The organism is Segeticoccus sp. (assembly GCF_035708005.1).
In genome coordinates this window covers 1-51,301 of the sequence record NZ_DASSTI010000032.1, presented here as the reverse complement: position 1 = coordinate 51,301, position 51,301 = coordinate 1, and the positions used below count along the sequence as shown (strand labels likewise).

The following is a 51,301-nucleotide window of genomic DNA, read 5'->3' as shown; positions in this document are numbered from 1 at the left end:
CTCGCGGGCGATGGTCACGCCGTCGTTGGTGATGGTCGGGGCGCCCCACTTCTTGTCGATGACCACGTTGCGGCCCTTCGGGCCGAGGGTCACCTTGACGGTGTTGGCGAGCGCGTCAACGCCGCGCTCGAGCGCCTTGCGTGCGGAGTCGTCGAACTCCAGCGTCTTGGCCATGGGAATCCTTCACTCTCGTTCAGATCTTTGGGACGTTGGCGCTGCCGTGGCAGCAGAAACGCCCCAAAGAATTGCCTCACGACTGGGGTATGCCCGCGCCCCGGCACGCACCTGCCATGCAGGCACGTCGCCGGGGCGCGTCATACCAAGGTTTTGGTTGTCGCTGGTGGGCGACTTACTTCTCGACGACGGCGAGGACGTCGCGAGCGGAGAGGATGAGCAGCTCTTCGCCGGCGTACTTCACCTCGGTGCCGCCGTACTTGCTGTAGATGACCTTGTCGCCGACAGCGACGTCGAGCGGCACGCGGTTGCCGTTGTCGTCGATGCGGCCCGGACCGATCGCCAGGACCTCGCCCTCCTGGGGCTTCTCCTTGGCGGTGTCCGGGATCACGAGGCCGGAGGCCGTGGTCTGCTCGGCCTCGACGGCCTTGACGACGATGCGGTCTTCGAGCGGCTTGATGGAAACCGACACGGTGTGACCTTCCCTTCGGGACATGTCGAGTGGACAGTGCTGATGACTGCTGCTGGATGGTTGCACGCGCGGGTTCCGGCCCTGTCGCCGTCGCGGGGGTCGACATGATCGGGAACACGCTGGCACTTGCCGGGGGCGAGTGCCAAGTCCGAATCTAGGTCGTCCGTTAGCACTCGGTCAACTCGAGTGCCAACATTCCGGGCCTCGCTACGCTCGTCTCCTCACACACATCGTCGTCAGCCAGGTTCTCGCGGCCGACTCCTCGGTGCTCCGGGCCTCGCTACGCTCGTTTCCTCACACACATCGTCGTCAGCCGATCGGCAGCTTGGGCTGCGGCGGGGCGTGGGTGGGGTCGACCCCGTCGAACAGGCTGCTCACCGACTCCCCCGCGTGGATGCGCGCGATCGCCTCGGCGAACAGCCCGGCAACCGAGCGCACCTGCAGTTCCGGCCACCCGGGCGGCGGCGGCACGGTGTCGGTGGTGACCACCTCCGAGATCAGCGGGTGGCCGCGCAGCCGGTCGACCGCCGGCCCGGTGAACAGCCCGTGCGTACAGGCGACCGCTGCGGACGGGCAGCCCCGCTCGGCCAGCTTGTCGAGCAGCTGGACGATCGAGCCACCGGTGGCGATCTCGTCGTCGAGCACGATCGCCCGCTTGCCGTCGACGTCGCCGACGATGGCGTCGATGACGACCCGGTCGTCGGCGATCCGCTGCTTCGCCCCAGCCGCGACCGGCAGGGCGAGCAGGCGGGCGAACTGGGTGGCCGTCTTGGCGTTGCCCAGGTCGGGGGACACGACGACGGTGTCGGTCAGGTCGTGGTCGCGGAAGTGGTCGGCGAGGACGCCGATCGCCGTGAGGTGGTCCACCGGCATGGAGAAGAAGCCGTGGACCTGCGGCGCGTGCAGCGCCATCGTCAGGGCGCGGTCAGCGCCCGAGGTGTCGAGCAGGTCGGCGACCAGCCGGCCGCCGAGGGAGATACGGGAGGCGTCCTTCTTGTCCGAGCGGGCGTAGGCGAAGTGCGGCATCACCGCGGTGATCTGCGCCGCCGAGGCGCCCCGCGCGGCGTCGATCATCAGCAGCAGCTCCATCAGGTGCTCCTGCGTGGGCGGGCACAACGGCTGCACGAGGTAGACGTCGCGCTGCCGGCAGTTGGCGAGCAACTGCGCCTGCAGGCAGTCGTTGCTGAACCGCTTGATGTCCACCGGCGACAGCTCGATGCCGAGGTGGTCGCAGATGCGCGTGGCAAAGGCACGGTGGGCACTGCCGGAGAAGACGACGATGTCACGCACGCGGGGAACTCCCGGGAAGGCTCGACCGGACCGGACGTGCCCGAGCCTAACCACCAGGCCCCGACCACCGGTGCGCGAGGATGTCGCCATGGACCTGCGGACCGTCGAGCGCCTCGTCTCCGGTGAGGGATGGGGACTGCTCCAGTCCCTCCCGCCGTATGACGAGTCCTCGGCGATGGTGCTCGGCGAACGTCTCCGTGCGGCTGGCTTCGACGCCGACCTCGTGGCTGCCGCCCTCACCCAGTCGCGGCTGCGCGCGAAGGCGGTCGACAAGTTCGGCACCTTCGCGGCCGGGATGATGTTCACCGCCGATGGTCTGGAGCAGGCAACCCGGCTGGAGGTCGCCGCGCGGCACGCCCAGCGGTTTCGCGACGCCGGGGTGCAGCAGGTCTGGGACCTGGGGTGCGGGATCGGCTCGGACGCGATGGCCCTCGCCGGGCTGGACCTCACCGTCACCGCCGTCGATGCCGACGAAGTGACCGCCGCCATCGCGGGGGTGAACCTGCGCCACTGGCCCGCGGCGCGGACCCGGGTCGGCCAGGCGGAGCACACCACCTTGCCCACCGGCGAGCCGGCACGGCGCGCCGGCGCCTGGCTGGACCCGGCTCGTCGCACCCCAGGGGTCGCGGACCTGCACGGACGCACCCGCCGGATCTTCCGGCTCGACCAGCTCTCCCCCTCATGGGAGACCGTGCGCGACGTGGCGACGCGGCTGCCCGCCGTCGGCGCCAAGCTCAGTCCGTCCTTCCCGCACGGCTCGGTGCCAGCGGGCAGCGAGGCGCAGTGGACGTCATACAACGGGGAGGTGCTGGAGTGCGTGGTCTGGTGGGGGACGCTGGTGCACCAGCCGGGCCGGTCGGCGTTGGTGCTCACGCCGGACGGGAGGGCGGACCTCGTGCGGCAGAGCCAGTGCGACCCCGACGTGCCGTGGGCGGAGTCGCTGGACCGGCTCGGTGAGTGGCTCTACGAACCGGACCGTGCCGTCATCCGGGCCGGGTTGACCGGCGCGCTCACCGCGGCGACGGGTGGGGCCGAGCTCGACTCGGGGGTCGGTTATGTGGCGGCCGCACGGATGGTGGAGGTGCCGTGGGCCAAGCGGTTCCGCATCTCCGACGCGCTGCCGCTGAACGTCAAGGGGCTACGCGCGCTGCTCCGGGACCGGGGGGTCGGGCGCCTGACGATCAAGAAGCGCGGGGTCAGTGTCGAGCCCGAGCAGCTGCGCCGGCAGTTGCGGCTGCACGGCGACGTGGAGGCCACGATCGTGCTGACCCGGGTCCAGGGACGCCAGGTCGTCCTGATCGTGCACCCGGCCTGACGAGCAGTCCCCCGTGGAAACGCCCGGACGCGGTGCCTGAGTCGGGTCAGAGCCGACCGTCGGGTTGGGCGCCCTCGTGCCGGACCGCGTCGGCCCCCGCCTGCAACGCCCGCTGCAGCGCCTCGGCACGGTCCGCGCCGGCCGCGAGTGCCGCGGCCAGTGCCCCGCAGAAGGCGTCCCCCGCTCCCGTGGTGTCGACCACCTCACCGTCCGGGACCGGCACCCCGTCAGCCCGTATGCCGTCCCAGGCCGCCCCGGCGGCCCCGAAGGTGACCAGCACCGACTTCGGCACGAGCCCGGAGTCGGCCAGCGCCAGTGCCTCGTGCTCGTTGACGACGGCCAAGTCGACCAGCGCCACGACCTCCGGGGCCAGCGGCGCGTAGGGCGAGACGTTGACCACGACCCGGGCGCCGGCCTCCCCGGCCCGGCGGACGGCGCGCTCGACCACGGGCAGGGGGATCTCGAGCTGGAGCAGGACCACATCGTCGGGTCCGAGCTCGTCCAGGACCGCGAGGTCGTCGGCGGTGAGCTCGGCGTTGGCGCCGGGCACGACGATGATGGTGTTCTCCCCGGCCTCGTCGACCGTGATGATGGCACGGCCGGTCGGGGCCGTGGTGGAGCGCAGGGCGGCGGTGTCGACGCCGGCGGCGGCAAGACGGTCGAGGTAGGCCCGGCCGTCCTCGTCCTGCCCGACGCACCCGACGACGCCCACCTCGGCGCCGGCCGCCCGGGCGGCCATGGCCTGGTTGGCGCCCTTGCCGCCGGCGAGCCGACCGGCGCTCTCCCCCAGGACGGTCTCCCCCGGCTCGGGGTGCCGCTCCACCCGGGTGACGTGGTCGACGTTGAGCGAGCCGACGACGACGACGCGTCCCATGAGATCGGTTCCTTTCGCACGGGTGAGCGGGGTGGTCAGTCCTGGCGGGGTGCGGCTGTGGACTCCGGCGTCGGGCGGCGCGCGGGCTCCTCCAGGGTGCCGAGGGCACCCAGCCAGAGGTCGGCATACCGCTTGGCGTCGACCGCGAGGGCGACGTCGACCTGGGTCGGGGCGATGCCGTGCGGGTCGTGGGCGAGGTCACCGCTCCAGTCGCGGCGGTCGACGATGGTGTGGCCGCGCGAGTAGCTGCCGGCCAGCTCCACCCGCACCGGGAGGCGGCTCGTCCGCAGGCCGTCGGGGTCGACGACGGCGCAGACCGCGCCCGCGTCACCGATCGTGGCGTGCGCGGACTCGAAGCGTTCGCACTGGAACTCCACGAGCAACCCACCCAGCTCGGCCGCCCGGTTGCCGGTGCGCCGCCCCTCGGCCACGAGCTCGGCGGCACGACCACGCTCGACGACGACGTCGTAGAACACGTCGAGGCCGTACAGGGTGATGGGCGGCCGCCCAGCGGCGACGTCGCAGGAGCCGCGAGAAGGGCCAGCGGCGACGTCGCAGGAGCCGCGAGACAGCTCATCGGCGACGTCGAGGACGACGGCCGCTGCCTCGGGGTCGTGCCAGACGTTGAACTCGGCGGAGGCGGTGGCGTTACCGGTGCCGGCAGTGCCGCCCATCATGACGATCCGGCGCAGGCCAGCCGCGGCCTCGGGCCAGGTGCGCAGCAGCAGCGCGATGTTGGTCAGGGGCGCGAGCGTGACGAGGGTGATCCGCTCCTCCTCCGGCGCACCGGCCAGCGGCAGGAGCAGGTCGCGCAGCAGCTCCACGGCGTGCCGCGGGTCGAGCTCGGCGGCGGCGTCCGGCCAACCGAGGTCGCCCATGCCGTCCTCGCCGTGCACGTGCCGCGCATCTCGGGACGGCTCGAGCAGCGGCCGGGCGGCCCCGCGGGCGACGGGCACGTCCGGCCGGCCGGCGGCCTCGAGCACCACGAGCGTGTTGCGCACCACCCGGTCGACCGGGGCGTTGCCGCCGACGCAGGTCACCGCCCGCAGGTCCAGCGCGGGGTGCCGTGCCGCCAGCAGGATCGCGAGCGCGTCGTCGACACCGGTGTCGACGTCGAGGACCACCGGGCTGGGGTGGCTCATGCCTGTACCACCGTCACCGGCATCGAGGAGTCGGCCGGCAGGTCGAGGGCGGACGGGGACAACCCGCGCGAGACCATGGTGGAGCCGAGCGCGGCGACCATCGCGCCGTTGTCGGTGCACAGCTTCGGCCGCGGCACGCGCACCCGGATCCCGGCCGCCTCGCAGCGCTCCTCGGCAAGCGCGCGCAACCGGCTGTTGGCGGCGACCCCGCCGCCGATCATCAGGTCGTGCACGCCGTTCTCCCGGCAGGCGAGCACGGCCTTGCGAGTCAGCACGTCGACCACGGCCTCCTGGAAGCTGGCGGCGACGTCGGCGACCGGGACCGGCTCACCGGATCGCTCGCGCGACTCCACCCAGCGGGCGACCGCGGTCTTCAGCCCGGAGAAGGAGAAGTCGAAGCGGTGCCGCTCCATGTCCCGTCCCGAGGTGAGCCCGCGCGGGAAGTCGATCGCGACCTTGTCGCCCTCCCGCGCGGCACGGTCGATGTGCGGGCCGCCGGGGAACGGCAGGCCCAGCACGCGCGCGACCTTGTCGAACGCCTCCCCCGCCGCGTCATCGATCGTGCTGCCGAGGGAGCGCACGTCGTGAGTGATGTCCGGCACGAGCAGCAGGCTGGAATGGCCACCGGAGACGAGCAGCGCCATCGCCGGCTCCGGCAGCGGTCCATGCTCGAGCTGGTCCACGGCGACGTGCGCGGACAGGTGGTTGACGCCATACAGCGGTTTGCCGAGGGCGACGGCCAGGGACTTGGCGGCTGCCACCCCGACCAGCAGCGCACCCGCCAGGCCGGGGCCGGAGGTGACCGCGAACGCGTCCACGTCGGCGAGGCGCACGCCGGCGTCGGCGGCGGCACGCTCCAGTGTCGGCACCATCGCCTCGAGGTGCGCGCGGCTGGCCACCTCGGGCACGACCCCGCCGAACCGCGCGTGCTCGTCCACACTGCTCGCGACCGCGTCGACGAGCAGCTCGCGTCCGCGGACGATCCCCACGCCGGTCTCGTCGCAGGACGTCTCGATGCCCAGCACCAGGGGCTGGTCGCTCACGTGCCCTCTCCTTCCGTCTCGGCCGGCGCCCGGCCATCCCGCACGTCGGCGCGCAGGATCAGCGCGTCCACGTTGCCGGGCTGGTAGTACCGCCGCCGCACGTGCAGCTGCCGGAAGCCGAACCGATCGTAGAGTCGTCGCGCGGGCTCGTTGTCCGCGCGCACCTCCAGCATCAGGTATGCCGCCCCGCACGCGCGTGCCCGGGTCACCAACCAGCCCAACAGCGTGGCGCCCACGCCGCGGCTCTGGGCGTCCGGCGCGACGGCGATGGTCATCACGTCGGCGACCTCACCGGCGTGGTCGAGTCCGGCGTAGCCGAGCACCTGCTCGGGCCGGTCGTCCTCGACCGCGACGACGTAGGAGCGGCGCGGCCGCTCGGCGAGCTCGGCCCACCAGGTGCGCTCCGACCAGGCGTCGGCGCCGAACAGCTCGGTCTCCAGGATGGTCAGCTGGGGGATGTCCGGCCAGCGCAGCTCGCGAAGGATCATCCCCGGCCCGCTGCGTGGAACATCCATGTCGTCATAGCAGCACCGATGTTCCACACACCGCTGGCGCGAGGCGCATCGGCCGGCCGGAGCCTCAGGCCACGCCCTCGGGGGCCGCGCCGGTGACCTGGACGCCATCGGCGACGATCCGCTCGATCTCGGCGAGCTCGTCGGCCGTCAGCTCCACGTCGGCCGCGCCACAGGACCGCTCGATGTTGCGGGACGACCGGGCGCCGACGATGGCGCAGTCGAGACCGTCCTGGGCGAGCACCCAGGCGATGGCGAGCTGGGCGACGTCGATCCCCTTGTCGGCGGCGAGGGCCTTGAGCCGCTCGACGACGGCAAGGTTCTGCCGGAACTTCTCACCCTGGAAGGCACTGGCCTTGGAGCGCCAGTCGCTGCTCTCGAAGGTGGTGTGCTCGTCCATGGTCCCGGTCAACAGGCCGGACCCGAGCGGGCTGTAGGCCAGCGTCCCGATGTCGTGCTGGCGCACATAGGGCAGGATGCGCTCCTCGATCTGGCGCCGGAAGAGGTGGTAGGGCGGCTGCAACGTCTCCACCGGACGGGTCTGTGCGAACGCCGCCATCTGCTGTTCGTCGTAGTTGGACACCCCGACGTGGCGGATCTTGCCCTCGTCGACCAGTTCCTGCAGGTAGCCGGCCGTGTCCTCGAACGGCGTCTGGTCGTCGGGCCAGTGCACCTGGTAGAGGTCGATGTAGTCGACCTGCAGCGCCTGCAGGCTCTCCTCGACGCCCTGGCGCAGGAACTCGCGCGAGGAGTCGCGCGGCCGGTCGGTGCCCGGATTGATCCCGCCCTTCGTGGCGATCACGATGCTCTCTCGCTCGCGGTCGAGCTCGCTGCGCAGCGCCTCGCCGAGCACCGTCTCGGCCTGCCCGAATCCATAGGCCTGCGCGGTATCGAAGAGGTTCACGCCCAGCTCGCGCGCGTGCCGGATCGCCTGCTTCGCCTGCTCGGCGTCGAAGGACCCCCACTCGCCGGAGACCTGCCACGTGCCGAACGCGATCCGTGAGACCTCGAGTCCTGTCCTGCCCAATGTCGTTGTCTTCATGGTGGTGCCAGCGTGGCACAACCAGCGAGGCAGTCCAGTCGAGCGTGGCCTGCCCGTGCGGGGCAGGCCCTCGGGTGAGAGGAACGGCGAGGACTCAGGTCGGGGACGACGGGCAGTAGTACGGCGCCAGGTCGGGTTCGACGAGGGAAGGATGCGGTCCGCGGACGACGAGCTCGTCAGCGAAGCTCACCAACCCGGCGTCGAGCAGGCGCACCTTCCCGTGCGCTCCCATCAACTGGATGGGCTTGCCGACAACCGTGCGCGTGCCGTCGGGAGCGGTGAACGAGCTGCCTGCACCCTTCTCGATGGGGATCCGTGGATCGTCCGGTACGTACGTGCGGACGACCTGGACCTGCTCGGAACCGTCGGCGAAGGTCTTCACCGTGAACCGCTGGGTGAGCGTCGTGTACGTCTCGATGCCACACAGTTCGAACACGAAATCGTCGAAGAAGGTCTCCCGCATCTGTTCGTGATCGATGACGGGCCCCGAGGCACTGGCCGGGCCGGCGACCGCGACACCGCCCAGCAGGGTCGCGGCCGCGAACAGCGCGGACCCGGCGCTGCGGCGAAGGTTCATGACTGCCCCTCCTTGGCCATCCAGATCCCCAACGGGACGAAGCACAAGCTCCACAGCATCAGTGCCGGCATTCGCAGAGCCGCCTCGTTGGTGAAGTTCGCGGGGGTGACGAGCAGCAGGAAGACGAGCCCTGAGGCCAGCAGCATCGAGGTCGCCCACCGCGGACCGGGACTTCGCCGGAGGATCACGCTGCCGGCGACCAGGCAGCCGGCGATGACCAGGATCGACGCGAGGCCGAACGCGACGTTGAGTCTGTTCGCTGCCGTGGACGTCATGGCCTGGTCGGCGATCGAGCCGCCGACCCACTCGCAGCCGGCGAGGAGCGCCAGGCCGCTGGCAGCCATCAGCAACCCGACACGTCCTGCTCGGCTGCCGTGGTGGGCGTTCATGGCCAGCAGGCCGACCACGCCAACCACCGTGAGCAGATGCGTGACCCCGAGTGCTCCACTCAGCCAGTGCTGCAGGGTCACGGAGAACGGGTAGCTCCACTGATCGGCCGGGACCGACTCGTCGTGCGGCCAGGCCAGCGTGAAGACGCCGGCTGCGACGCCGAGGACGCCGGAGGCCCCGAGGGCGTACCCGGCCGGAGCGAGGGGAAACGTCCGGGGAAGCGAGACGTCATGGGGGTACTGACTACTGGTCATCGGGCACCGTCCAGGATGAGAACCAAGGGGAGCCTGAAGATCAGGTTACCGTAAGGTCGCGGGTATGGGGACAGATCAGCAGCGGGATCCAGCAGCGCCACACGAACGGCCCAACACCGTCGCGATGCTCGGGCAGGCCTACAGCCTGTTGGGATTCCAGATCCACGACGGCGTGGTGGGAGCAGGCTTCCCGATCAGGCCTTCCCACTCGGCCGTGTTCGCCCAACTGAAGCCGACGGGCTCACGACTGACCGAGTTGGCTGCCGGGGCGAACATGACTCCACAGTCCATGGGCGAGCTCGTCGACGAGCTCGAAGGCCTCGGCTACGTACGACGCCGGCCCGACCCGAGCGACCGGCGGGCGAAGCTGATCACCCTCACCCCCAAGGGTCGCAAGGTCCTCGCCGCCGGCGAGCAAACGATCGAAGGGATCGAAGAACGCCTCGAGCAGGTGCTCGGCACCGCGGACACGGCACGCCTGCGGGACACCCTGTGGCGGATCCTGCGCAGCCCCGAGCTGCGTGGACGGTGACGGCCCGCGGGCTAGTGCAGCACCGGCTTGCGGGCACCCTGCGGCTGGGCGTCCGGGCGGCGCAGGTAGAGCGGTTCCGGATCGGTGAGCACGGAATCCCGGTCAGCGTCCCCGCGAAGCGCCCGCGCGGCGAGATCGGCCAGCGCCGCGGCACTGACGTCCAGCGGCGCACCCCCCTGCGGAAGGAGCTCGGGGTAGAGCACCGGTCCACGGCCGACCGTGGGCAGTGAACAGACCTGCTGCGGCAGCTCGGCCGGACGCGAGACCTGCGGCTCCCCCTCCCGAGCGGCCCCGCGCTCGGTGAGCCGGTACGTCGCCCAGTAGACCTCCTTGCGCCGCGCGTCGGTCGCCACGAGCAGCCGGTCGGCCTCGGCGGCAGGCTCGCTGGCTGCCCGCATCGAGCCGGCGGCGACGCCGTCCACGCCCCGCCGCTGTAGCCAGGCCTGGTGCGCGAGCACGTCGAGGCTGCACACGCCATACACCGGTATGCCGCGCACGAAGGCGAAGGTGCGCGCCGTCACCAGCCCGACGCGCAGGCCGGTGAACGGGCCGGGTCCCGTGCCGGCGACCACCGCTGTGACCTCGTCGGCGCCGTGCCCCGTCTCGGCGAGGACGCGCTCGAGCGCCGGGGCGAGCAGCTCGGCGTGGCGCCGGGCGTCCAGGGTCGTCTGCTCGGCCAGTGTCCTGGTGCCGTCGTGCAGGGCGACGGTGACGGCGGAGGTGGCGGTGTCGACGGCGAGCAGCAGCACGCCGGTCAGCGTAACGACACCAGCTCCTCGACCTCGCGGGCGCCGTCGCCGTTGGTCCACCGGGCGCCGGTCGCCGTGAGGACAACGTGCCGCGGCACGTCGCCGCTGCCCCCGCTCGCGGCTCCTGCGACGTCGCCGCTGGGGTCATCCCCAGGGTCCCCGCGACCTTCGGCCTCCGTGGTGAACACCAGCTCCAACCGGTCCTCGGCCAGCCCCTCGGCGAGCCCGTGCCCCCACTCGACCACGGTGACCGCGTCGTCCAGGGAGGCGTCGAGGTCGAGGTCGTCGAGCTCGTCGAACCCGCCGATCCGGTAGGCGTCGACGTGCACCAGCTCGGGGCCGCCCACGAGGGAGGGATGGACGCGGGCGATGACGAAGGTCGGTGAGGTGATCGGGCCGCGCACCCCGAGGCCCTCGCCGATCCCCTGGGTGAAGGTGGTCTTGCCCGCACCCAGCTCGCCGGCCAGGACGACGAGGTCGCCCGCGCGCAGCAGCCGGCCGAGCCGGACGCCCAGCTCGCGGGTCTGCTCGGCGGTCTCGAGGGTCAGCTCACCCGTGGCGACGGCCGGGGGCTGCTGCTCAGGAGGCACTGCGACCCCGCGAACGCGCAGAGCGGTCACGGCGCTTCTTCGCCAGGTCGGTCACCTCCCGGCGCACACCGGCGCCGTGCAGCCCCTCCCCCTCGGACACCGGCGGCTCGGCCGAGCGCAGCACCCGGGTGAGGAACTCCTCCAGCTGGCTGCTCACCAGCTCGGGGTGCTCGAGCATGATGATGTGCCCGGCGTCGGCGACGAGGACGAACTCCGCACCGGGCAGGTTCCGGATGATCTCCTCGCTGTGCGAGGCCGGCGTCAGCAGGTCCTGGTCGCCGACGAGCACCAGGGTCTCCATGCCGGTGAACTCCTTGAGGGCATCCGCCTTGTCGTGTCGGTCGAAGGTGGGCAGGAAGGCCGAGATCACCTCCATCGAGGTGCCGAAGATCATGTCGGCCGTCAACCGCACCACCGACAACGGCACCGGCGAGCCGAACGAGTAGCGGTCGACGAGGAACGACTCCACCTCGCGTCCACGGTCACGCACCTCGTCGACGAAGGTCTGGCGGCCGGCCAGCCGGGACACCATCGGCGGCCCCAACCGGTGCACCATCCGCCCGAGCAGGGATCCCAGCCCCCACGAGACCGTCTCCAGGCTCCCCGCACTGGTGGAGACGAACGCGGCGCCGACGGTGCGGTCGCGGACGATGTCGGGACGCTCCACGGCGAGCGCCATCATCGTCATGCCGCCCATCGAGTGGCCGACGAGCACGATCGGCCCGTCAGGGACGACCTCGTCGATGACCTTCCCGAGGTCCCGGCCGAGCTGGTCGACGTCGTAGTGCGCCTTGGGTCCCGTGCCGGACCGGCCGTGGCCCCGCTGGTCCCACAGCACCACCCGGTAGCCGGCCGCCGTGAGCGCCCGGCGCTGGAAGACCCAGGAGCGCAGGCTCAGCGTGTAGCCGTGGCTGAGCACCACTGTGGGGACAGCCGATCCGGACGGCGCCGCGGCGGGGCGACCGGACGGCAGGTCGACCTCGACGTGCAACGGCACCCCGTCGTCGGCGAGGACGAGGTGGGTCTCCGCCGGCTCGACGTCGTACTGCCCCGGGTCCCCGTCGCGGTCCAGGGCGATCGCAGTGCGCCGGTCGCGCAGCAGCCGGTCCGTGGTCATGCCCAGGACGGTCGCCACCCCCGCGCCCGCCAAGCCCAGACCCAGCCCCAGCATCGACTTCCGGTCAACAACCGGATTCACGGGGCCACGCTCCCGGCATACACCCGCGGCACCCGGGCACCGACCCGCGTGACGATCTCGTAGGAGATGGTGTCGACCGCCGCCGCCCAGTCCTGCGCGGTCGGCTCGCCGCTGGTGCCGGGACCGAACAGGACGACCCGGTCACCGGCCGACACCCGGACCTCGGCGCCCACGTCGACGGTGAACTGGTCCATGCAGACCCGCCCGGAGACGGTCCGGCGCTGGCCGCCGATCAGGACCGGCCCGGCATTGCCCGCGGCGCGGGGGATCCCGTCGCCGTAGCCCATCGGCACCAGCGCGAGGGTGGTCGGTTCGGAGGTGACGTAGGTGTGCCCGTAGCTGACGCCCTGACCGGCCGGCACCCGCTTGACGAGGGCGACGTCGGCCTCGAGCGTCATCGCCGGGGTCAGCCCGAACGCGGCCGGGGCGCCGACGTCCGGCACCGGGGACAGCCCGTAGACCGCCAGACCCGGACGGACCAGGTCGTAGGCGGCGCTCGGATTGGTCAGCACCGCAGCGGAGTTAGCCAGGTGGCGCACCTCGGGACGGATGCCGGCGCGCTCGGCCTCGGCGACCGCCTCCTCGAACCGCTCCTGCTGGCGCTGCACCGTCGGGTGCTGCGGGGCGTCGGCGTAGGCGAAGTGCGACCAGATGCCCACGACCCGCAGGTGTCCCTCGGCCTGGTGTCGCAGTGCCGCCCCGACCAGCTCGGTCCAGCCCTGCCCGTAGGCGCCCTCGCGGCCGAGTCCGCTGTCGACGCACAGGTGCACGCGCGCGGGCTTGCCGACGCGACGCGCGCCCTCGGCGATGGCGGCGAGTCCCCACGGCGCGGAGGCGGACAGGTCGACGTCCTCGTTGACGGCCGCGGCGAAGTCCGACCCCGGCACGGTCAGCCAGGTGAGCAGCGGGGCGGAGATCCCGGCGGCACGCAGCGCGAGCGCCTCGCCCAGCTGCGCGGTGCCCAGCCAGGTCGCGCCCCCGGCGATCGCGGCGCGCGCACACGGCACCAGCCCGTGGCCGTAGGCGTCCGCCTTGACCACGGCGAGGACGTTGGCGTCACCGGCGCGCCGGTCCAGCTCGGCCACGTTGGCCCGGATGGCGTCGAGGTCGACCTGCACCCGGGCCGTGGCGGTGTCCACCCGCGTGCCGGCGCGCCCGGTCTCCTGGGCCGCGTGGGTGGTTTCGGTGGTCGGATCGGTGGTCATCGTCGTCAGTCTGTCAGGAACGGTGCAGCAGGTGCGCGACCACCGCCGGTATGCCGTGTGCCACCGCCATCGCGCGCACCGGGCCTCCCGGGTTGGCCCGGTGGGCGGCCACCCCGTGGACCAGCGCGGCGAGGCTGCCGGCGTCCCGAGGGTCGAGGCCCGCGGCCAGCAGGGTGCCCGCCACTCCGGCGAGCACGTCCCCTGCGCCGGCGGTGGCGAGCCAGGCCGGTGCGTCGGCCTGGGCGCGAGCGGGCGTGCCGGCCTCGATCGGGTCGACCACGAGCGTGGTCGAGCCCTTGAGCAGCACGGTGGCGCGGGCGCGGTCGGCCAGCGCCCGGGCATGCCGCAGCGGGTGGTCGCTGACCTCCTGTCGGCTGATCTCCCGGCCCTCCAACCGCCCGAGCAGGCGGGCGAGCTCACCGGCGTGCGGGGTGAGCAGCGTGGGGGCGCGGCGCGGCAGCGTGTACCGGTCGAGCAGGTCCAGGCCGCCGGCGTCGACGAGGCAGGGCTGGGCCGATCCCAGCGCCCGTCGGGCGGCCCCGACCTGCTCCTGACCGGGGCCGGAGTCGTCCTGGGCGTCGAGGCCCGGGCCCACGACCCAGGCCTGCACCCGCCCCTCGCCGAACACGGCCTCGGGAACGGCCGCGCGCACGAGGTCGGTGGGCCGGGCGGTGCCGACGTAGCGCACCATGCCGGCCCCGGACTCCACGGCCGCGGTCACCGTCATGACCGGGGCCCCGGTGTAGGCCTGTCCCCCGGCCACCACCCCGAGGACACCGCGGGAGTACTTGTCATCGGTCGGGCCCGGCCGCGGCCACAGCCGGGCGACGTCGTCGTGGGTGAGCCGTTCGACGGCGGGTGTCGGCCCCAGCTCGGCCAGTGCCTCGTCGAGGCCGATGTCCACGACCGTGAGGCGGCCGGTCGCGGCTTCGGTGCCCGGGAGCAGGTGCACCGGCTTGGCCACCCCGAAGGTCACCGTCTCGTCGGCGAACAGGCTGCTGACGGCGGGCTCCTCACCCGCCGGGTCGGCCCCGCTCGGCAGGTCGACCGCCACGACGTAGGCGTCCTCGGGGATCGCATCGATGAGCCGCTCGAGCTCCGCCGACAGCCCGGGCCGGCCGCCGATCCCCAGCATCCCGTCGACCACCACGTCGGCCCCCGCCAGCGCCGCCGCCCCCTCGGCCGGGGAGGTGAGGGTGACACCGGCGGCGCGGGCGGCCGCGAGGCCGGCCTCGTGCGTCTTGGCGGTGACCGGCACGGCGGTGACGGGGAAGCGGTCGGCCAGCCGCGCGCCGGCATACAGCGCGTCCCCGCCGTTGTCACCGGGGCCGACCAGCACGACGACGGTCCCCGGCTGGGCACTGGGTCGGTGTTCCCCGAGCCGGGCGGCCACCACCTCGGCGAGCCCGGTGGCGGCCCGCTGCATCAGCTCACCATCGGGCAGGCGCCCCATCGCGAGCCGCTCGGCGGCACGGACGTCCGGGACGGCATACGCCTCGATCACGAGGGGCCTCCTTTCCGAAGGGGCGGTTCAGCCCTCCGCGACGACGACGGCGGAGGCGATCCCGGCGTCGTGCGACAGGGACACGTGCAGGCCCTGCACCCCCAGGTCGAGGGCGCGCTGCTCGACGGTGCCGCGGACGGTCAGGTGCGGGCGCCCGCTCTCGTCGCTGAGCACCGTGGCGTCGGTCCAGTGCAGCCCCGCCGGGGCACCGAGGCACTTGGCGAGCGCCTCCTTGGCGGCGAAGCGCGCGGCGAGGGAGGCCAGGCCGAGGTGGCGTTCCTCGCTGGTGAAGAGCCGGTCGCGCAGGCGCGGGGTGCGGGCGAGGGTGGCGCCGAACCGGGCCACGTCCACCACGTCGATGCCGACCCCGACGATCACCGCGTCGCCTCCGCGCACGGCACGCCCACCGTGCTCACTCGACCGTCACCGACTTGGCCAGGTTGCGCGGCTGGTCCACGTCCAGGCCCTTGGCGGTGGCGAGCGCGCAGGCGAACACCTGCAGCGGGACGGCCGTGACCAGCGGCGCGAGCAGGACCGGGGTGCGCGGCACCCGGATCACCTCGTCGGCGAAGGGCACCACGTCCTCGTCCCCCTCCTCGGCGATGACGAGCGTGCGGGCCCCCCGGGCGCGGATCTCCTGGATGTTGGAGACGACCTTGCCGTGCAGGCCGTGCTCGCTGGTCGGCGACGGGACGATGACGAAGACCGGCTGGCCCGGCTCGATCAGCGCGATCGGGCCGTGCTTGAGCTCCCCGGCGGCGAAGCCCTCGGCGTGGATGTAGGCCAGCTCCTTGAGCTTCAACGCCCCCTCGAGCGCCACCGGGTAGCCCACGTGCCGGCCGAGGAACAGCACGGCGCGGCTGTCGGCCATGAACCGGGCGATCTCACGGACCCGGTCCATCGAGTCGATCACCTGCTGGATGTGGCGCGGCATCTCCTGCAGGTCCTTCATCACCGCCTGCGCCTCGTCGGCGAACGTGCCGCCGCGCAGTTGGGCCAGGTAGAGACCGAGCAGGTAGCAGGCGGTGATCTGGGCGAGGAAGGCCTTGGTGGAGGCGACCGCGATCTCCGGGCCGGCGTGCGTGTAGAGGACGCCGTCGGACTCCCGGGGGATGGTCGAGCCGTGCGTGTTGCAGATCGCCAGCGTCAGCGCACCCTGCTCCCGCGCGTGCTTGACCGCCATCAGCGTGTCCATCGTCTCCCCCGACTGGGAGATGGAGACCACGAGCGTGCGGCCGTCGATCACCGGGTCGCGGTAGCGGAACTCGTGGGCGAGCTCGATCTCGCACGGGATCCGCGTCCAGCGCTCGATCGCGTACTTGGCCACCATCCCGGCGTAGGAGGCGGTGCCGCAGGCGACCACGACGATCTTGTCGACCTGCGCAAGGCGCCCCTCGGGGATGCGCAGGTCGTCCAGGACGAGCCGGCCCCCCTCGTCGGTGCGCCCGAGCAGCGTGTCGCCGACGGCGTGCGGCTGCTCGTGGATCTCCTTCTCCATGAAGGTGTCGTAGCCGCCCTTCTCGGCCGCCGCGGCGTCCCAGTCGACCTGGAAGGCCTTGCCCTGCGCCGGGCGGCCGTCGAAGCCGATGACCTCCACCGAGTCGGGGGTGATCGTCACGATCTGGTCCTGCGCCAGCTCGAGCGCCTCCCGCGTGCTGCCGATGAAGGCCGCGACGTCCGAACCGAGGAAGTTCTCCCCCTCGCCCAGGCCCACGACCAGGGGGCTGTTGCGGCGGGCGCCGACCACGGTGTGCGGCTGGTCGGCGTGCACGGCCAGCAGGGTGAACGCGCCCTCCAGGCGAGCCACGACGTCCTGCATGGCCTGGGTGAGGTCCTTGGTGTCGGCATACCGCTCGGCGAGCAGGTGCGCGACCGCCTCGGTGTCGGTCTCGCTGGCGAAGGTGACCCCGCGGTCGGTGAGCTCGGAGCGCAGGGCGTGGAAGTTCTCGATGATCCCGTTGTGGATCAGGGCCAGCTTGCCGTCGGTGCCGCCCCGGTGCGGGTGGGCGTTGGTGTCGGTGGGGCCGCCGTGCGTGGCCCAGCGGGTGTGGCCGATGCCGGTCGCCGACGGCGGCAACGGGGACTCCTCCAGGGCGGCGGCGAGGTTGGCCAGCTTGCCGGCGCGCTTGCGGGTCTGCACCTCCGCGCCGGTGACCAGGGCGACACCGGCCGAGTCGTAGCCGCGGTACTCCAGCCGCTTGAGCCCTGCGAGCACCACGTCCTGGGCTCGTCCGTCGACCTTCGGGCCGGCATACCCCACGATTCCGCACATGGGGCGCAGCCTAACCGGCGCCGTGCGGGCCTCCCGCGACGGACACGAGCCGGACGGCGGGCGCGCCGTGCGGCGGGGGTGGGCCAGAATGGCGCGCGTGTCGTCGACTCCGCAGCCCCACGGCTCGACCGGGAACGGGAGCATCCCGTCGCCCTACGTCGAGCTGGACCGGGCGGCGTGGGCACGGCTGCGCAAGCAGCAGCCGCTGAGCCTCGACGACGGCGACGTCACGCGGTTGCGCGGCCTCGGCGAGCCGCTGGACCTCGCGGAGGTGGAGGCGGTCTACCTGCCGCTGTCCCGCCTGCTGAACTTCTACGTGGGCGCCACCGGCGGGCTGCACCGGATCACCACCGACTTCCTCGGAGAGCGCCCCGAGCGCACGCCCTTCGTCATCGGGGTCGCGGGGTCGGTGGCCGTGGGCAAGTCGACGACGGCCCGCATCCTGCGCGAGCTGCTCTCCCGGTGGCCGGACACCCCGCGCGTGGAGCTGCTCACCACCGACGGGTTCCTCTACCCCAACGCCGAGCTCGAGCGGCGCGGGATCATGGACCGCAAGGGCTTCCCCGAGTCCTACGACCGGCGCGCGCTGCTGCGCTTCGTCGCCGAGGTCAAGGCGGGCAAGGCCGAGGTGAGCGCCCCGGTCTACTCCCACCTGACCTACGACATCCTGCCCGAGGAGCGGGCGGTCGTGCGCCACCCGGACGTGCTCATCGTGGAGGGGCTCAACGTGCTGCAGCCGCCCCCGGTGCGCGGTGACGGCGTGCGTGGCCTGGCGGTGAGCGACTTCTTCGACTTCTCCGTCTACGTCGACGCGCGGGTGGAGGACATCAAGCGGTGGTATGTCGAGCGGTTCCTGCGCCTGCGGGAGACCGCCTTCGCCGACCCGGACTCCTACTTCCACCGGTATGCCGTGCTGTCCGATGCGGAGGCGCGCAAGACGTCCGAGGGCATCTGGGAGGGAATCAACGCCCCCAACCTGCGCCAGAACATCCTGCCCACGCGCGGTCGCGCGACGCTGGTGCTGTCCAAGGGACCGGACCACTCGGTCCGGCGCGTGCGGCTGCGCAAGCTGTAGGGTCCGGATCCGCGCGACGGACGCGTGCGACGGGCGGGCGCTGGTCCGCGCGACTGACGCGTACGGCGAGCCGGGTCGACAATGGGCCCATGACTGAGATGCGGACCGAACACGACTCGATGGGCGAGGTGCAGGTGCCGGCCGATGCGCTGTGGGGGGCGCAGACGGCGCGGGCCGTGGAGAACTTCCCGATCTCCGGGCAGACCGTCCCGCGGCCGATCATCCACGCGCTGGCCCTGCTCAAGGCGTGCGCCGCCGGCGTGAACGCCGAGCTGGGGGCCCTCGACGCGGACCGGGCCAAGGCGATCGCCGCCGCCGCCGAGGAGGTCGCCGCCGGCCAGCACGACGACCACTTCCCGATCGACGTCTACCAGACCGGCTCGGGCACCTCGACGAACATGAACGTCAACGAGGTGGTGGCGCGCCTCGCCACGCTGGCCTCGAACGTCCAGGTGCACCCCAACGACCACGTCAACGCCGGCCAGTCGAGCAACGACACCTTCCCGACCTCGATCCGCGTCGCCGCGGTGCTCGCCGCCCACCAGGAGCTCGACCCGGCGCTCGAGCGCCTGCAGCAGGCGTTCGCGCGCAAGGCCGAGGAGTTCACCGACGTCGTGAAGTCGGGCCGGACCCACCTGATGGACGCCGTGCCGGTGACGCTGGGCCAGGAGATGGGCGGCTACGCCCGGCAGCTGGAGCTCGGCCGCGCGCGCATCGCCGCGGCCGCCGAGGGTGCGGCGGAGCTGCCGCTGGGCGGGACCGCCGCCGGCACCGGCCTCAACGCCGCCCCCGGCTTCGCCCGCATGGTGATCGCCGAGCTGTCCCGGCGCACCGGGGTGCCCTTCCGCGAGGCGGAGAACCACTTCGAGGCCCAGTCCACCCAGGATGCGCTGGTCGCGCTGAGCGGCGCCCTGAAGACGGTGGCCGTGGGCCTCACCAAGATCTGCAACGACCTGCGCTGGATGGGGTCCGGGCCGCGGGCCGGCCTCGCCGAGATCCACCTGCCCGACCTGCAGCCGGGCTCGAGCATCATGCCGGGCAAGGTGAACCCGGTCCTGGCCGAGGCGACGCTCATGGTGTGCGCCCAGGTGATCGGCCACGACGCGGCCATCACCGCCGCCGGGGCGGCCGGCAACTTCGAGCTCAACGTCATGCTGCCGCTCATCGGCCGGGACCTGCTCGAGTCGATCACCCACCTCGCCGGCGCGACCCGGGTGCTCGCCGACCGGTGCGTCGACGGCCTGACGGCGGACGTCGAGCGCTGCCGCGGCTACGCGGAGGCCTCGACCGCGATCGTCACGCCGCTCAACCGCTACATCGGCTACGAGGCGGCGGCGAAGGTGGCCAAGCAGTCCCTCGCCGAGCGGCGCACCATCCGCGAGGTCGTCCTCGACCGTGGCCACGTGGCCTCCGGACAGCTCACCGAGGAGCAGCTCGACGAGGCCCTCGACGTGCTCAAGATGGCCAAGCCGCAGCGCGACTGAGGACGCTCCCGCCCCGCGCCGCGCGCGGCCGCCCTCGTCGGCGTGCAGGCACAGCACCGCCCGGGGTGAACCGGGGAAGGAAAGACCGGCTCAGCCCGGGCGGTGGACTGGGGACCGGCGGATCAGTACCAGCCGGTGGCCTGGGAGTGCGCCCAGGCGCTGCAGGGGCTTCCGTAGGACGCCCGGATGTAGCCCAGACCCCAGCGGATCTGGGTGACGGGGTTGGACTGCCAGTCGGCGCCGGCGGAGGCCATCTTGGCCCCGGGCAGCGCCTGCGGGATCCCGTAGGCCCCGGAGGAGGCGTTCGTCGCGCCGACGTTCCAGCCGCTCTCCTTGTTCCACAGAGCGTTGAGGCAGCCGAACTGGCTCCCGTCCCAGCCGAAGGAGGGGAGCATCCCCTGCGCGATCGCGCGCGGGTCCCCGCTGGTCACCGGAGCCGTGCGCTGGGCGCTGCGTGAGGCCTCCTGCTGCTGGGCGCGCCGGGCGGCGGCCGCCTTGCGTGCGGCGGCGGCCTTGCGGGCCTCCGCGGCCTGACGGGCCTGGGCAGCGCGGCGGGCGGCGGCCTCCGCCGCGGCCTTCTTGCGGGCGGCTTCCTGACGAGCGCGTTCCTGGGCGGCCTTGCGGGCCTGCGCCTTGCGCACCTGGGCGGCGTGGGCGGCGACGGACTTCTGGTGGGCCGCGCGCTGCGCCGAGCGCTGCTGCTCGATGTCGAGCGGGGTGCCGGCAAAGCTGTCCAGGGTCTGGCCGGCCGAGGCGGAGTGGGCGTTCGTGGTGTCGCTGGCGTTGACCACGCCGGAGTCGAAGCTGCCGCTCGCGGTCGACCAGCCGGCGGCGGAGGCGGCGAGGGCGGTGGCGACGAGTGTGGCCGCAACGGCGGGCCTGCGGATGGCGCCGAGGCTGCGGCGGAGGAGGCCGTTGCGGTGACGGCCGTCGTGGGGCTGGGGCATGGGCAGGGGGCTCCTTCAAGCAGCAGGCCGCCAACCGGCGGCCTCAGGGGGTGCTGCGTTATCGTTTCGAGACAAATGCGTCGCCCACCGTGCCTGAGATGCAAGCGGAAGCCAAATCGCTGTCCACAATTTCCGGGTGCTTGTGGGAAAGGTCACGGATTGATCGCAACCTCTGTCACACGCGCCACAGCGGTCCCGGACATGGATCGGCCCGGCACGGGAGTGTCCGCGCCGGGCCGTGACGTCAGCCTCTTGGTGTCCTCCTACCCGCCGATGCCCTCGAGCAGGTCGGTGACGAGCGCCGCCACCGGGCTGCGCTCACTGCGGTGCAGCGTGACGTGGGCGAACAGCGGGTGACCCTTGAGCTTCTCGATGACCGCGTTGACCCCGTCGTGCCGCCCCACCCGCAGGTTGTCCCGCTGGGCGACGTCGTGGGTCAGCACGACCCGGGAGTTCTGTCCGATCCGGGACAGCACCGTGAGCAGGACGCCACGTTCGAGCGACTGCGCCTCGTCGACGACGACGAAGGCGTCGTGCAGCGAGCGTCCCCGGATGTGGGTGAGCGGGAGGACCTCGAGCAGCTCGCGGTCGAGGACCTCCTCGACGACCTCGCGGGAGACGAGGGCCCCGAGGGTGTCGAAGACGGCCTGCGCCCAGGGGCCCATCTTGTCGTTCTCCGACCCGGGCAGGTAGCCGAGCTCCTGCCCGCCGACCGGGTAGAGCGGCCGGAAGACGATCACGCGGCGGTGCTGTCGTCGCTCCATCACCGCCTCCAGCCCGGCGCACAGGGCGAGGGCGCTCTTGCCGGTGCCGGCCCGCCCGCCGAGGCTGACGATGCCGACGTCGGGGTCGAGCAGCAGGTCGAGGGCGATGCGCTGCTCGGCGCTGCGTCCGTGCAGTCCGAAGGCGTCCCGGTCGCCGCGCACCAGCCGCACGGACTTGTCGGGGGCGACCCGGCCGAGCCCGCTGGCGTTGCCGGCGAGCAGCACGATCCCGGTGTGCACCGGCAGCTCGGCGGCGTCGGGGTGCTCGAGCCGGCCTTCGGCATAGAGCCGGTCCAGCTGCTCGTCGCTGACGGCCAGCTCGCTCATGCCGGTCCAGCCGCTGTCGACGGCCAGCTCGGCGCGGTACTCCTCGGCGCCCAGCCCGACCGCCGAGGCCTTGATCCGCATCGGCAGGTCCTTGCTGACCACGGTCACCCGGCGCCCCTCGTCGGCGAGGTTGCGGGCCACGGCCAGGATGCGGCTGTCGTTGTCGCCGAGCCGGAACCCCGACGGCAGCGAGCCCGGGTCGGTGTGGTTGAGCTCCACCCGCAGGGTGCCGCCGTCGTCGCCGATCGGCACCGGCGCGTCGAGGCGGCCGGCCTTGATGCGCAGGTCGTCGAGCCGGCGGAGCGCTTGACGGGCGAAGTAGCCCAGCTCGGGGTGGTGTCGCTTGGCCTCGAGCTCGGTCACCACCACGACGGGGAGCACGACCTCATGTTCGGAGAAGCGGGTCATCGCGCGGGGGTCGGACAACAACACGGAGGTGTCCAGGACGAAGGTCCGGCGCTGGGGTGAGCTGTGCGTGGCCATACCGACTCCCTCTGGCGTCACGGTCTCGCGTGACGCCGACTCTCGGACGGGGTGCCGGGACGCGGCCGCAAGGTTCTCGTCGGGCCGGTACCGGCCCTTCGTCCGGAGCTGAATCGCTCCATACGGCGGGCCTCCCGAGACGCGGGACCGGTGCCTCGCGTCACCACGGACGCTACGGCGGTCTGCCGGGCCGCGCCGGGATTTTGCGCGGCGCGTCGCACCGAGCTCAACCGGGCTCAACCGGGCTCACCCGGGTGCGCGGGAGCGCCAGCCGAGGCGGGAAGCGGGGGCGGGCAGTGTGGCCGGTCAGGCGCCGTAGCGACGTTCGCGCTCGGCATACGCGCGCAGCGCACGCAGGAAGTCGACCCGCCGGAAGTCGGGCCAGTAGGCCTCACAGAAGTAGAACTCGCTGTGGGTGCTCTGCCACAGCAGGAAGCCCCCCAGCCGCTGCTCCCCCGAGGTGCGGATGACGAGGTCGGGATCCGGCTGACCCTTGGTGTAGAGGTGCTCGGCGATGTGCTCCACGTCGAGGATCTCGGCCAGCTCCTCGATCGAGATCCCGCGGGAGGCGTGCTCCAGCAGCATCGAGCGCACCGCGTCGGCGATCTCGCGCCGACCGCCGTAGCCGACCGCGATGTTGACCCAGATCCCGTCCACGTCGGCGGTCGCGTCGGCCGCCTCCTTGAGCCGCTCGGCCGTGCGGGCCGGCAGCAGGTCCAGGGCGCCGACCGGGTTGAGCCGCCAGCGCCGTGCCTCGGCGAGCCCCTCGACGGTCGTCTCGATGATCTCCAGCAGCGGGGTGAGCTCGGCCGGGGACCGGTTGAGGTTGTCGGTCGACAGCAGCCACAGGGTGACCACCTCGACGCCGACCTCCTCACACCAGCCGAGCAGCGGGGAGATGTTGTCGGCGCCGGCCTGGTGGCCCGAGCGCGTGTCGGCTCCGCGAGCGCGAGCCCAGCGGCGGTTGCCGTCGAGCATGACGCCGACATGCCGCGGGAGACGAGCTTGGGGTAGGCGAGCCGCCAGCCGCCGCTCATAGGCGGCATAGAGCAGGTTGCGCACCCCTCGCATCTCCCTGGGACTCCTCACCTGGCGGGATCCTTCGCGGTTGCCACGGTACTCCTCCCCGACGCGCCGAACCGGTCACGACAAGCCTACGGTGGCGTAACCTACGGGGGCGTAGGTTAGGGTTTCCCCATGGCACCCCAGCTCCCCAAGCCGCTGTTGCGCGGCTGGATCCACGCCGGCGTCTTCCCGCTGGCGTGTGCCGCAGGCATCGTCCTGGTCGCCCTCGCACCCACCGACAAGGCCCGGCTCGGCGCCACGGTGTTCGCGGCCACGGCCGCCCTGCTGTTCGGCACCTCCGCGGTCTACCACCGCGGTCGGTGGACGCCACGGGTCCACGCCCTGCTGAAGCGGCTGGACCACGCCAACATCTTCCTCATCATCGCCGGGACCTACACGCCGTTCGCGCTGCTCCTGCTGCGCGGGCACTCCGCCCGCACCCTGCTGGCGATCGTCTGGGGCGGCGCCGTCGCCGGCGTGCTGTTCCGCGTCTGCTGGGTGGGGGCACCGCGGTGGCTCTACACGCCGGTCTACGTGGCGCTCGGCTGGGTGGCCGTCTTCTACTTCGGGCCGTTCCTGCACCGCGGCGGCGTCGCCGTGGTGAGCCTCATCGCCGCGGGCGGCCTGCTCTACACGCTCGGCGCGGTGGTCTACGGCACCCGCCGGCCCGATCCCTCACCGCGTTGGTTCGGCTTCCACGAGGTGTTCCACGTGTTCACCGTCGCCGGCTACGTGGTGCACTACGTGGCTGCGTCACTGGCGATCTACCGGGCGGTCGCGCCGGTCCTGTGACCGTGCGGCCGCGCCGTGCGGCGTGGCGTCCCCCTCGGACATCGCGTCGCGGGGACCGGCGTCCTCCTGCTCCGCAGGCTCGGCGTCCTCCTGCTCGGCGCGCCAGCGCATCCGACGCAGCCGAGCGTTCATGTTGCGCATGAGCAGGTAGAGGGCCAGTCCGAGCAGGAACAGAACGATGAACCCGCCGACACCGGCGGTGACGCTCTCGTCCTCGCCCTGGGGGATGCTCGGTCCGTTGTTCAGGATGAACGCCGCGATGGTCATTGCCGTGGTCCTCCCGGGAGCGCGCTCGGGCGCGTCCCGTCGTAGGCGAGCTCCAGCCCCTCCTTGACCGCCAGCGCATCGGCCTCCTCCACGGAGCCCAGCCCGGCGAACAGGTCGTCCTCGACCGGCACGACCGGCACGTAGGACAGGGCCGCCTCGTAGTCCTCGGTCGGCCACACCTGCTGCTGCATCTCCAGCGGCACCCGGAACCAGGTGCCCTCGGGATCCACCTGGGTGGCGTGCGCGAGCAGCGCCCGGTCCCGCTGGGGGAAGTACTCCGCGCAGTGGACCTTCGTGGTGATGGTGCGCTCCCCGCGCTCCTCCCACCGCTTGATCCACTCCGTGTAGGGCGACTCGAGCCCGGCCGCCTCCATGGCGTCGTGGAAGGACTGGATGCGCCCCTTGGACAGGGTCTGGTTGTAGTAGATCTTCAGCGGCTGCCACGGTGTCCCCGCAGTCGGGTATGCCGACCGGTCACCGGCCGCGCGGAACGCGGCCATGGACACCGTGTGGCACATGACGTGGTCGGGGTGCGGGTAGCCGCCGTTCTCGTCATACGTGGTCATGACGTGCGGACGGAACTCCCGCACCACCCGCACCAGGGCCTCCGCGGTGACGTCCAGCGGCTCGAGCCCGAAGCAGCCCGGCGGCAGGTCCGGCAGCGGATCCCCCTCCGGCAGGCCGGAGTCGACGAAGCCGAGCCAGGTGTGCTGCACCCCGAGGATGGCCTGCGCCCTCGCCATCTCCTCCCGCCGCACCTGCGGCATGTCGCGCAGGATCTCGGGATCGTCCTTGAGCCGCGGGTTGAGGATGTCGCCCCGTTCGCCCCCGGTGCAGGACACGACGAGGACGTCGACCCCGTCGGCGACGTACTTCGCCATCGTCGCCGCACCCTTGCTGGACTCGTCGTCGGGGTGCGCGTGCACCGCCATGAGTCGCAGTCGATCAACCACCTGCACACCTCTAGCGCGTCATCGGACTGTCATCGAGGACAATGGACGCGCCCCATCATCGCACTCGCGGAAGGTCGCTTCGTGCCCGTCTCCTCCCCCCGTGGGCCCTCCCGCCGTGCCTGGGTGCTCGGTACCCTCGCCATCGCGGCCGGGGTGGCGCTCGCCATCTGGTTCGGGCTCGCGGCCAGCCTCGGGCACGTCACCTGGCAGGACACCGCCTACCACGTCGACAGCGACCGGCTGGTGCAGGTCGGCTACTCGGTCCACCGCGCCCCCGGTCGGGCCGTCGTCTGCACCATCCAGGCCCAGGACGTCCACCACGCCACGGTGGGGACCACCCAGGACCGGATCCCTGCCTCCGGCGACGCGACGGTGCAGCGGGTCGTGCAGGTGCACACCACCACGCGGGCCGTCACCGGCACGGTCCAGACCTGCGACTATGCCGGGAGCTCGCGGTCCTCCTGAGCCCTCCGTGACCGCTTTGTCACCTGCGTCGCCGGGGAAAGTTGTTATCCTTAAGGCGTCACCACCTGGGTCTGGGCACCCGCAGCCAACCGCGCGAAGGTTGGTCGGGGCCCGGACCTCCTTGTTTGGGAGGCCCTACCTCGGTTCCGCGCCGTGCGGTAGGCCTGTCTCCCGGACGACCGCAACCAAGGAGACGTACACCGTGAGCGAGACCGCGACGACCTCGTCGAACTACCTGACGCAGGACGCCTACGACCGGCTGAAGGCAGAGCTGGAGCAGCTCTCCGGCCCGGGCCGCATCGACATCGCGAAGCGGATCGAAGCGGCCCGCGACGAGGGTGACCTGAAGGAGAACGGCGGCTACCACGCCGCCAAGGAGGAGCAGGGCAAGATGGAAGCCCGCATCCGCCAGCTCACCCAGTTGCTCGAGAATGCGCAGGTCGGGCAGACCCCGCCCGATGACGACGTGGTCGAGCCCGGGATGGTCGTGAAGATCGACATGTTCGGCGAGGAGATGACCTTCCTGCTCGGCAGCCGCGAGATCCTCGAGCCGGGTTCGGGGCTGGAGGTCTACAGCTCCCAGTCCCCGCTCGGTGGCGCGATCAACGGCAAGAAGGCCGGCGAGGAGGCGTCCTACGAGGCGCCGAACGGCAAGACGATCACCGTCAAGATCCTCAGCGCCACGCCGTACAAGAGCTGACGTCCGGCCATCACGGGACGAGACGGGGCCCGGGCGACCACCCTGGTCGCCCGGGCCCCCTCACATCCGCCTACCGGCTGGTGGAACGGCGGTACTGCGCGTTGGCGAGCGGGATGAAGATCGCCATGATCACCAGGGCCCAGAGCAGGGTGTAGAGCGCCGGGTGCACCAACGACCACGCCGTCGGGTCCACCGCCCGGGGGTCCGGGTTCGGGTTGCCGAAGAGGTTCCGGGCCGCTTGCGTCACCGCCGAGATGGGGTTCCACTCGGCGAACACCCGCAGCGGCCCCGGCAGCGCCTGCAGCGGCACGAAGGTGTTCGCGACGAAGGTGAGCGGGAAGATCACGACGAACGCCGCGTTGTTGAGCACCTCCACGGTCGGCACGAGCATCCCCAGCCACGCCATCACCCAGGACAGGGCGTAGGCGAACAGCAGCAGCAGTAGGAAGCCCAGGACCGCCTCGAGCGGCGAGGTGCGCACCCGCCAGCCGACGACGAGACCCGTCAGTCCCATCACGACCAGCACGATGAGGTTGTTGGCCACGTCGGACAGGGTCCGCCCCGCGAGCACCGCCGACGGTGACATCGGCAGGGACCGGAACCGGTCGATGATGCCCTTCTTCACGTCGTCGGCCAGGCCGGCGCCGGTGATGGTCGCACCGAAGACCACGGTCTGCGCGAAGATCCCTGCGATGAGGAACTCGCGGTAGGCCGCGCCGCCACCCGTGGGGTCGATGGCGCCGCCGAACACGTAGGCGAACAGCAGCACGAACATGATCGGCTGGATGGTCGTGAACACCAGCAGGTCGGGCACGCGCTTGATCTTGATGAGGTTCCGCTTGGCGACGACGGCGCTGTCGCCGAGCACGGTGGGCAGGCTCATCGGACCATCTCCTCCGCTCGCTCACGCGGTGGCTTCCCCTGGGCGTCCTCCGGGTCTGCGCGGGCCGACTCGGCCACGTGGCCGGTCAGGGACAGGAACACGTCATCCAGCGTGGGCCGGCGCAGGCCGACGTCGTCGAGGTCGATGCCGGCCTCGTCGAGTCGCCGCAGCGCCTCGGTGAGCACCCGTGCCCCACCACTGACCGGCAGCACCAGCGAGCGGCGCGACTCCTCGAGGACGCACGGCCCCACCCCGAGCGGCTCGAGCAGGCTGCGAGCCCGCCCGAGCTCGTCGCCCACGGCCACGGTCACCTCGATGCGCTCGCCGCCCACCTGCGCCTTGAGCTGGTCGGCGTTCCCCTCGGCGATCACGCGCCCGTGGTCGATGACCACGATGTTGTCCGCGAGGCGGTCGGCCTCCTCGAGGTACTGCGTGGTGAGCAGCAGCGACGTGCCGCCGGCAACCAGCTCCTGGATGACGTCCCACATGTCGGTGCGGCTGCGCGGGTCGAGACCCGTCGTGGGTTCGTCGAGGAAGAGCACCGGCGGCTTGGCGACGAGTGCGCCCGCCAGGTCGAGCCGCCGGCGCATGCCGCCGGAGTAGGTCTTGGTCGGCCGGTCACCCGCATCCTCCAGGTGGAACTGGGCGAGCAGCTCGCGGGCCCGGTCGCGGCTGGCCCGCCGCCCGAGGTGGTAGAGCCGCCCGACCATGTCGAGGTTCTCGAAACCGGTGAGGTACTCGTCGACCGCGGCGTACTGGCCGCTCACCCCGATGCGGCGGCGCACCTCCCGCGGATCGTCGAGCACGTCGACACCAGCCACGCGAGCACTGCCCGCGTCCGGCCGCAGCAGCGTGGTCAGGATGCGCACGGCCGTGGTCTTACCGGCACCGTTCGGTCCGAGAACTCCCAGGACGGAGCCCTCGGGCACACACAGGTCCAGGCCGTCCAGCGCCACCACGTCCTTGTAGCGCTTCACCAGCCCCCGAGCGATCACTGCGTCGTTCATCCGATCAGCCTCCCACGAGCCACTGACATGTCCCTCTCCCTTGTCGGCAGGGACGCCCGCCGAGCGGCGAGCGGGTTCGGCGGTGTTGACCGGCGGCACCCGGGCAACTCATCGGAGCCGGCCCCGAAGGCGATCTGGCAGGACAGGACCTTGGCCCCTACTGGGCCGAACTGGCCGGTGTCACCGTCATACCGGGCCACGAAGACGGGCTCGGCGAGGCGGCCAACCCGCCGCGCACACCGGGTGGGACGTTCCCACCGGATCAGGAAAGGGTGAGAACCGTGCGAGCGATCATTGACCGCCTCATCTCGTGGATGGGCCTGGTGCTGGCCATCGTGTTGCTGGTTGCCGGAGGCATGCTGACCTGGGCACACAACTTCATCGGCGACCAGGTCCAGCAGCAGCTGTCCTCGCAGAAGATCACGATGCCAGCTGGGCCGGCCCTGACGACACCGGAGATGAGGCAGCACCTGGGCCAGTACGCCGGCCAGCCGATGACGACCGGCCCGCAGGCCAAGGCCTACGCCGACTACTACATCGCCGCGCACGTCGCGGAGGCCTCCGGCGGCAAGTCCTACGCCCAGGTGTCGACCGAGCAGATGGCCGCGGCCAAGGCCGACCCGACCTCGGCGCAGACCGCGAAGCTGAGTGAGCTCAAGAACACGATGTTCATGGGCGAGACGCTGCGCGGCCTGCTGCTGTACGCCTACGCGTTCGCGACGATCGGCACCATCGCGGGTTACGCCGCCGTCGGCGCGTACGTCGGCGGGGTGCTGGTGCTCCTGCTCGCCGGGCTCGGCCTGCTGCACGCCCGCCGCGCACAGACCGCCGTGAGCACCGTCGCACCGCCGCTCGGCACGGTGCGCACCGCGTAGCTCGAACCGGGCAGTTCGACCGGAGTTGCGGGAGTGACGCGCCCTCGCGGGGGCGCGTCACTCCCGTCGACAGGTCACTGCAGCAACGGGTCACTCCAGCAACAGGTGGTAGCCCCGGCCCTCCAGCGTCCGGGTCAGCTGGGCACAGTGGTCCGGCCCCCGGGTCTCGACCTCGATGCCGATCTCCACTTCATCCACGCGCAGCCGGGCACCGGTGCGGATGTGCCCGACCTCCAGGACGTTCGCGTCGGCCTCGGCCAGCGTGTTGAGCAGCCCCGCGAGGGAACCCGGCTTGTCCGGGACGCGCACCCGGAACTGCAGGTAGCGCCCGGCGGCGGCCAGTCCGTGCCGGATGATCCGCAGCAGCAGGACCGGGTCGATGTTGCCGCCGGAGAGCACCGCCACGACGGGGCCGGCATACCGCCCCTCACCGGCGTCGAGCAGGTGGGCGACGGCCGCCGCGCCGGCCGGCTCGACGACGAGCTTGGCCCGCTCGAGCAGGAAGAGCAGGGCACGCGAGAGCGTCTCCTCCCCCACGGTCTCCACCGCGTCGACGAGCTCGCTGACGATCGCGTAGGGCACCTGCCCGGGCAGCCCGACCGCGATGCCGTCGGCCATGGTCTGCATCCGCTCGGCCGGGACCGGGTGACCGGCGTCGAGCGACCGCGGCCAGGCGGCGGCCTGCTCGGCCTGCACCCCGATGACCTGCACGTCCGGGCGCCGCGCCTTGACCACCGTGGCGATCCCCGCGATCAGGCCTCCCCCGCCGGTACTCACCACGATGGTGGACACGTCGGGGACCTGCTCGAGGATCTCGAGCCCACAGGTGCCCTGCCCCGCGACGATGTCGGGGTGGTCGAACGGGTGGATCAGGACCGCCCCCGTCTCCTCCTCGATCTGGCGGGCGCGCTCGAGCCCCTCGTCGATCGTCTGCCCGAGCTGCTCGACGGTGGCGCCGTAGCCCTTGGTGGCGAGCAGCTTGGGCATCGGCGCTCCGTGCGGCATGACCACCGTCGCCTTGAGTCCGAGCAGCCGGGCCGCGAGCGCCACTCCCTGCGCGTGGTTGCCCGCGCTGGCGCAGACGACGCCGCGGGCCTTCTCCTCATCACTGAGCCGGGACATGCGGGTGTAGGCGCCCCGGATCTTGAACGAGCCTGCCCGCTGGAGGTTTTCGCACTTGAGGAAGGTGGGGGCGCCGACCCGATCGCTCAGTGCCCGGCTGGACTGCATCGGCGTGGGGCTCACGACGCCCTCCAGCGCCGCGCGCGCCGCGACGACGTCGTCCTGGGTCACTGGCAGCGCGGTCCCGGCCATGAGGTCACGCTAGTGGCCGGGACCGCGCGGCGCCCGGTCAGGCCGACGCGGTGGACAGAGCCCGGTCGAGGTCGTCGACCAGGTCGTCGGCGTCCTCGATGCCGACCGACAGACGGATCAGGTCGGCCGGGACCTCCAGTTCGGTGCCCCGCACGCTGGCGTGGGTCATCCGGGCCGGGTGCTCGATGAGCGACTCCACCCCGCCGAGGGACTCCCCGAGGGTCCAGACCTGGGTGGCGCCGCAGGTCTTGACCGCCGCCTCCTCGCCGGCTCCGACCTGGAAGCTCACCATCCCGCCGAAGCGCCGCATCTGCCGGGCGGCGACCTCGTGCCCGGGGTGGTCCGACAGGCCCGGGTAGTGCACGGCCGTGACGGCGGGGTGGCCCTGCAGGAACTCCACCACCTTCTCGGCGTTGTCGCAGTGCCGCTCCATCCGGACGGCCAGGGTCTTCAGGCCGCGCAGCACCAGCCAGGAGTCGAACGGCCCGGCCACCGCGCCCATCGAGTTCTGGTGGAACGCAAGCCGATCGGCGGCGTCCGCAAAACCCTCGACCGCGACGTCGGGGGCCACGACGACTGCTCCGCCCACGACGTCGCTGTGCCCGCCGCAGTACTTGGTCGTCGAGTGGGTGACCAGGTCGGCGCCGTGCGCGATCGGCTGCTGCAGGTAGGGCGAGGCGAACGTGTTGTCCACGGCGAGCAGGGCGCCGGCCTCGTGCGCGACCTCGGCCAGGGCCCGGATGTCAGCGATGCCGAGCAGCGGGTTCGTGGGTGTCTCGACCCACACCATCCTGGTGCGTCCGGGACGGATCGCCGCGCGGACGGCCTCGGGGTCGGCGATGGCCACGGGGGTGTGTTCCACACCCCACGGCCGGGCGACCTTGTCGACCAACCGGTAGGTGCCGCCATACGCGTCGGAGGGGATGACCAGGTGGTCCCCGGGCTGCAGCAGCGACCGGATGACGGTGTCCTGCCCGGCCAGTCCCGAGGCGAACGCGAACCCGCGCGCCCCGCCCTCGAGCGCGGCGAGGCACTCCTCGAGCGCGGTGCGGGTCGGGTTGGCCGACCGCGAGTACTCATAGCCCTCCCGCAGGCCGCCGACGCCGTCCTGCTTGTAGGTCGACGTCTGGTAGATCGCCGGGACCACCGCCCCGGTGCGCGGGTCGGGCTCCTGCCCGGCGTGGATGGCGCGGGTGGAGAACCCGCCGGCGCGGCTGTCGTGGTCAGTCATGGACCTCAGGCTACGGGGCCCTCATCCCGTCATCCGCGGGCCTCCACCCGCGGCGCGGGGCAGCCGCACGACGCCCGTCGGACCAGTTCGAACTCCGCCGGAAGGTGCTCCTCGGGCTGCCGCTGGCCGAGGACGCGGGCGTGGATGCGGGCCACCGCGAGCCGCCCGATCGGCGCGGTGAGGGGCCGCAGGGTGGTCAGTCCCGGGCTGAGGTAGCGCGAGGTGCGGATGTCGCCGATGCCGACGACGGCGATCTGCTCGGGCACGATGGCGCCGCGGGCCTGCAGCGCGCGCACGAGCGCCACGGCGGTGATGTCGCTGGCGCAGACGATGCCGTCGAGCTTGACCCGCCGGTGCAGCACCTCCTGGGCCACCTGGATCCCGCCGCGCTCGGTCAGCGGCACCCGCAACGGCGGCCGGCGCAGCCGCAGCCCGGCGGCCGCGTGGGCGAGCCGGAAGCCGCGGTAGTGCTGGGCGAGCGTGGCGGTCGCGTCCGGATCCCCCACGAAGGTGAGGTGCTGCCGGCCGTGCTGCAGCAGGTGGTCGGTCAGCCGCCGTGTCGCCGGGGTGATCTCGGTGCCGCCGACGCAGATGCAGTCGCGCATGACCGGCCGGCCGAGCAGTGCCACGGGGCGCACCCGGGCGAGCGCCGCAGCGGCCGGGTCCGGCAGCGTCCCGTCCGCGAGGAGGAACCCGTCGACCCGGTCCACCAGCGTGTTGAGCAGCGAGGTCGCATCGCGCCGGCCGGCCGTGGTCAGCACCGTGAGCTGGAGCCCCCGCTCGGCCGCGGCCGTCTCGCAGCCGCGCCACAGCTCGAGCATGCCGGGGGTGACCAGGTCGGGCAGGACCACCGCCAGCATCCCGTGCTGCAGGATCGGGGCGACCGACCGACGCGGCGGGCGGTAGCCGAGCTCGACGGCAGCCTGGCGCACCCGCGCGGCGGTGGCACGGGCCCCGGGCCCCCGGCCGCTGAGCACCCGCGACACCGTGGCCGGCGAGACCCCCGCACGCCGGGCCACGTCGTGCATCGTCGCGATGCGCTCGTCGTCCGGCTCCACCATGCGTTCGCGTCCTCCCACGGATGGGCTGCTCGGGTAGCCCACCCACGCCGCAGCATGCCAAACCGCACGGGGCGCGTCAGCCGCTGCCACCTAGACTCGGGCGCATGGCCACCCGCGACGCCCCGCGGCCCGGTGAGCCACACCCCTGAACGGCGGTCGCGCCGCCTCGCGACGCTGGTGGTGCTCGGCGGGCTGAGCGCCTTCGCCCCGCTGTCGATCGACATGTACCTGCCGGCCCTGCCGGAGATCACCCGCGAGCTGCACACGGACGCCACCGCGGTGCAGCTCACCCTCACCGGCTGCCTCGTGGGCCTGGGCCTGGGACAGGCCCTCGCCGGGCCGCTGAGCGACACCCTCGGCCGCCGGCGCCCGCTCCTGGTCAGCCTCGTGCTGTATGCCGTCGCGTCCGTCCTGTGCGCCCTCGCCCCGACCGTCCCCACGCTGGTCGTCCTGCGCGTGGCGCAGGGCCTCGCGGGTGCGGTGGGTATCGTCGTCGCCCGGGCGGTGATCCGCGACCTGCGCTCGGGGCGCGCGCTGGCGCGGCTGTTCGCCATGGTGATGATGGTCAACGGCCTCGCCCCGATCCTCGCGCCGGTGATCGGCGCCCAGCTCTTGCGCGTGGCCTCCTGGCGGGTGCTCTTCCTCGTCCTGTCCGTGCTCGGTGCCCTGCTGCTGGTGGGGGTCCTCGTGTGGCTGCCGGAGTCGCTCCCGCCCGAGCGTCGCCGACCGGGCAGCATCACCCGGACGCTGCGCACGTTCGCGTCACTGGCCCGCGACCGCCGGTTCACCGGCTACCTGCTCACGGTGGGGTTCAGCTTCGGCACGATGTTCGCTTACATCTCGGCCTCCCCGTTCGTGCTCCAGAACCAGCACCACCTCAGCGCCCAGCAGTTCAGCCTGGTCTTCGGGACCAACGGCTTGGGCATCGTGGCGTGTTCGCAGCTCAGCGGCCTGCTCGTGGACCGGATCCGTCCGCGGACGATCCTGCGCACCGGCGTGGCGATCCAGACCTGCGCCGCCGCCGGCGTGCTGCTGGCCGCGCCGCACGGCCCGCTGTGGGCGGTCCTGCTGACCCTCTTCGTCTCCGTGGCGACCTTCGGGCTGGTCACCCCGAACGCCACGGCACTCGCCCTCGCCGAGCACGGCACCCAGGCCGGCACCGCCTCGGCCGCCCTCGGCACGTTCCAGTTCCTCGTCGGCGGCCTGGTCCCGGTCTGGCTCGGCATCGGTGGGATGAGCCAGAGCCTCGCGATGGGGGTGGTCATGGTCGCGCTGGCCGCCGGCTCGCTCCTCGCCTGCTTCGGGGTGGCCGGCTCGTGGTTCGGCCGGTCGCGGCTCGCGGAGTCCGCCGGCTGAACCGGCCTCCGGGTGCCGGCCGGTGCTCGCCACGGGGCAACCTCAGGTCGACCGCGCCTGCGGTGAACCGGCGAGGGGCGGTCTGCGTTCCTCAGTCATGTTTGCCCTTGCGCTCCGGGTTCTGACCGCCGCCGCCGTCATCGCGTCGGCCGTCGTCCACCTCCAGGTGTGGTTCGCCGGGTTCCGGACGATTCCGGTCATCGGGCCGCTGTTCCTGCTCAACGTCATCGGCGGTTTCGCGATCGGCCTCGCGGTGCTTGCGTGGCGCCACTGGCTGCCGTTGCTCGCGTCGGTGGGCTTCGGGGTCGCGACGCTGGCGGCGTTCGTGGTGTCCGCGACCGTGGGCCTGTTCGGCGTGCACGAGACCTGGACCGGCACCGCGCAGGTGCTCGGCGAGGTCACCGAGGTGGTGGCGGTCGTCGCCGGTCTGGCGGCCATCGCCGTGCTGTCGGGGCGCCGTGGCGCGTCGCGTCCGTGGGTCACCGTCGAGCGCCGGCACCGGCCCGCCGGTTGACGAGCGTGCCGGGGTGGCCCTGCCCCGGCCCAGGATGCGGACCTCCCGAACGGGGAGGTCCGCATCCGCACGTATCGGGGTTGTTCAGCTCCAGGTTGTTCAGCCGGCGAGCTCGAGCAGCGGGTGCCCCGAGGCGGCCCGCACCTGGACGCTGGCGATGTCCGCACGCGACCAGGACGTCGCACCGGTCACCGTGATCGTCTTGCCCGGTACCGCCTGCCAGGTCGCCACACGCTGCAGCTGACCGCTGCGCGACCGGACGACGAGCTCGTATGCCGGCCCCGCACCGGTGCCGCCGGCGGCCCCACCTGAGGAGCCGTAGCCCGGCCCGCCACCGGTCGAGGCCGTGGTGGCCGGGTAGGTGCAGCGCAGGTCGAGCCGGGTGCCCCAGGCGACCTGTTCCATCGCCAGGTCCGCGCGCAGCGGCGTGCTGCCGACGACGGTCATCGCGGTGGAGTGCGCGGCGCCCCGGCCGGAGGGGCTGCCGGTTCCGGTACCCGACTGGGCCGTGCTCGCCCCGTGGTCACCGGGGGCACCAGTGAGGGTGAGGCCGCCGACGCTCAACGCGGTCGCCACGGCGGCCGCCGCCGCGGCCGTGAGCCACCGGCGCCGCCGCTCCCGCGCCCGCACGGCGCCGATCAGCCTGGGCAGCAACGTGTCCGGCACCGGACCCGCCGGCCGCGCCTCGGCCACCTCCCGCGGCACCGTGGCCAGCAGCCCGGGCAGCCCGGCCAGCTCCTGGACCGCCTCGGCGCAGTCCGGGCACTCGCGCACGTGTGCCTCGAAGTCGTGGCGCTCCTGAGGTGAGAGGGCACCGAGCACGTACGCGCCGGCATACTCACCGAACTCGTCACGGGTGTGCTCGTTCACCGGACCTCCCCCAGCTCTTCCAGGGCGAGCCGCAGGGCTCGCAGGGCGTAGTGCGTGCGGGACTTCACGGTGCCCGGCGGGATGCCGAGGTGCAACGCCGCCTGTGCCACCGACTGGCCCCGGTAGTAGCACTCGACGAGTACCTCGCGGTGCTCGGCGGACAGGCGGTCCAAGGCCTCGGCGACGACCCACGACTGCAGCAGCCGGTCGGTGCCGTCGCCGTCCCCGTCCGGATCCGGCTCGGGAAGCTGGTCGGTCGCCACCTCGCGGTGGGCCCGCTGCGCGCGCCACTCGTCGACGACCAGGTGCCGGGCGACGGTGAACAGCCAGGCGCGCGCCGAACGCTGGGACTGGTCGAGCACCTCCGGGTGGCGCCACGCGCGCAGCAGCACCTCCTGGACGACGTCCTGGGCGTGCGTGCGGTCGCCGGTGAGGCGCACGCAGTACGCCCACAGCGCGCTGGCGTGCTCATCGTGCAGCGCGCGCATCAACTCACCCTGGTCGGCGCTCGTGGCGGGACCGCCTCCTCCGGTCGCAACCGGTTGCCTGCGCCACCTGCAGCAGGCACTGAGGAAACGGTGTGGCGCCCCGGATGGTTCACCGGCGGCCAGCTCGACCGCCACGGGGCGCCCTCGCGAGACCTGTCCGAATCGGCCGGAAGGTGGTAGGAAAGTCGCATGCATACCGTGAACCGTCGTGACTTTCTTGCTGGCGCGGCGGGGGTGGCGACGCTCGCTGCGGTGTCCGGGGGCCTTCTCCCGGCTGCTTCGGCCGCCCCGCACCGTGCCGCCCACTGCTCCCCCGACCCACGTGCGCCGAAGCACCAGCTCCGTGGCATGTGGATCGCCACGGTGGTCAACATCGACTGGCCGAGCCGTCCCGGGCTCTCCCCCGAACAGCAACAGGCCGAACTGGTTTCGCTCTACGACACCGCGGTGGCCCGCGGCTACAACACGGTCGTCCTCCAAGTCCGGCCCACGGCCGACGCCTTCTGGCCGTCCCACCACGAGCCCTGGTCGAAGTACCTCACGGGAACGCAGGGCGAGGACCCGGGCTACGACCCGCTGGCGTTCGCGGTCGAGCAGGCCCACGCCCGCAACCTCACGCTGCACGGCTGGTTCAACCCCTACCGGGTGAGCATGGGAACGGATCTGGACGCCCTCGCGCCCACGCACCCGGCCCGCCAGCACCCGGACTGGGTCGTCCGCTACGGCCCGAAGCTCTACTACAACCCGGGGATCCCCGAGGTCCGCCGGTTCACCATCGCCGCGATCATGGACGCGGTCTCCCGCTACGACCTCGACGGTGTCCACTTCGACGACTACTTCTACCCCTATCCGATCGGCAACGAGGAGTTCCCGGACGAGGAGACCTACACCGCCTACGGCGCGGGCTTCGAGGACAAGGCCGAATGGCGACGCGACAACATCAACCGGCTCATCACCGAGCTGGCGGCCACCATCCACCGGGCCAAGCCGCACGTGCAGTTCGGGGTGAGCCCGTTCGCGGTGTGGCGCAACGTGGCCACCGACCCCCTCGGCTCGGACACCACGGCCGGCGCCGAGTGCTACGACGACCTGTATGCCGACACGCGCCGGTGGGTGCGCGAGGAGTGGCTGGACTACATCGCGCCCCAGGTCTACTGGGCGGAGGGGTTCGCGCCCGCCGACTACGACGTGCTCGTGGACTGGTGGGCCCGCCAGCTGCGCGAGTCCGGCTCGCACACGCGCCTGTACATCGGCCAGGCGACCTACAAGGTCGGCATCTCCACCCAGTCCCCGGAGTGGATCGACGACCCCCAGGAGATGTCCCACCACCTGACGTTCAACCAGCAGTACCCAGAGGTCAGCGGGGACATCTTCTACAACGCCTCGTCGGTCGTCGCCGACCTGCTCGGCGCCACAAGCTTGGTCACCACGGAGCACTACCAGCACCCGGCCCTCCAACCGACCATGCCCTGGCTCGACCGGCACCCGCCCACCCCGGTGGCGCAGCTGCGTGCCGAGGCACGCGACGGTGCCGTCCACCTCTCGTGGCGCGCGACCGGTCGGCCAGCCCGCACGTATGCCGTGTACCGCTTCCCGGGCCGGCAGCGGCCGGCCGCCTGCGAGTTCGTCGACGCGCGGCACCTGGTCGCGCTGGTCCCAGCCGGGGGTGGAGGCCGTGCCCAGTGGGCGGACCCCGCTGCCCCGAGAGCACCCAGCACGTATGCCGTCACGGCCGTTGACGAGCTGGGCAACGAGAGCAGGTGGCAGCTCGCGACCGTGTGATCGGCAGGTGGGGGGCACCACCGGGCGGGGGGGCGCGGGCGGTGAGCGCGCGACATACGATCGAGGTATGGCGCTCTTCGGCACTCCCCGCACGCTTCCCACCCGCGACGAGGCGCTCCCCGGGCGGCCCGACCCGCTGCCGGGCATCCCGGACCGGCACGAGGTGCTCGGCACGTCGATGCACGGCCCGTGGCCGGAGGGCACGCAGGTCCTCTACGTCGCGATGGGCTGCTTCTGGGGCGCCGAACGGATCTTCTGGCGGCTGCCCGGAGTCGTGACCACGGCCGCGGGCTACCTCGGCGGCTACACGCCCAACCCGACCTACGAGGAGGTGTGCACCGGACGCACCGGCCACGCGGAGGCGGTGCTGGTCGCCTACGACCCGGCGCAGACCTCGGCCGAGCAGTTGCTGAAGGCGTTCTGGGAGAACCACGACCCGACGCAGGGCCATCGGCAGGGCAACGACCGGGGCACGCAGTACCGGTCGGCGATCTACTGGACCACCGACGAACAGGAGCAGGCCGCTCGGGCCACCCGTGCGGCCTTCCAGAAGGTGCTCTCCGACAACGGATTCGGTGAGATCACCACCGAGCTGCGCCCCGCGGCCGGCGCGGACGGAGCAGGTCCGTTCTACTACGCGGAGGGCTACCACCAGCAGTACCTGCACAAGAACCCCGGTGGCTACTGCAACCACGGACCGAATGGCATGACGTGCCCGACCGGCCTGCTTCGCCAGGACCAGGTGCCGGCGCAGCAGGACATCGTGCCGCCGCGCTGAGCGCGGCGATCACGCTCCCCGCGCGCGCCGGGCCAGCTCCCGGGCACCGCGCAGCGGCTCGGGAGTGCGCCGGTGGGCCACAGCCAGCACGACGTCCACGGCGGTCGGCAGGTCGGTGCGCCACCCGGGGTGGACGGCGAGCGGCCGGGTGCCGGGGCGGGTGCGCAGCCAGCAGCCGACCACGTGCTCACCCACCCGCAGGGGGCTCTGTGCGCCGCGGTCGTCCGCCGGCCACTCGCCCGCGGCGACGAGCGGCCGGTGCGTGACCCCGATCGTCGGCAGCCCGAGGGCCCAGCCGAGGTGGAGGGCCAGACCCGCGGCCCGGGGGTGGTCCCGCGCGGTGGCGTCGAGGAGCAGCACGTCCGGTGGATCGGCCAGGCGTTGCACGACCTCTGCCAGGAGCGGCCCGGCGCGCAGGGCCATCAGCCCGGCGACGTAGGGGCCGCCCGCGGCTCCGGTCAGCAGGGCCCGCTCGACGACCCGCCCCGCGTCCATGACGACCGCGGCCGCCCAGGCCGGGTCGCCGGCCCGGCCGCGACCGGTCTCTCCCCGCGGGAAGCACACCCAAGCCGCACCGGTGCGCAGCGGCTCGGGCGGCTGCCATGCCTCGGGCCGCAGGCGCGCGAGTCGGTGCTGCAGCTCCACGAGCCGGTCCGCAGTCCGCGGCCACGTCTCCCGCTGTTCAGCAGGCACCGGCTCGCCGTGTCCCGCCGGCCGGACCGTTCACCGCGTCAGCGCACCGCCATCTCGCCGAGCTCGTCCCAGCCGTCCCCCTCGAGCTGGACGTTGCGGATGCGCGGCGTCTCCTGCAGGTAGCGCGGGAGCTCCGCCGTCGCCTTCTGGAAGGGCTCGCTGCTCACGTGCGGCACGGCGCCGTCATCGGCGAATGCCTCGAGCAGGACGTACTCGTTCGGGTCCTCCAGGCTCCGGGACCAGTCGAACCACAGGTTGCCAGGCTCCTTCCGGGTCGCCTCGGTGAACTCTCGGGTGAGCTCCGGCCAGGCGTCAGCGTGCTCGGGCTTCACCCTGAAACGGGCGGCGATGAAGATCATGTCGTCCTCCACGGGGTCGGGGGTGGTCCTCGCCCTCACCTTCGCACAGCCGGTGCCGACCACGACCCGGTCTCTCTCGCCACACGAGAATGCCCGGCGGCGACCCTGATCCTGAGGTTTTCTAGGCTGGCCGCAGAGGCGGTCAGGACGAAGGTGGGTGTGGCATGTCGAGCACGGACGCGACGCGGCTGGGGGCCGTCCAGCGGGCGCTCACCGTGCTGGAGGTCGTGGCCCGCCACGGTGGCGCGAGCGCCAAGGAGGTCGCGGAGGCGTCGGGGCTGCCGCTGCCGACGGTCTACCGCCTGGCCGGTGAGCTGATCGCCGGTGACTACCTGGTCCACATCAAGGACGAGAAGCGCTTCGAGCTGGGATACAAGCTGCACCAGCTCGGCGTCTCGTTGCACCAGCAGATCGGCGTTCCCCGTCTGGTGCGGCAGGAGATCACCGCACTGCACCAGGCCACCGGCACGGCGGCCTACCTCGCCATCCACCGTGGCGCGCAGATCGTCGTGGTCTTCGTGGCCGACGCGCCCGCCTGTCCGCGCCTGCGGCCCATGGAGTTCGGCTTCCACGAGGCGCCACACGCGACCGCGTTCGGCAAGATCCTGTTGAGCAACATGTCCGACGAGCAGCGCCGGCTGCACCTCGGCCCCGGGGAGCTGCCGGCGTTCACCCCGGCGACCATCGTCGACCGCGGCGCCCTGGCCGAACAGCTGGCCCAGGTCGCCGACAGCGGCATCGCCTGGGAGCACGGGGAGTTCCTGCGCGGCAGCACCTGCGCCGCCGCCGTCGTCCGCGGAGAGAGCGGTGTCCTGATCGGCTCGGTCGCCGTCTCCGCACCGCACGCGCGGTTCCGCCGGGGCCGCAAGGCCCTCGAGCAGCACCTGCGCACCACGGCCTCCCGCGTGAGCCGGTTCTACCGCTCCGGTCGCACCGCCTGAGTCGTTCTCACCTCCTGATAACGGCTCTAGGGTGGCGTGATGGGCCTTCGTAGAGTGACGCCACCTTCCCTCTCCCGGTCCGTCACCGGGCCGGCTCCCACGTCACCAGGAGGCGCGCGATGGTCACGCCCGACCACGACTCCGACACCGATGTCCTGAAGGTGAGCGACGACGCGAGGGCCACCCTGGTCCACGCCCTTCGCGTCGCCTTCCCCCACGATTCCTTTCCCGACGGTCCCTACGAGCGCACGGCGGACGCCGTCATCGCCGCGGCCGGCAGCTCGACCTGGTCGCGCATGTCGCTCGTGCAGGGGTTGTCGAGCCTCGATGCCCTGGCCGGAGGATCCTTCGCCGAGCTGTCCGAGAGGGACGGCACGCGGATCCTGCTGCACATCCAGGACACCGAGTTCTTCAACCTGCTCCGCCGCACCGCCGTGGTCGCGCTCTACGACGACCACGAGGTGTGGGACCTGCTCGGCTACGAGGGTCCCGCCTTCGACCAGGGCGGATACCTGCACCGCGGGTTCGACGACCTGGACTGGCTGCCGGACGTGCGGATCGAGGAGTACGACGGGCCGGAGGAGCAGGTGGAGGTGGCGCTGCCCGGCTTCGTCGGGGCCGACGCTGCCGCCAACGTGCACCCGCACTCCTACCCGGGCCGGCTGCGGACCAGGGCGGGCCAGATGGGCAGCGACCGCGCAGCGCGACGCGGCGCGAAGCAGGAAGGAGCGAAGTGATGGCACCCATCGCCCAGGACGAGGCAGCCGTCGTCGTCATCGGTTCGGGCGCCGGCGGTGGGACCGTCGCCCACGAGCTGACGACCCGTGGCGTGGACGTCGTCCTGCTCGAGGCGGGGCCGTACCTGCGCGGCGAGGACTACGAGAACGACGAGTGGAAGGCCTTCAACCAGATGGCCTGGCTCGACCCGCGGACCACGTCGGGGTCGTGGCGGATCGTGCGCGACTTCCCCAACCTCCCCGCGTGGATCGTCAAGGCGGTCGGTGGCTCGACGACGCACTGGTCCGGCGCGACTCCCCGCTTCCATGAGTACGAGTTCCGGGACCGGTCGACCTACGGCCGCCTGGACGGTGCCAACCTGCTCGACTGGCCGCTCGACCTGGGGGACCTGGCGCCGTACTACGACCGGGCCGAGCAGGCGATGGGGTCCACCCACCGGCACGGCCGGCCGCCGCTGCCGGCGAACAACAACTACAAGGTCTTCGCCAACGGCGCCGAGAAGATCGGCTACCGGTTCTATGCCACCGGGCCCTACGCGACGAATGCCGAGCCCTACGACGGTCGCCCGGCCTCCATCCAGGACGGCTTCAACTTCCAGGGCGACAAGAACGGGTCGAAGTGGTCCACCGCGGTCCGCGAGATCCCCCGTGCGCTGGAGACGGGGCACCTCGACCTGCGCATCGAGTGCCAGGCCGTGCAGATCACCCACGACGCGCAGGGCCGGGCCGATGCGGTGCTCTACGTCGACGGCGACGGGAACCTGCACCGGCAGGCCGTCCGACTGGTCTGCGTGGCGGGCAACTCCATCGAGACGCCGCGCCTGCTGCTGATGAGTGCCAGCTCGCTCTTCCCGGACGGGCTCGCGAACAGCTCCGGACAGGTGGGGCGCAACTACATGCGCCACCTCACCGGCTCGGTGTATGCCCGGTTCGACAAGCCTGTGCACATGTACCGCGGCGAGACGATGGCGGGCATCATCGCCGATGAGGCGCGCCACGACACCAGCCGGGGGTTCGCGGGTGGCTACTACCTGGAGACCCTCTCCCTCGGACCGGCCTTCCTGGCCAGCTTCGTCGAACCGGGCAGCTGGGGTCGCGACTTCACCACGATCATGGACGCCTACGAGAACACGGCCGGGCTGTGGATCGTCGGCGAGGACATGCCGCAGGAGTCCAACCGGGTCACCCTGAACACCGACATGACCGACCGGTTCGGCTTGCCGGTCCCGCACGTGCACTTCGACGACCACGTCAACGACGTCGCGATGCGCGAGCACGCCTACCGCCAGGCGGACCGGCTCTACGAGGCCGTGGGCGCGGTCGGCACGCACCACACCCCGCCGTATCCCTCGACGCACAACCTCGGCACCTGCCGGATGAGCTCGCAGCCGGAGGACGGCGTGGTCGACCAGTTCGGCCGATCCCACGACGTGCCCAACCTCTTTGTCAGCGACGGCTCAGTCTTCACCACGGGCGCCGCGGCCAACCCGACGCTGACGATCGTGGCGCTGGCCATGCGCCAGTCGGACTTCCTGCTCGACCAGATGGCCAAGGGCGAGCTCTGACGCGGCCGATGGAGCCGAGGGACAGCGACGCGTCTCCCGGGCCCGCTGCCACGGAGCGGCTGGCCCGGGAGCTGGCGTCGGTGCTGGGCGCCGAGCAGGTCAGCCGGCGGGCGGTCGACCGCTACGGCCACGCGCACGACGCCTCCCACTACCTGCTCGTCCCGCACACGCTGGTCACGCCCCGGGACACCGGCGACGTGGCGGCCGTGCTGCAGGCCTGTTCCCGGCTGGGCGTGCCGCTGACCTTCCGCTCGGGCGGCACCAGCCTGTCCGGGCAGGCAGTGACCGACCAGGTCATGGTCGACACCCGACGCCGGTTCCGCGGCCTCGAGGTGCTCGACGAGGGCCGGCGCGTGCGGGTCCAACCGGGCGTCACCGTCGCCGCGGTCAACGCACAGCTGGCGCGGTGGGGACGCCGGCTCGGGCCGGACCCCGCGAGCGAACGCGCCTGCACCATCGGCGGGGTCGTGGCCAACAACTCCTCCGGCATGCAGTGCGGCACCGAGCTCAACACCTACCGCACGCTCGAGTCCATGGTCCTGGTGCTGCCGAGCGGCACCGTCATCGACTCCGGTGCCGACGATGCCGACCGGCAGCTCCGGGAACGCGAACCGGAACTCCACGACGGGCTGCTGCGCCTGCGCCGCCGGGTGCTGGACAACCCGGACTCGGTGTCCCGGATCCGGCACCAGTTCTCGATGAAGAACACGATGGGCTACGGCCTCAACGCGTTCCTGGACCACGAGGAACCGGTCGACCTCCTCACGCACCTGCTGGTCGGCAGCGAGGGGACCCTCGGCTTCGTCGCGGAGGCGACCTTCCGCACGGTCGAGGTGCTCCCCCACGCCGCGACCGGGCTCCTGGTCTTCCAGGACCTCGAGATCGCGACCGCGGCAGTACCCCAGGTGCTGGAGAGCGGCACCGCCACCGCCGAGCTGCTCGACGCGGCCTCGTTGCGCGTGTCCCAGCAGGACCCCGCCTGCCCGCGCGTGATCCGCGAGCTGGAGGTCCGCGCGCACGCCGCACTGCTCGTGGAGTTCCAGGGCACCACGGCCGAGCAGCGTGACGAGCGGCAGCACGCCGCCGGGCCGACCCTGAAAGAGCTGCCCCTGGCCACCCCGTTCGCCCTGACGACGGATCCAGCGGACCGGGCCGCGTTGTGGCACACCCGCAAGGGTCTCTACAGCGCCGTGGCCTGGGCCCGCCCGAGCGGTGCCAACGCGTTGCTGGAGGATGTCGTCGTCCCCGTCGACCGGCTCGGGGCGACCTGCACCGAGCTGACCCGACTGTTCCAGCGGCACCACTACGAGGACCCCGTGGTCTTCGGCCACGCCCGCGACGGCAACGTGCACTTCCTGCTCAACGAGCGCTTCGACGACGAGGCCCTCATGCGCCGCTATGAGGAGTTCACCGAGGACATGGTGGACCTCGTCCTCGGGGAGGGTGGCTCGCTCAAGGCCGAGCACGGCACCGGGCGCATCATGGCCCCGTTCGTGCGGCGGCAGTACGGCGACGAGCTCTACGAGGTCATGTGGTCGCTCAAGCGGCTGGTCGACCCCGCCGGGCTGCTCAACCCCGGCTCGGTACTCTCCGACGACCCCCGCTCCTACCTGCGCGACCTGAAGACCGCCGACCCGGTCGAGGAGGAGGTCGACCGGTGCGTGGAGTGCGGCTACTGCGAGCCGGTGTGCCCCAGCCGTGACCTGACCACCACGCCACGGCAGCGCATCGTCCTCCGGCGCGAGCTGGCCGCGGCCGCCCGTCGGGGCGACACCACCCTGGTGCGGGAGCTGGCCGCCGACTACGACTACGACGCGGTCCAGACCTGTGCCGTCGACGGCATGTGCCAGACGGCCTGCCCCGTGCGGATCAACACCGGCGACCTCGTCCGCCGGCTCCGGGTGGAGGAGGTCACCACCGCCACCGACCAGCTCTGGCGCGGGGCCGCCTTCGGATGGGGGGCGGCGACCCGGGCCGGCTCCTGGGCGCTCGACGCGGCAGCAGCCCTGCCCGCGCAGGTCCCCGTGACCGCGACGCGGCTCGCCCGGACGGTGGCCGGGTCCGACCACGTGCCCTTGTATGACGCGCGCCTCCCGGGCGGCGGCCGTCGCCGACCGCGGTACGAGCCGCGCGAGCCGCAGGCCGTGCTGTTCGCCGCGTGCATCGGCAGTATGTTCGGTCCCGAGCCCGGCGGGGAGGGCGTCACCGCTGCCCTGGTCGAGCTCTGTGTCCGTGCCGGGGTGCCGCTGCGCACCCCTGCCGACCTCGACGCCCTGTGCTGCGGAACCCCTTGGAAGTCCAAGGGACTCGCGGCAGGCCACGACGCGATGCGGCGCAAGGTGGTCCCCGCGCTGCGCCGGGCGACCGAGGACGGACGGCTGCCGGTCGTGGTCGATGCCGGCTCCTGCACCCAGGGACTCACCGAGCTGATCGCCGGCGCGGCCGATGGGAGCGGCCTGTCCGTCGTCGACGCCACGAGCTTCGTGGTGGACCGGGTGCTGGCCCGGCTCACCGTGACCAGGCCCTGGGAGTCGATCGCGCTGCACCCGACCTGCTCCTCGACCGCACTCGGGACCACCGGGGCGATGGAGACGATCGCCCGGGCCGTCTCCGACGACGTGGTGGTGCCGACCGCTTGGGGCTGTTGCGGATTTGCCGGGGACCGCGGGCTGCTGCACCCGGAGCTGACCGCCGCGGCCACCGGCCCGGAGGCCGCGGAGGTCCGCACGCGAGAGTTCGCGGCATACGCGTCGGTCAACCGCACGTGTGAGATCGGGATGACCCGCGCCACGGGCCGTCCCTACCGACACGTCCTGGAGCTGCTCGCCGAGGCGACCCGCTGAGGGGCTGCCGGAACGGTCAGACGCTCGGTGCGGAGGCCGGGAGGTCGACGGGCAGGCAGTCGGAGCCGCAGCCCGAGGCCGACACCCCGCCACCGGGGCGTTCGTGCGGGCGGTGCCGCACCGCGCGGGTGGGCGCGATGGTGACACCGGCGTCGGCGACCGAGGCCACCCCGTCGACGATCAGGGAGTGCCCGTCGGGGTCGGACGGCGGGTAGAGCAGCGAGACCTTCGGCCGCTCCGTGGCGTTCGTTCTGCTGCGCGACCCCACCTCGTCGACCACGACGGCGTCACCGACGACGCGCGGGGCGGTGGCCACGGCGTGCGGTCCGCCGTCCGCGGTCACGGTCACCAGGTAGGCGAACCCGTAGCCGGCGACCACGTCGGCCAAGGACTCGGTGGACACGTCCTCACCCATGGCCCCACGGTAGTTCAACGCGATCCGGGGAGCAGCCGTTCACGGCAGGGTGTAGTACCCGCCGGTGCCGGTCCGCGTGGACGCGGAGGCGTGCAGCGCCGCGAGGTCGCCGCGAGCCGGGTGCGCGTGCCCCATCGGCCCGGCGGCCATGGCGGCGAACAGGTTCGTCGTGACGCGCCGCACGAACTGCGACGTCCGGGCGTCGATGCCTTCGACCGGGCTGGGGCCCCGCAGGGCACGGACCCACAGCATCGTCCCGGTGTCCACGACGCCGGCGCCCGACGCGGTCGTGTAGTAGGTCAGGTCCGAGAAGGTCGGTCCGGTGTCGTCGCAGGCGACCGGCGAGTGGGCCGCCACCTGCAGGTTCCGCGGTGTCCCGGGGATCGGGTAGGCGCGGTCGATCTCGGTGCCGACGAGCCCGGCATACGAGCTCCCGGCGCGCGCAGCGGTTCCGCGGAAGAGGAAGAAACCGGGGTCGCGCACGACCATCGGCCCGTGTGCGGGAAAGCACTCGTAGAGCTGGCCGGTCAGGCTGTTCTCCGGATCGGCGTGCGGTGGCTGGCGCCACATCGCCGTCGTGTCCACCGCGTCGTGCACCGGGTCGGCCACCGCCGCGTCCGCCTTGTAGCCCACCAGCATCCGGTCGGCTCCGTGCAGCCCGGGGGCGAAGCGGACCCGCCAGTAGTCGGCGTTCGCGCCGAGGAACGCCACGTTGGTCCCGCGGCCGCGCGCCGCCTCGACGTGGCGGCGCATCGGGACGGTCCAGTACTCGTCGTGCCCCATCGACACCACGCCGCGGGCGCCGGCCAGGAGCCGCGGGAAGCGGTCCAGGTCGAGGCTCGTCACGTAGGCGAGCGCCAGCCCCTGCCGCTCGGCCCGCTGGATGGTGGCCGCCTCGAAGTTGAGCAGCTCGGTGGCGCCGTTGCCGTCGTAGGGTCGGTCGAAGCTCACCCGGTAGGCCCGGCGCCCGTCCGTGCCGCGGTAGAGCGAGTAGCCGCCCCAGTCGTTGTACGCCTCGTAGGTGGTCACCGCGTTGACGAGCACCACCGCGCCGGCCGTCGTCGTCGAGCGGACGGTGAGGGGCACGTACTTCTCCGAGCCGTCCGCCGCGCGCAGCAGCAGCAGGTAGGTGCCGGGGGGCCAGCCTTTCGTGGAGACGGTCAGGGACGGCGTCCACGGAGCGACGACGGTGCGGTCGGCCAGCAGCCGCGCCCCCGCCTGCCGGCCGGGGCGAAAGGGCCGCGAGCGCCAGACCAACCGGGCACCCTTGCCGTGGTACCAGCCGAGCCGGAAGGCCCGCGCCGTCACGCTCCCGCGGGTGCAGGAGACGAACAACCGGAACTGTTGCCCGGGCAGGACACTGACGTGGTCGGCATACCCGGCAAGGGCGTGCTCACCCGCCACCTTGCCCGGGGGGATCCGCCAGGCCGTCGATCCGGGCCGGGCGTTCTCGCGCCGGGTCCATGCCGCCGACCCGGGGCGGGGCGGCGGACGGACCCCGAAGTGTCGAGCCGAAGGACTGCCGCTGGCCGAGGCGCCGGCACCGTGCCGCGGCGGCGAGCCCGCCGCGCTTGCGCCCGGCGGCACGCGCCCGCTCCACCAGGCACCCGCGAGGGCCGCGGCAACCAGGAGGGCCACCGCGACCGCGACGACGCGCCAGTGGGGGCGCAGGACCGACACGGCCCGATGCTAGGGCGCTCACCCTGACGACACGCTGAACCGGGAATTGAGTTAACCCGACTCAAGTTGTACCCGGTGAACGGTCCGGGAGGTCCGGACCAGACCTCATCGAGGAGAGACATGGAACGCATGCTGGTGACCCGGCGCGACCCGTTCAGTGAGCTGACGGCGTTCGACGCCATGATGCGGCGGGCCTTCCCCACCGCCGTCCGCCCGACCGTCGGCTTCACCCCCGCGGCCGAGGTGCACAAGGAGGGCGAGGACGCGGTGGTCCGGCTCGAGCTGCCGGGCATGGACCTGGACAACGACGTGACCGTCGAGGTCGACCGGGGCCGCCTGGTCGTGCGCGGTGAGCGCCGCGACGAGCGCGCCGATGACACCGAGGGCCGCTCCCTGCGCGAGATCCGCTACGGCTCCTTCCGCCGCAGCTTCACCCTGCCCGAGCACGTCAGCGCCGACGCGGTGAGCGCGTCCTACGACCAGGGCGTCCTGACCGTGCGGGTCGCCGGTGCGTATGCCGGCACCGAGCCGCGCCGGATCGCCGTCACCTCGGCGGCCCCGGCCGTGGAGAGCCCGGCCTCCGAGCCCGAGTCCGAGGGCGCCGAGCCGCAGTCCGAGCAGGAGGGCTGAACCGGGCCGGGCCTCGCGCCCACGCCACCCGACCGCCACGACGGGCCCGTGCCACCTCGGCGCGGGCCCGTCGGCGCGAGCCTGTCGGCGCAGGCCCGTCCTCGCGCCGACGCCCGGCTGCGGCGGTCTCTGGCCCGAGGGGAGACTGGGGCATGATCCTGATCCTCGGGCTGAAGACGTACCTCACCGTCGTCGACACCTTCGTCACGACGTGTGAGACCTGCGGCGCCCGAGCGGCGCACGAGGTGGCCAGGCAGGTGCGCAAGCTGACCTTCTTCTTTCTCCCGCTGTTCCCCGTCAGCACCTCGTATGTCGACACGTGCCTCGCGTGCGGCCGGCGCAAGAAGGTGCCCAAGGAGCAGGCGGTCAGCCACTGAGTCACCGCCCCCGATCATTGTGACGTTCTGGCTGCTGGGGCGACCAGAACGCCACAATGATCGGCGGCGACGATCTGCCCGCTCAGACGTCGACCCAGACCTCGGCGACCGGCACCGGAGTCGTCGTGCCGCCGGTCAGTGCGGCGACGGTGGCGGCCACCTGGTCCGCACGCTCGGGGGCGACGGCGATCCGGAAGGTGACGTGCTCGGCATACTGCACGTCCTGCACGGTCGCGTCAGTCAGCCGCAGCTCGTGCTCCAGCCGGCCGGCGACCGCATGGTCCGCCTCGACCTCGAGGAGCTGCCGGAGCTGGCGCTCCTGGATCCGCACCGTGTCCAGCGCGGCGCGCACCGCGTCGGCATAGGCGCGCGACAACCCGCCGGTGCCGAGCAGCACCCCGCCGAACCACCGCGTCACGACGGCGGCCACGTCGGTGATCCCGTGTCCCCGCAGCACCTCGAGCATGGGCGCGCCGGCCGTGCCGGACGGTTCGCCGTCGTCACTGGAGCGTTCGAGCTCTGCGCGCGGCCCGATGACGAAGGCCGAACAGTGGTGCCCCGCGTCGGGATACGCCCGGCGGCACCGGTCGAGCACGGCGCGGGCGGCGTCCTCGCTCTCCACCCGCTCGAGGGTGCACCGGAACCGCGAGCGCCGGACCTCGGTCTCCGCCGAGCCGGGGCCGGCGACGGTGCGGTAGGTGGACGACACCCGGCGAGGCTAACGCCCGCGCCGACCCGGCGTTGCTGCGGACCCGGCCCGGCGTTGTTGCTGACCCGACCCGGCGTCGCTGCGGACCCGACCCGGCGTTGTTGCTGAAGGGTCGCCGCTCGCGGGGACCGCGATCCTTCAGCAACAGTGCGAGGAGCTGGTCGGCCGTCGACCGATCACCGCAGCCGAGCAACGATCACCTGCACCGGCTGGGTCACCGGCGGGGCCACCGGCCGGTCACTGTCCGGGGGCCAGGTGACCGTACTGCACGTGGAAGTGGAAGGTCTGCCCGCAGCCGAGGGCGGGGCTCTGCAGCAGCCGCACCGTGATCGGACGCGTGGTGAGGACCGGTGGGGAGGTCTGGCCGGAGTCGGCGGATTCCCCCACCGACCAGGTGCACAGCGCACCGGGGCCGGTCGCGACGTACCAGAAGGCGTCGCTGACCGGCAGCGACCCGGCCGACGTCCACGTGCCGTTGTTCAGCAGGCTCACGTGTAGGCGGACGGCACCCTCGTACCGGCTCGTGCGGCGGACGCTGAGCCACGCCCGGGTCGTGGCCAGCTCGGTGCGCGCGATCACCACCTGTTTCGGTCTGCTGTGCGCGGCCCCGGCGCCCGGCACGGCGTCCTCAGCCCGCGCTTGGCTGACGGCCCGACTCGTCGGCTGGCTTGCGCCCGGCGCAGCGAGGGCACTGGGGACCGCGACGGCGGCCGCCGCCACGGCGAGTCCCACGGTGAGTGAAGGCAACGGAATTCTCATGACGACCACCTCTGGTCCGTTGCCCGGCGACGGTCTCGCCGGGACGAGCCGCGCCAGGTGCGGACCATCGGGAGCGGCCCTGTCCTGTTGACGCCGGTAGGGGCTCCCAGGTTGAGAGGCGGCGCCCGCTGGCTCGGCCCGTCTCAGCCCTCAGGTTCCCGCGAGCTCGCGCACCACGGGCGCGAAGAGGTCGGCGAACTCACCCGACACACTGAGGTAGCTGATGCCGGTGCGCTCGCGCATCGCGCGGAGCTGCTCGGCCGCCTCGGCGGGGTCGTCGCCGACCACGGTGACCGCGCCGCGGCGGAGCAGGTCCTCGGCCGTCAGTCCCATGCGCTGGCTGATCCAGTCCGGCAGCCGGGAACCCACGCCCGAGAGCTGCAGGTTGAGCTCGAGGGCGTCGGCCCGCTCGCCCGCCGCCGCCCGCACCCGGCCGACCACCTCGTCCAGCTGCTCGGCACCCGCGGTGGGCGGCACGGCCAGGGCGAGCGTGTCGGCATACCGTCCCGCGAGGCGCAGCATCCGGGAACCGGCACCGGCGACGACGAGGCGAGGCCGGTCCTGCTGCTCGCGCAGGCGCGCGAGCACCCGCTCGACGCGGTCCACCCGCTCGCCCGGTGTCCCCCACTCCATGCCGAGCAGTTCGGCGTCGTGCTCGCCGCCCGGCCGACCGGCACCGATGCCCAGCTCCAGCCGATCGCCGGAGAGCCGCTGCACGGTTACCGCGTCACGGGTCACCTGGCCGACGGTGCGGTATGCCGACGCGAGCACCCAGGTGCCCACACGCAGCGTGGTCGTGGCCACGGCGGCGGCGGTGAGGGCGGGGAACGGCGACGGGGTCGCCATCGTGTCGGGCACGAGGAGGGTGGAGTAGCCGAGCTGCTCCAGACGTCGTGCCGTCGTGGTCCAGCCCGCGCCGTCGGCGGGGCCGGCGACGACGGCGCCGAACCGGAAGGGTCGCTGTCGGTGGCTGGTCA

Annotated in this window: 53 protein-coding genes and 1 pseudogene; 18 read left to right on the top strand and 36 right to left on the bottom strand. The window is 72.6% G+C overall.

Annotated elements, in window-relative coordinates; translation table 11 throughout:
- From VFL99_RS03835 to VFL99_RS03825, 3 genes are all read right to left on the bottom strand, one after another.
- Nucleotides 1-174 (bottom strand): TCP-1/cpn60 chaperonin family protein (locus tag VFL99_RS03835; protein ID WP_325105008.1); only part of this gene is annotated, 174 nt, incomplete at its 3' end.
- Between the two features lie 175 nt (nucleotides 175-349).
- Complete coding sequence (gene groES, locus VFL99_RS03830) at nucleotides 350-646, bottom strand: co-chaperone GroES (RefSeq protein WP_325105003.1); 297 nt, start codon at nucleotides 644-646, stop codon at nucleotides 350-352.
- A 309-nt stretch (nucleotides 647-955) separates the two neighbouring features.
- Nucleotides 956-1,936 (bottom strand): ribose-phosphate diphosphokinase, encoded by a 981-nt coding sequence (locus VFL99_RS03825; protein WP_325105002.1) that lies wholly within the window; start codon nucleotides 1,934-1,936, stop codon nucleotides 956-958.
- An 88-nt stretch (nucleotides 1,937-2,024) separates the two neighbouring features.
- Between VFL99_RS03825 and VFL99_RS03820 the strand changes: the two genes are divergently transcribed.
- On the top strand, nucleotides 2,025-3,251 hold the full coding sequence (locus tag VFL99_RS03820) for a class I SAM-dependent methyltransferase (RefSeq protein ID WP_325105001.1): 1,227 nt from the start codon (nucleotides 2,025-2,027) through the stop codon (nucleotides 3,249-3,251).
- Between the two features lie 46 nt (nucleotides 3,252-3,297).
- Here the strand turns inward: VFL99_RS03820 and VFL99_RS03815 are convergent, their stop codons facing one another.
- The 7 genes from VFL99_RS03815 to VFL99_RS03785 form a co-directional block, all read right to left on the bottom strand.
- Nucleotides 3,298-4,125, bottom strand: coding sequence for a ribokinase (locus VFL99_RS03815; protein ID WP_325105000.1), 828 nt, complete (start codon nucleotides 4,123-4,125; stop codon nucleotides 3,298-3,300).
- Between the two features lie 35 nt (nucleotides 4,126-4,160).
- Nucleotides 4,161-5,267 (bottom strand): nucleoside hydrolase, encoded by a 1,107-nt coding sequence (locus VFL99_RS03810; protein WP_325104999.1) that lies wholly within the window; start codon nucleotides 5,265-5,267, stop codon nucleotides 4,161-4,163.
- The gene (gene tsaD, locus VFL99_RS03805; RefSeq protein WP_325104998.1) at nucleotides 5,264-6,310 is read right to left on the bottom strand and encodes a tRNA (adenosine(37)-N6)-threonylcarbamoyltransferase complex transferase subunit TsaD; all 1,047 of its coding nucleotides are present in this window, start codon (nucleotides 6,308-6,310) and stop codon (nucleotides 5,264-5,266) included. Before tsaD ends, VFL99_RS03810 begins: the two co-directional genes overlap by 4 nt.
- The gene (gene rimI / locus VFL99_RS03800) at nucleotides 6,307-6,825 is read right to left on the bottom strand and encodes a ribosomal protein S18-alanine N-acetyltransferase (protein WP_325104997.1); all 519 of its coding nucleotides are present in this window, start codon (nucleotides 6,823-6,825) and stop codon (nucleotides 6,307-6,309) included. Before rimI ends, tsaD begins: the two co-directional genes overlap by 4 nt.
- Before the next feature lie 64 nt (nucleotides 6,826-6,889).
- Complete coding sequence (locus VFL99_RS03795; RefSeq protein WP_325104996.1) at nucleotides 6,890-7,864, bottom strand: aldo/keto reductase; 975 nt, start codon at nucleotides 7,862-7,864, stop codon at nucleotides 6,890-6,892.
- Between the two features lie 94 nt (nucleotides 7,865-7,958).
- On the bottom strand, nucleotides 7,959-8,441 hold the full coding sequence (locus VFL99_RS03790) for a hypothetical protein (protein WP_325104995.1): 483 nt from the start codon (nucleotides 8,439-8,441) through the stop codon (nucleotides 7,959-7,961).
- The gene (locus VFL99_RS03785; protein WP_325104994.1) at nucleotides 8,438-9,085 is read right to left on the bottom strand and encodes a hypothetical protein; all 648 of its coding nucleotides are present in this window, start codon (nucleotides 9,083-9,085) and stop codon (nucleotides 8,438-8,440) included. The genes VFL99_RS03790 and VFL99_RS03785 overlap by 4 nt, the downstream gene beginning before the upstream one ends.
- Before the next feature lie 64 nt (nucleotides 9,086-9,149).
- Here VFL99_RS03785 and VFL99_RS03780 point away from each other — a divergent pair, with 64 nt between their 5' ends.
- A complete protein-coding gene (locus VFL99_RS03780) occupies nucleotides 9,150-9,617 on the top strand; it encodes a MarR family winged helix-turn-helix transcriptional regulator (protein ID WP_325104993.1) in 468 nt (155 codons plus the stop codon).
- A gap of 11 nt (nucleotides 9,618-9,628) precedes the next feature.
- Here the strand turns inward: VFL99_RS03780 and tsaB are convergent, their stop codons facing one another.
- From tsaB to glmS, 7 genes are read right to left on the bottom strand one after another with little or no spacing between them, the layout of a single operon-like run.
- A complete protein-coding gene (gene tsaB / locus VFL99_RS03775; RefSeq protein WP_325104992.1) occupies nucleotides 9,629-10,366 on the bottom strand; it encodes a tRNA (adenosine(37)-N6)-threonylcarbamoyltransferase complex dimerization subunit type 1 TsaB in 738 nt (245 codons plus the stop codon).
- Nucleotides 10,367-10,371: 5 nt separating this feature from the next.
- Nucleotides 10,372-10,914, bottom strand: coding sequence for a tRNA (adenosine(37)-N6)-threonylcarbamoyltransferase complex ATPase subunit type 1 TsaE (tsaE, locus tag VFL99_RS03770; RefSeq protein ID WP_325105007.1), 543 nt, complete (start codon nucleotides 10,912-10,914; stop codon nucleotides 10,372-10,374).
- 31 nt (nucleotides 10,915-10,945) lie between these two features.
- Nucleotides 10,946-12,154 carry an alpha/beta fold hydrolase gene (locus VFL99_RS03765; protein WP_325104991.1) on the bottom strand — a complete coding sequence of 403 codons (1,209 nt, stop codon included), beginning with the start codon at nucleotides 12,152-12,154 and terminating at the stop codon, nucleotides 10,946-10,948.
- Nucleotides 12,151-13,359 (bottom strand): alanine racemase, encoded by a 1,209-nt coding sequence (gene alr, locus VFL99_RS03760; protein WP_325104990.1) that lies wholly within the window; start codon nucleotides 13,357-13,359, stop codon nucleotides 12,151-12,153. Before alr ends, VFL99_RS03765 begins: the two co-directional genes overlap by 4 nt.
- Nucleotides 13,360-13,372: 13 nt before the next feature.
- Complete coding sequence (locus VFL99_RS03755) at nucleotides 13,373-14,863, bottom strand: bifunctional ADP-dependent NAD(P)H-hydrate dehydratase/NAD(P)H-hydrate epimerase (protein WP_325104989.1); 1,491 nt, start codon at nucleotides 14,861-14,863, stop codon at nucleotides 13,373-13,375.
- Between the two features lie 27 nt (nucleotides 14,864-14,890).
- Nucleotides 14,891-15,241, bottom strand: a complete 351-nt coding sequence (locus VFL99_RS03750; protein WP_325105006.1) for a holo-ACP synthase — start codon at nucleotides 15,239-15,241, stop codon at nucleotides 14,891-14,893.
- A 34-nt stretch (nucleotides 15,242-15,275) separates the two neighbouring features.
- The gene (glmS, locus tag VFL99_RS03745) at nucleotides 15,276-17,135 is read right to left on the bottom strand and encodes a glutamine--fructose-6-phosphate transaminase (isomerizing) (RefSeq protein ID WP_325104988.1); all 1,860 of its coding nucleotides are present in this window, start codon (nucleotides 17,133-17,135) and stop codon (nucleotides 15,276-15,278) included.
- Between the two features lie 88 nt (nucleotides 17,136-17,223).
- Here glmS and coaA point away from each other — a divergent pair, with 88 nt between their 5' ends.
- Nucleotides 17,224-18,210 carry a type I pantothenate kinase gene (gene coaA, locus VFL99_RS03740; RefSeq protein WP_414713712.1) on the top strand — a complete coding sequence of 329 codons (987 nt, stop codon included), beginning with the start codon at nucleotides 17,224-17,226 and terminating at the stop codon, nucleotides 18,208-18,210.
- A gap of 89 nt (nucleotides 18,211-18,299) precedes the next feature.
- A complete protein-coding gene (locus tag VFL99_RS03735; RefSeq protein WP_325104986.1) occupies nucleotides 18,300-19,694 on the top strand; it encodes a class II fumarate hydratase in 1,395 nt (464 codons plus the stop codon).
- Between the two features lie 122 nt (nucleotides 19,695-19,816).
- On the opposite strand, the gene VFL99_RS03730 is transcribed toward VFL99_RS03735, so the two are convergent.
- From VFL99_RS03730 to VFL99_RS03720, 3 genes are all read right to left on the bottom strand, one after another.
- Nucleotides 19,817-20,641: an aggregation-promoting factor C-terminal-like domain-containing protein gene (locus VFL99_RS03730; protein ID WP_325104985.1), complete on the bottom strand. Its 825-nt coding sequence runs from the start codon at nucleotides 20,639-20,641 to the stop codon at nucleotides 19,817-19,819.
- 263 nt (nucleotides 20,642-20,904) lie between these two features.
- A complete protein-coding gene (locus VFL99_RS03725) occupies nucleotides 20,905-22,215 on the bottom strand; it encodes a PhoH family protein (RefSeq protein WP_325104984.1) in 1,311 nt (436 codons plus the stop codon).
- A gap of 306 nt (nucleotides 22,216-22,521) precedes the next feature.
- Complete coding sequence (locus tag VFL99_RS03720; protein WP_325105005.1) at nucleotides 22,522-23,286, bottom strand: isoprenyl transferase; 765 nt, start codon at nucleotides 23,284-23,286, stop codon at nucleotides 22,522-22,524.
- A gap of 126 nt (nucleotides 23,287-23,412) precedes the next feature.
- Between VFL99_RS03720 and trhA the strand changes: the two genes are divergently transcribed.
- Nucleotides 23,413-24,072 carry a PAQR family membrane homeostasis protein TrhA gene (gene trhA, locus VFL99_RS03715; RefSeq protein ID WP_325104983.1) on the top strand — a complete coding sequence of 220 codons (660 nt, stop codon included), beginning with the start codon at nucleotides 23,413-23,415 and terminating at the stop codon, nucleotides 24,070-24,072.
- Here trhA and VFL99_RS03710 read toward each other — a convergent pair.
- Together VFL99_RS03710 and mca are read right to left on the bottom strand one after the other, a co-directional pair.
- Nucleotides 24,034-24,339, bottom strand: coding sequence for a hypothetical protein (locus tag VFL99_RS03710; RefSeq protein ID WP_325104982.1), 306 nt, complete (start codon nucleotides 24,337-24,339; stop codon nucleotides 24,034-24,036). The two genes, trhA and VFL99_RS03710, sit on opposite strands and share 39 nt — an antisense overlap.
- Complete coding sequence (gene mca / locus VFL99_RS03705) at nucleotides 24,336-25,271, bottom strand: mycothiol conjugate amidase Mca (RefSeq protein ID WP_462283431.1); 936 nt, start codon at nucleotides 25,269-25,271, stop codon at nucleotides 24,336-24,338. The genes VFL99_RS03710 and mca overlap by 4 nt, the downstream gene beginning before the upstream one ends.
- 102 nt (nucleotides 25,272-25,373) lie before the next feature.
- On the opposite strand from mca, the gene VFL99_RS03700 reads away from it, so the two are divergent.
- Nucleotides 25,374-25,757, top strand: coding sequence for a DUF4307 domain-containing protein (locus VFL99_RS03700; RefSeq protein WP_325104980.1), 384 nt, complete (start codon nucleotides 25,374-25,376; stop codon nucleotides 25,755-25,757).
- Nucleotides 25,758-25,959: 202 nt separating this feature from the next.
- Entirely contained in the window at nucleotides 25,960-26,457 is a 498-nt protein-coding gene (gene greA, locus VFL99_RS03695) for a transcription elongation factor GreA (protein ID WP_325104979.1), read from the top strand.
- A gap of 70 nt (nucleotides 26,458-26,527) precedes the next feature.
- Here greA and VFL99_RS03690 read toward each other — a convergent pair whose 3' ends face one another.
- Both VFL99_RS03690 and VFL99_RS03685 read right to left on the bottom strand, forming a co-directional pair.
- On the bottom strand, nucleotides 26,528-27,340 hold the full coding sequence (locus tag VFL99_RS03690) for an ABC transporter permease (protein ID WP_325104978.1): 813 nt from the start codon (nucleotides 27,338-27,340) through the stop codon (nucleotides 26,528-26,530).
- Nucleotides 27,337-28,347 (bottom strand): ATP-binding cassette domain-containing protein, encoded by a 1,011-nt coding sequence (locus tag VFL99_RS03685; RefSeq protein WP_325104977.1) that lies wholly within the window; start codon nucleotides 28,345-28,347, stop codon nucleotides 27,337-27,339. The genes VFL99_RS03690 and VFL99_RS03685 overlap by 4 nt, the downstream gene beginning before the upstream one ends.
- Before the next feature lie 281 nt (nucleotides 28,348-28,628).
- Between VFL99_RS03685 and VFL99_RS03680 the strand changes: the two genes are divergently transcribed.
- The gene (locus tag VFL99_RS03680) at nucleotides 28,629-29,222 is read left to right on the top strand and encodes a hypothetical protein (RefSeq protein WP_325104976.1); all 594 of its coding nucleotides are present in this window, start codon (nucleotides 28,629-28,631) and stop codon (nucleotides 29,220-29,222) included.
- Between the two features lie 90 nt (nucleotides 29,223-29,312).
- Here the strand turns inward: VFL99_RS03680 and ilvA are convergent, their stop codons facing one another.
- From ilvA to VFL99_RS03665, 3 genes are read right to left on the bottom strand one after another with little or no spacing between them, the layout of a single operon-like run.
- Complete coding sequence (ilvA, locus tag VFL99_RS03675; RefSeq protein ID WP_325104975.1) at nucleotides 29,313-30,536, bottom strand: threonine ammonia-lyase; 1,224 nt, start codon at nucleotides 30,534-30,536, stop codon at nucleotides 29,313-29,315.
- A 37-nt stretch (nucleotides 30,537-30,573) separates the two neighbouring features.
- Nucleotides 30,574-31,767, bottom strand: a complete 1,194-nt coding sequence (locus VFL99_RS03670) for a cystathionine gamma-synthase (RefSeq protein ID WP_325104974.1) — start codon at nucleotides 31,765-31,767, stop codon at nucleotides 30,574-30,576.
- Between the two features lie 29 nt (nucleotides 31,768-31,796).
- The gene (locus VFL99_RS03665) at nucleotides 31,797-32,846 is read right to left on the bottom strand and encodes a LacI family DNA-binding transcriptional regulator (protein ID WP_325104973.1); all 1,050 of its coding nucleotides are present in this window, start codon (nucleotides 32,844-32,846) and stop codon (nucleotides 31,797-31,799) included.
- A 114-nt stretch (nucleotides 32,847-32,960) separates the two neighbouring features.
- Between VFL99_RS03665 and VFL99_RS03660 the strand changes: the two genes are divergently transcribed.
- A complete protein-coding gene (locus tag VFL99_RS03660) occupies nucleotides 32,961-34,184 on the top strand; it encodes a multidrug effflux MFS transporter (protein ID WP_325104972.1) in 1,224 nt (407 codons plus the stop codon).
- Between the two features lie 97 nt (nucleotides 34,185-34,281).
- Nucleotides 34,282-34,698, top strand: coding sequence for a hypothetical protein (locus VFL99_RS03655; RefSeq protein WP_325104971.1), 417 nt, complete (start codon nucleotides 34,282-34,284; stop codon nucleotides 34,696-34,698).
- Between the two features lie 99 nt (nucleotides 34,699-34,797).
- Here the strand turns inward: VFL99_RS03655 and VFL99_RS03650 are convergent, their stop codons facing one another.
- Nucleotides 34,798-35,568 carry an anti-sigma factor family protein gene (locus VFL99_RS03650; RefSeq protein ID WP_325104970.1) on the bottom strand — a complete coding sequence of 257 codons (771 nt, stop codon included), beginning with the start codon at nucleotides 35,566-35,568 and terminating at the stop codon, nucleotides 34,798-34,800.
- A pseudogene (locus VFL99_RS03645) lies at nucleotides 35,565-36,068 on the bottom strand (sigma-70 family RNA polymerase sigma factor); the annotation flags it as partial. The gene VFL99_RS03650 and the pseudogene VFL99_RS03645, both read right to left, overlap by 4 nt.
- A gap of 336 nt (nucleotides 36,069-36,404) precedes the next feature.
- On the opposite strand from VFL99_RS03645, the gene VFL99_RS03640 reads away from it, so the two are divergent.
- On the top strand, nucleotides 36,405-37,838 hold the full coding sequence (locus tag VFL99_RS03640; RefSeq protein WP_325104969.1) for a glycoside hydrolase family 10 protein: 1,434 nt from the start codon (nucleotides 36,405-36,407) through the stop codon (nucleotides 37,836-37,838).
- Between the two features lie 67 nt (nucleotides 37,839-37,905).
- Nucleotides 37,906-38,616, top strand: coding sequence for a peptide-methionine (S)-S-oxide reductase MsrA (gene msrA / locus VFL99_RS03635; protein WP_325104968.1), 711 nt, complete (start codon nucleotides 37,906-37,908; stop codon nucleotides 38,614-38,616).
- Between the two features lie 9 nt (nucleotides 38,617-38,625).
- On the opposite strand, the gene VFL99_RS03630 is transcribed toward msrA, so the two are convergent.
- Nucleotides 38,626-39,309: an endonuclease V gene (locus tag VFL99_RS03630; protein ID WP_325104967.1), complete on the bottom strand. Its 684-nt coding sequence runs from the start codon at nucleotides 39,307-39,309 to the stop codon at nucleotides 38,626-38,628.
- A gap of 38 nt (nucleotides 39,310-39,347) precedes the next feature.
- Nucleotides 39,348-39,668, bottom strand: coding sequence for a putative quinol monooxygenase (locus VFL99_RS03625; protein ID WP_325105004.1), 321 nt, complete (start codon nucleotides 39,666-39,668; stop codon nucleotides 39,348-39,350).
- Nucleotides 39,669-39,832: 164 nt separating this feature from the next.
- Here VFL99_RS03625 and VFL99_RS03620 point away from each other — a divergent pair, with 164 nt between their 5' ends.
- From VFL99_RS03620 to VFL99_RS03605, 4 genes are all read left to right on the top strand, one after another.
- Nucleotides 39,833-40,609 carry an IclR family transcriptional regulator gene (locus VFL99_RS03620; RefSeq protein WP_325104966.1) on the top strand — a complete coding sequence of 259 codons (777 nt, stop codon included), beginning with the start codon at nucleotides 39,833-39,835 and terminating at the stop codon, nucleotides 40,607-40,609.
- 119 nt (nucleotides 40,610-40,728) lie between these two features.
- A complete protein-coding gene (locus VFL99_RS03615) occupies nucleotides 40,729-41,346 on the top strand; it encodes a hypothetical protein (RefSeq protein WP_325104965.1) in 618 nt (205 codons plus the stop codon).
- On the top strand, nucleotides 41,346-42,911 hold the full coding sequence (locus VFL99_RS03610) for a GMC family oxidoreductase (protein ID WP_325104964.1): 1,566 nt from the start codon (nucleotides 41,346-41,348) through the stop codon (nucleotides 42,909-42,911). The genes VFL99_RS03615 and VFL99_RS03610 overlap by 1 nt, the downstream gene beginning before the upstream one ends.
- Before the next feature lie 8 nt (nucleotides 42,912-42,919).
- The gene (locus VFL99_RS03605; protein ID WP_325104963.1) at nucleotides 42,920-45,754 is read left to right on the top strand and encodes an FAD-binding and (Fe-S)-binding domain-containing protein; all 2,835 of its coding nucleotides are present in this window, start codon (nucleotides 42,920-42,922) and stop codon (nucleotides 45,752-45,754) included.
- Between the two features lie 16 nt (nucleotides 45,755-45,770).
- On the opposite strand, the gene VFL99_RS03600 is transcribed toward VFL99_RS03605, so the two are convergent.
- Both VFL99_RS03600 and VFL99_RS03595 read right to left on the bottom strand, forming a co-directional pair.
- Entirely contained in the window at nucleotides 45,771-46,169 is a 399-nt protein-coding gene (locus tag VFL99_RS03600; RefSeq protein WP_325104962.1) for a pyridoxamine 5'-phosphate oxidase family protein, read from the bottom strand.
- A 39-nt stretch (nucleotides 46,170-46,208) separates the two neighbouring features.
- Nucleotides 46,209-47,849, bottom strand: a complete 1,641-nt coding sequence (locus VFL99_RS03595) for a N,N-dimethylformamidase beta subunit family domain-containing protein (protein ID WP_325104961.1) — start codon at nucleotides 47,847-47,849, stop codon at nucleotides 46,209-46,211.
- Between the two features lie 120 nt (nucleotides 47,850-47,969).
- Between VFL99_RS03595 and VFL99_RS03590 the strand changes: the two genes are divergently transcribed.
- Both VFL99_RS03590 and VFL99_RS03585 read left to right on the top strand, forming a co-directional pair.
- Nucleotides 47,970-48,479 (top strand): Hsp20/alpha crystallin family protein, encoded by a 510-nt coding sequence (locus VFL99_RS03590; protein WP_325104960.1) that lies wholly within the window; start codon nucleotides 47,970-47,972, stop codon nucleotides 48,477-48,479.
- 152 nt (nucleotides 48,480-48,631) lie between these two features.
- On the top strand, nucleotides 48,632-48,856 hold the full coding sequence (locus VFL99_RS03585; protein WP_325104959.1) for a hypothetical protein: 225 nt from the start codon (nucleotides 48,632-48,634) through the stop codon (nucleotides 48,854-48,856).
- Between the two features lie 82 nt (nucleotides 48,857-48,938).
- Here VFL99_RS03585 and VFL99_RS03580 read toward each other — a convergent pair whose 3' ends face one another.
- The 3 genes from VFL99_RS03580 to VFL99_RS03570 all read right to left on the bottom strand — a co-directional run.
- Nucleotides 48,939-49,565, bottom strand: a complete 627-nt coding sequence (locus VFL99_RS03580; RefSeq protein ID WP_325104958.1) for a YigZ family protein — start codon at nucleotides 49,563-49,565, stop codon at nucleotides 48,939-48,941.
- Nucleotides 49,566-49,802: 237 nt separating this feature from the next.
- Nucleotides 49,803-50,324, bottom strand: coding sequence for a hypothetical protein (locus tag VFL99_RS03575; RefSeq protein WP_325104957.1), 522 nt, complete (start codon nucleotides 50,322-50,324; stop codon nucleotides 49,803-49,805).
- A 150-nt stretch (nucleotides 50,325-50,474) separates the two neighbouring features.
- A partial coding sequence (locus tag VFL99_RS03570; RefSeq protein ID WP_325104956.1) for an LLM class flavin-dependent oxidoreductase occupies nucleotides 50,475-51,301 on the bottom strand: 827 nt, incomplete at its 5' end.

Bases quoted from the DNA above. Each gene is read 5' to 3' on its own strand.
- VFL99_RS03615 (WP_325104965.1), top strand. From the start codon at position 40,729: ATGGTCACGCCCGACCACGACTCCGACACCGATGTCCTGAAGGTGAGC.
- VFL99_RS03620 (WP_325104966.1), top strand. From the start codon at position 39,833: ATGTCGAGCACGGACGCGACGCGGCTGGGGGCCGTCCAGCGGGCGCTC.
- VFL99_RS03720 (WP_325105005.1), bottom strand. From the start codon at position 23,286: ATGCGAGGGGTGCGCAACCTGCTCTATGCCGCCTATGAGCGGCGGCTG.
- rimI (WP_325104997.1), bottom strand. From the start codon at position 6,825: ATGGATGTTCCACGCAGCGGGCCGGGGATGATCCTTCGCGAGCTGCGC.
- VFL99_RS03670 (WP_325104974.1), bottom strand. From the start codon at position 31,767: ATGACTGACCACGACAGCCGCGCCGGCGGGTTCTCCACCCGCGCCATC.
- VFL99_RS03625 (WP_325105004.1), bottom strand. From the start codon at position 39,668: ATGATCTTCATCGCCGCCCGTTTCAGGGTGAAGCCCGAGCACGCTGAC.
- VFL99_RS03585 (WP_325104959.1), top strand. From the start codon at position 48,632: ATGATCCTGATCCTCGGGCTGAAGACGTACCTCACCGTCGTCGACACC.
- VFL99_RS03575 (WP_325104957.1), bottom strand. From the start codon at position 50,324: ATGAGAATTCCGTTGCCTTCACTCACCGTGGGACTCGCCGTGGCGGCG.
- VFL99_RS03590 (WP_325104960.1), top strand. From the start codon at position 47,970: ATGGAACGCATGCTGGTGACCCGGCGCGACCCGTTCAGTGAGCTGACG.
- trhA (WP_325104983.1), top strand. From the start codon at position 23,413: ATGGCACCCCAGCTCCCCAAGCCGCTGTTGCGCGGCTGGATCCACGCC.
- msrA (WP_325104968.1), top strand. From the start codon at position 37,906: ATGGCGCTCTTCGGCACTCCCCGCACGCTTCCCACCCGCGACGAGGCG.
- VFL99_RS03710 (WP_325104982.1), bottom strand. From the start codon at position 24,339: ATGACCATCGCGGCGTTCATCCTGAACAACGGACCGAGCATCCCCCAG.
- VFL99_RS03730 (WP_325104985.1), bottom strand. From the start codon at position 20,641: ATGCCCCAGCCCCACGACGGCCGTCACCGCAACGGCCTCCTCCGCCGC.
- VFL99_RS03795 (WP_325104996.1), bottom strand. From the start codon at position 7,864: ATGAAGACAACGACATTGGGCAGGACAGGACTCGAGGTCTCACGGATC.
- VFL99_RS03790 (WP_325104995.1), bottom strand. From the start codon at position 8,441: ATGAACCTTCGCCGCAGCGCCGGGTCCGCGCTGTTCGCGGCCGCGACC.
- VFL99_RS03785 (WP_325104994.1), bottom strand. From the start codon at position 9,085: ATGACCAGTAGTCAGTACCCCCATGACGTCTCGCTTCCCCGGACGTTT.
- coaA (WP_414713712.1), top strand. From the start codon at position 17,224: ATGGCGCGCGTGTCGTCGACTCCGCAGCCCCACGGCTCGACCGGGAAC.
- VFL99_RS03820 (WP_325105001.1), top strand. From the start codon at position 2,025: ATGGACCTGCGGACCGTCGAGCGCCTCGTCTCCGGTGAGGGATGGGGA.
- VFL99_RS03690 (WP_325104978.1), bottom strand. From the start codon at position 27,340: ATGAGCCTGCCCACCGTGCTCGGCGACAGCGCCGTCGTCGCCAAGCGG.
- VFL99_RS03655 (WP_325104971.1), top strand. From the start codon at position 34,282: ATGTTTGCCCTTGCGCTCCGGGTTCTGACCGCCGCCGCCGTCATCGCG.
- VFL99_RS03610 (WP_325104964.1), top strand. From the start codon at position 41,346: ATGGCACCCATCGCCCAGGACGAGGCAGCCGTCGTCGTCATCGGTTCG.
- ilvA (WP_325104975.1), bottom strand. From the start codon at position 30,536: ATGGCCGGGACCGCGCTGCCAGTGACCCAGGACGACGTCGTCGCGGCG.
- VFL99_RS03815 (WP_325105000.1), bottom strand. From the start codon at position 4,125: ATGGGACGCGTCGTCGTCGTCGGCTCGCTCAACGTCGACCACGTCACC.
- VFL99_RS03735 (WP_325104986.1), top strand. From the start codon at position 18,300: ATGACTGAGATGCGGACCGAACACGACTCGATGGGCGAGGTGCAGGTG.
- VFL99_RS03685 (WP_325104977.1), bottom strand. From the start codon at position 28,347: ATGAACGACGCAGTGATCGCTCGGGGGCTGGTGAAGCGCTACAAGGAC.
- VFL99_RS03640 (WP_325104969.1), top strand. From the start codon at position 36,405: ATGTGGATCGCCACGGTGGTCAACATCGACTGGCCGAGCCGTCCCGGG.
- VFL99_RS03605 (WP_325104963.1), top strand. From the start codon at position 42,920: ATGGAGCCGAGGGACAGCGACGCGTCTCCCGGGCCCGCTGCCACGGAG.
- VFL99_RS03600 (WP_325104962.1), bottom strand. From the start codon at position 46,169: ATGGGTGAGGACGTGTCCACCGAGTCCTTGGCCGACGTGGTCGCCGGC.
- mca (WP_462283431.1), bottom strand. From the start codon at position 25,271: ATGGCGGTGCACGCGCACCCCGACGACGAGTCCAGCAAGGGTGCGGCG.
- alr (WP_325104990.1), bottom strand. From the start codon at position 13,359: ATGACCACCGATCCGACCACCGAAACCACCCACGCGGCCCAGGAGACC.
- glmS (WP_325104988.1), bottom strand. From the start codon at position 17,135: ATGTGCGGAATCGTGGGGTATGCCGGCCCGAAGGTCGACGGACGAGCC.
- VFL99_RS03780 (WP_325104993.1), top strand. From the start codon at position 9,150: ATGGGGACAGATCAGCAGCGGGATCCAGCAGCGCCACACGAACGGCCC.
- VFL99_RS03725 (WP_325104984.1), bottom strand. From the start codon at position 22,215: ATGGCCACGCACAGCTCACCCCAGCGCCGGACCTTCGTCCTGGACACC.
- VFL99_RS03810 (WP_325104999.1), bottom strand. From the start codon at position 5,267: ATGAGCCACCCCAGCCCGGTGGTCCTCGACGTCGACACCGGTGTCGAC.